Here is a 54893-nt window from a genome sequence, read left to right as displayed (position 1 = left end):
GGAGGCGGCCTACGGCTTCGACCTGCCCGACAGCGCCATCGCCGAGGTCGAGCTCTCGCTGATCCCGCCGCTGGTCAAGGCCGGCGCGGACTGCACGTTCGGCGAGGTCACCGCCACCGACGGCGCCGTCTCGGCCAACAACCTGCGGGTGCTCGACGACGACCAGGCCGCGTTCGTCCAGTACAACGTCGCGATGACGGTGCGCTCGGACGTCGCCGCGGCCAACCCGCAGCTGGCCGAGGTGTTCAACCCGATCGCCGCCCTCCTCACCGACGAGGTGATGCGCGGGCTCAACGAGCGCGCCGACGTCGGCGGCGAGCTGCCCGACGAGATCGCCGAGTCCTGGCTGCAGGAGAATGGCTTCGCCGGGTGAGGCGAGCCGGGGAGTTCGATGCCTCGGTCTTGTCCGGCTGCGACGACGCCACCGCCGCGTCAAGTGCCGACAGCGAACACGTGGGTAGGTGGGGCGATCGGGCTGCCCGCTTCCGGGCTATCAGAGCAGCCAGTGATGCTCTGCCAACCTGAGGTGGCTGAGGCAGGCTTCCGATCGTCGCGCCTGGCCGGGTCGGTACCCTTCGCGACGTGACGGCGACCGGCACCACCCCCATCGGCCTGCGCGGGCAGCTCGCCCGCTTCGTGGCCGTGGGGGTGGTGTCGGCTCTCGTCGACTTCGGGGTCTACCACCTGCTGCTGCAGCTCGGGGTGGTCCCGCCGGTGGCCAAGGGCGTCTCGTTCATCCTCGGCACCACCACCGCGTACCTGCTCAACCGCCGTTTCACGTTCACCGCGTCCGGCGGCGGGAAGAGCCGCTTCGCCGGGTTCGTGCTGCTCTACGGCACGACGTTCGCGCTCAACGTCGGCGTCAACACCCTGGCCCTGGCCGTCCTGCCGGCGATGCCGCTGCGCACGAGCGCGGCGTGGGTGCTGGCCCAGGGCGTCGCCACGGTCGTCAACTTCGTCATGCTGCGGACCGTGGTCTTCCGCTAGTCGCCCCCTCTCAGTCGCACTTCTTGTCCACCGCCACCAGCTCGCCGGTCGGCTCGAAGCCCTCGACCCGGTTGCCCTCGATGACGTTGCCGCAGCCCGACGTCTCCGGCTCGGTGATCACATGGGTCTCGATGATGTTGCCCAGCTGGTCGCTCCGGCCGGTGGTGATGTTGTCGAGGACCTGCGCGTCGAAGCCCTTCACGTCCACGACCGAGTCGGCGTAGTTCTCGCCGCTGATCGCCGAGCCGTCGAAGTTGTTGCGGGCCACGATGGTGCCGCCGGTCTCCTCCTTGATGTCGATGTTCTCCGCGGTGATCCGCTCGAACGTGTTCTCCAGGATGCGGTTGTCCATCGACAGGTCCGGACCGCCGTCGAGCCCGTACCGGCCCCAGTTGCTCTTCGCGCTGCCGACGTAGACACCCTCGCCGTACTGCGGCTGCTCCAGCCCGGTGTCGTGGATGCGGGAGCGCTGGATGACGTTGTCCGACGACGACGAGCGGAAGTGCACGGCCTCGTCACCGGTCTCCCCGACCGACAGCGAGTCGAGCACGTTGGAACCGCCACCGTCGACGACGACCCCTTTGCCCCCGCCGACCACGGCGAACCCGACGAGCTGCCAGTGGCTCGCCTCCTGCAGGTGCACGGCGTAGCCGGAGTCGTCGCCCGCGTCGATCACGGCCTCGGACGGGCCGGTGAGCGTGATCGGGGCGTCGGGCGTGCCGGACGCGGAGATCTCGATCGGCTCGTAGGAGCCCGCCGCGAGCCGGATGACGTCGCCCGGCGCGGCGTCCTCCAGGGCCGACTCCAGCTCCCCGGCGTCGGTGACCTCGACGGTGCGGGTGCCGTCGACCAGGTCGGCGAGCTCGGTGCCCGCGGGGACCGGCTCGGCCGGTTCCGGTTCCGGTTCCGGATCGGGAGCGGGCCGGGTCGTGGGCTGGGACGTGGGAGTGGGCTGGGACGTGGGAGTGGGCTGGGACGTGGGAGTGGGCTGGGACGTGGGAGTGGGCTGGGACGTGGGGGTCGGCTGGGACCGTGCCCGGTGCGCCGACCCGGGACCGGCGTCCTCCTGCTGGTGGGCGACCGGCACCGGGCCGGGCGCCGCCGACGCGAGCTGCGCGGCGGCGACCGTCAGCACGACGGCCGCCCCCACCGCCGCCAGGCAGGTCGTGGCCGTCCGGGACATCGATCCGGTTCGCATGTGACGGATGGTGCCCCAGGTGCCCCCGGGGGTGGGTCGGAACGGGACATCCCGCCCCCGATCGGGGGTGGGATGTGCACCGTCCGTGAAGATCAGCCCCGACCGAGGCCGATCCAGGTGAAGCCGGCCCGGCGCAGGATGTCGGCGTCGAGCAGGTTGCGGGCGTCGACGACCATCGACACCGCCGCGACCCCGCCCAGCGCGGCCCAGTCCAGCGTCCGGAACTGCGGCCAGTCGGTGAGCACGACGAGTGCGGCGGCGTCCTTGGCGGCGGCCAGCGGGTCGTCGACGACCTCGACGGCATCGGTCATCCCGGGCACGCCGACGGCGTGGGCCGGGTCGTAGCCGGTGAGGATCGCGCCCTCGGCGGCGAGCAGGTCCGCCACGGCGAGCGCGGGGGAGTCGCGCAGGTCGTCGGTGCCGGCCTTGAACGTCAGCCCGAGCAGCCCGATCCGCGCGCCCGCCAGTGACCCGCCGACCGCGACCCGCACCTTGTCGACGACGAGCGCACGCGTCGCGGCGTTGACGTTGAGGCTCGCGCGCACCAGCTCGAAGTCCATGCCGGCCGCGTCGGCGATCTGCAGCAGCGCGTTGGTGTCCTTGGGGAAGCACGAGCCGCCCCAGCCCGGCCCGGGTGAGAGGAACGTCTGCCCGATCCGCTTGTCGTAGCCCATGCCCTCGGTGACCTCGAGGACGTCGGCCCCGAGGCGCTCGCACAGGTCGGCGAGGGAGTTGACGTAGGACAGCTTCATCGCGAGGAAGCAGTTGGCCGCGTACTTGACCATCTCCGCGCTCGCCGCGTCGGTGAGCTGCGTCGGCGCGCCCAGCCGGGAGTACAGCGCGGCGACGCGCTCGGCCGCCTCCTGCGAGTCGCTGCCGACGACGATCCGGTCGGGGTTGAGGAAGTCGTGCACCGCGCTGCCCTCGCGCAGGAACTCCGGGTTGGACACGACGGCGACGTCGGAGCGCCCGAGCATCCGCAGCGTCGTGGTCGCGGTGCCCACGGGCACAGTCGACTTGTTCACCACGACGCAGCCGGGGGCCAGCAGGTCGCGCACCTCGTCGGTGACGGCCTGCACGGCCGCGAGGTCCGCCGCCCCGCCCTCGCCCATCGGCGTCGGGACGCAGAGGAACACGATCTCCGCGCCCGCCTCCTGCGTGACGGCGGTGGTCGCGCCGAGCACGAAGCTGAGCCGGCCCGCCGCCATGCCCTCCGCCACGAGCTCGGGGAGCCCCGGCTCGAGGATGCCGACCTCGCCGGCGCGCAGCCGGGCGACCTTGGCCTCGTCGATGTCGGCGCAGACGACGTGGTGCCCGAGCGACGCGAGGCACGCTCCCGTCGTCAGGCCGACGTAGCCGGTGCCGATCACTGCGATCCGTCGTGCGAACACGGTGTCTCCCCAGGGTTGTCAGGTACAGGCGGCGCGCGTCAGGCCCTTGCCGGCACCCGTGGCGGTGTTGTCGCACGAGACGCGGTTGCGTTCGTCGTTGCGTGTGATGTTGAAGGCGTACCCGTCGGCGTTGACGGTGGCGGTGTTCCCCGTGAACGTGTTGTCCAGACCCCATCCGTCGAGGATCTCGAACACCTGGAAGCCGTCCTCGGGACTGTCGATACCCGTGTTGCCGGCGATGGTCCAGCCGTTGCCCTTGACGTTCACCCAGGCGTCAGCTGCCGTCATCCCGGCACCGTCGAAACGGTTGCCGCGCAGGAGACCACCGGTGGTGCCCTCCTTGATGTCCACCGACTCCGACGTCGTGCCGGAGATGGTGTTGTCCTCGATGGTGTTGCGGTCGCTGCGGTCGGGCTCGCAGCCGGTCAGCTCGCACCAGTTGCTCTCGGCGCTGCCCACGTAGATGCCCTCGCCGAACTTGTCGCGGCGCAGGCCGGTGTCGCGGATCGTCAGGCCGCGCACCACGTTGTCGCTGCTGTGCCTGCGCAGGTGCACCGCCTCGTCGCCCGTGCCCTCGACGAGCAGCCCGTCGAGGAGAACGCGCTGACCCCCGTCGACCATCACACCCTTCTGACCGCCGCGCACGGTGAACCCGCGCAGCTGCCAGTGGGCGACGCCGTCGAGGTGCAGCGTGTAGTCGCCGTCGACCGGGCCGCCGTCGAGCACCGCCTCGCGCGGGCCGCACAGCGTGATCGGGGCGTCGGGGGTGCCGGTGGTGCGGGCGACGAAGTTGCCGCGGTAGGTCCCCGGCGCGAGCGCGATCACCGTTCCCGGGTGGGCACCGGCGAGCGCCTCGATGAGCTCGTCGCCGTCGGCCACGGGCACGCCGCCCGCGCAGTCCCCGGTGGCGGTGATCGGCGCGGGGGCCACCGGGAGCGGGGCCGGGGCACTGCAGGCCGCGAGGACGAGCAGGGCCCCGGCCAGGAGGATCCGTCTCACGGCGTCGACCCGTCGCCGGAGACGATCGTGACGCGCGTGACCGGCATCAGGGTGGTCGTCTCGGTCAGGTCGGCGGGCGGGGCGACGCGGTGCGGCGGCACCGGCGGGTGCCCGGGGCGCGAGGTCGTGCGCCCGGCCGCGGCGACGGCCCGGGCCAGGGCGATCCGGTCGACGGGGGTGAGCGAGGCCGTGGCCGGGCCCGGCGGCACGTGCGCGTACGGGTGGATCCGCTCCCCGGCCCGGTTCCGGCGCCGCGCCCGCAGCTGCGCGATGACCGGCAGCAGCAGGATGAGCAGCCAGAGCAGGATCAGCGGGTGGTCGACGACGTAGGCGGTCCAGTAGGCGACGTCGTCGCGGTCGAGGGTCCAGGCCGACTCGTCGTTGCCGTTGATGGCCACGTTCGAGCCGAGCCCGACCCGGTTGACGTCGATCGCCGCCGGTCCGCGCCCGGCGAGCCGGTTGGTCTCCACGACGGACCCGTCGACGGCGCCGACCAGCGACACCGCGTACCGCGCGGCCCCGTCGACGGTGTTGCCGCGGAGCGTCGCGGCGGCGTCGGCGACCTGGACGGCGACCGTCGAGGCGCCCACGGTGTTGCCGGTGAGCTGTGCGTCCCCGACGCCGTCGCGCAGCGCGATGCCGAACCCGTCGGCGGAGACGGTGTTGCCGGTCAGCTCCGGGGCGGCCGCGGTGCCGCGTACGACGATGCCGTCGGGGCTGCCGGAGACGGTGTTGTCGCGCAGGACCAGCCCCGCGTTCCCGGCGGCCAGGATGCCGACGTCGCCGTTGCCGGTGACGGTCGAGCGCTCCACGGTGAACCCGCGGCCCGGGGCCGTGCTCGCGCCGCCCGCCGACGCGCTCGCGGCCAGTGCCGCGCCGTCCAGGCGGATACCGGTGCCGCGGTTGCCGTTCGCGGTGACGCCGGAGAGCAGGATCCGCTCCGTGCCGGCCGAGACCGCGACGCCGTGCCGGGCGTTCCCGGTGGCCTCCAGCTCGCGGACGGTGACCCCGGCCGACTCGCGGTGCACCAGCAGGCCGTCCGCCGCGTTGTCGCGCACGGCGCCGCCGTTGATCGTCAGGTCGTCGACCCGGCTGGTGAACATGCCGTAGTGGCTGCGGTCGACCGTGGTGGCGGTGGCCGAGCCGCGCCCGGGCTCGCCCGCGCCGCCGGTCCACGCGACGCCGCCGGTGCGGCCGCTCCAGAACCCGAGTTCGGAGGCCTGGACGTGGGCCAGGTCCAGGCGGCCGCCGACGCTGCGCAGGTAGGACCGCCCGTCGTCGAGAGCGGTGTCGACGGCGCCGGCGGCCGGGTCCCAGCTCGTGACCGTCAGGGGTGCGCCGGGCGCCCCGCCGATCGTCAGCGTGCCCTTGAACGCGATCAGCGACGCGAACCCGGCGGTGCCGCTGGCCATCCGCAGCGTGCCGCCCGGGGCCTCGATCCGCAGCACGGCGTCGCGGCCGACGAGGACCGACCGGGTGATCATCCAGTCGCCGTCGTCGAGGCGCTGCGCGGCGCCGAGGCGCTCCAGCGCGGGCAGGTCGTACGGACGGTCGCGGGGGGTGAGGACGACCGTCGGCACGATGGAGGGCGCCACGGCGGGGAACTCGTACGGCGTCGCGGTGCCGGGGGACTCGCTGACGATCGCGTAGACGCGGTCGTCCTCCGCGGTGACGACGCGGGCCTGGGCGTCACCCGCGGCGTCGACCGCGAGCGAGGTGGCGTCCGGGGAGGCGTCGACGTCGGGGACGACGTCGGGGGCCGCGACGACCGAGGCCGTCGGGGCGGCCGGCGGGCGGTCGAGCACCACGGTGCCCACGATTCCCGCGAGCGTCACGCCCACCGTCAGCACGGTGAGCAACCTGCGTCTGCCGCGCGTCGGGTCGGCCCCGGGTCTGTCGGCGTCGGATGGATCAGGCGCGGCCATGGGCGTCCCCCGTCGTCAGGCTGGCCTCGTCCTGGCCCTCGCCACCGATCTGGTCGGCGTGCCGGGTCAGCCAGCCCTGCTTGTTCATGGTCACGAACGCCCACGTCTTGATCGGCAGCGCCACCATCATGATCACGAGCGTGACCAGCGGGAGGATCAGCAGATCGGCCGGCTTGCGGCGCAGGTGGGAGTACGAGCGGATGGCGCGGCCGACGAACAGCCACAGGATCCCGAGCGCGACGGCCAGGTTGCGCTGCGGGCTCGTGAACGCGGCGGCCACGTAGTAGACGGCGGCGAACATCGTCACCGGCGTGAACAGGATCTGGAACACGGTGAGCTGGCTGATCAGCGGCTGGCGCCACAGCCAGCCCTGGTACACGGCGGTCAGGTAGCAGCGGTAGGAGTTGCGGCTCCAACGCACGCGCTGCTTGCAGAACGCCTTGAACGTCGCGGGGAACATCGACAGCGCCCGCGCGGAGTCCTGGTGCTCGGTGCGGTAGCCCTGGGCGAGTACCAGCCAGGTGAGGCGGCCGTCGTCACCGGCGACGCAGCGCCGGCCGAGGAAGTACTCGTGCTCGACGTTGGCCAGCACCGGCATGACCGCCGAGCGCCGGTAGGCCGCGGTGCGCCCGGACAGGCACACGACCCCGCCCCGGCGCGCCGTCGCGGGCACGTAGTCCAGGTAGCGCAGGTCGATGATCCAGTCGGCGACGCGGCGCCAGATCGAGCTGTGCGGCTCGAACACGTTCTGCCGGGTGCCGACGGCGCCGACGGCCGGGTCCACGAACGGCATCTGCACCGCGTCGAGCAGGCCGGGCTCCCATGCCGTGTCGGAGTCGGTGAGCACCAGCACGTCGTGCTTCGCGGCCCGGATGCCCACACCGAGGGCCGAGCGCTTGCCCTCGTGCCGGAACATCATCACGTGGATCCGCCGGTCGCGGCGGGCCATCAGCCGGTCCCGAGCCTCGACGTCGGCCACGTCGAGCACGACGATGACCTCGTTCGGACCCTGGTCGAGCCAGGTGTCCAGGCAGCGCTCCAGTACGTCGGGATCCTCGTGGAACGACGGGACCACCACAGATGTGGTCGTCCGGAAGTCGTTGACCAGCGGGCTGTACCGGGCCGACATGACCTTGCGGACCAGCCAGACGGTCCACGAGATCGCACCGATGATGCCGATCGGGAGGAAGAGCTGCCAGTGCTCGGATGCGCCGGCCAGGAAGGTCATGGGGAATGCCCTGCGTTCGGTCCTGGATCCGCCGCGACGTCAGTGTCCGGCGAGTACGAGTGTCACGAAATGGTCAACTCGATCGGGGTACGACAGGATTCGAACTGCCACTCCACCGTGTGCCTGCCCGGCATTCGACTACCTGGAGTAGCTAGGTTGTGTTACGACCACCTTGCAGGGAGGTGACGCTCAGATGCGCTCGAAGTGCTCCGCGCGGCCCTGACGGATCAGCCGCAGCCACGTCGCGAACTCGCGCGGGCTGCGTCGGGTGACCAGGAAGTACCAGGCGAAGCGGGGCAGCTCCAGCAGTCCCACGCGGCGCATGCCGGGCTGGGAGATCAGGTAGCCGCGGTTGCGGTAGGTGTAGTACCGCTTGACCTCGTCCTCGGGGTCGCGGGCGTGCAGGCGGCCCCCGAGCATCGGCTTGTCCTCGTGCCGGCCCGCCGGGTGCAGGTACGCGGCGTGCAGCGCGGTGCCGAACGGCAGCCCCGAGCGCACCAGCCGCCGGTGCATCTCCACCTCGTCGCCGCGCACGAACAGCCGCAGGTCGGGCACCCCGACGACGTCGAGCGTCGACGCCCGGAACAGCGCTCCGTTGAACAGCGCCGCGATGCCGGTGAGCAGCTCGGGATCGGCCCCCTCTGCGGTGGCGAGGGCCGCGCGGGAGCTGTGCCACGTGAGGCCGCGGCGGACGGGGAAGGCGAGCCGGTCCGGGTCGTCGAGGTCGGCGACGGTGGGGGAGACGGCGGCCAGCCCGCGGCGCTGCGCCAGGTCGAGCAGGGTGGCGAGGACGGTGTCGTCGGCCGCGCGCCCGTCGTCGTCGGCGAGCCAGATCCAGCCGGCCCCGAGCGCGAGCGCGCGCAGCATGCCGAGCGCGAACCCGCCCGCGCCGCCGAGGTTGTTCCAGGACGGCAGGTAGGTGGCCGGGATGCCGCAGGCCTCGACGACGGCCTGCGCCGGCCGGTCGGGGCCGTTGTCGACGACGATCAGGTGGTCGACGGGACGGGTCTGCTTCGCGAGCACCGCCAGCGCCTCGGTGAGGAGTTCCGCCCGGTGCCGCGTGACGACGACGGCGACGACGGAGTCGGGGCCGAAGGGGCCGGTGGCGGGCGTGGTGCCGGTGGCGGGCTGCGCAGGGGCGGGAGTGGGGCCGGCAGCGGGTCCGGGCCGGGAGGGCATCGGCATGATCACCGTTCGGGAACCGGGAGCGGGGCCGGGCCTGCTGCGCGTTCCGAACCGCCGATCATCGCCCTGGGCCGGCACCGGTCACCGCCCATGATCACCGTTGGGGAACCGTCTGCGGGCCGGGGCCTGCTGTGCATTCCGACGCGTCGATCTTCGCCCGGAGTCGCGACGGGGATGGTCGTCCCGGGCTCCGCCCCCCGCGTGATCGGCGGCTCGGAACCGGCAGGGGGGTGGGAACTCACCGGGCTTCGATCTCCGCGAGGACGTCACGACCCTTGTAGTGGTGCAGGACGTCGCGCAGCGGGCCGTGCTCCTTGATGGTGCCGTGCTCCATCCAGATCGCCGTACTGCACAGGTCGGCGAGGAACTCGTCGGAGTGGCTCGCGAACACGAGCATCCCGGAGCGCTCCACCAGCTCCTTGAGCCGGTCGCGGGCCTTGGCCAGGAACTCGGAGTCGACCGCGCCGATGCCCTCGTCGAGCAGCAGGATCTCCGGGTCGACGCTGGTGACCACGCCCAGCGCGAGCCGCACCCGCATGCCGGTGGAGTAGGTGCGCAGCGGCATGTCGAGGTAGTCGCCGAGCTCGGTGAACGCCGCGATGTCGTCGACGCGGGCGTCCATCTCCTTGCGCGTCATCCCGAGGAACAGGCCGCGGATGAGGATGTTCTCCAGGCCGGAGATCTCCGGGTCCATGCCGACGGCGAGGTCGAACACCGGCGCCACCTTGCCGATGATCCGCGCGCGGCCGCGGGTGGGCTCATAGATGCCGGACATGAGGCGCAGCAGCGTCGACTTGCCCGCTCCGTTGTGCCCGACCAGCGCGACGCGGTCGCCCTTGCGCAGGGACAGCGTGATGTCGCGCAGGGCCTCGATGATCGGGACCTTGCTGTCGGTGCCGATCCGCCCGCCCGCGCGGCCGAGGACGGCCTTCTTCAGCGAGCGGGTCTTGGCGTCGAAGATGGGGAAGTCGACGGAGGCCTTCTGGATGTCGATGCTGACCACGGCGTGCTCCTCAGACCCAGTACGCGACGCGGGACCGGTAGTTCCGCAGGCAGAGCAGCGCGGCGACGATCCCGACCACGGTGATCGCGCCGGCGATGTACCAGTGCCGCCACACGATCTCCTGGCCGAGCATGGGCTGACGCAGGATCTCCACGAAGTGCATGACCGGGTTGAGCTCCGCGATCCGCGCGCGCTCGGCGACGGCCGGGTTCTTCAGCAGCGTGTCGTACTGCCACACGATCGGCGTCATGAAGAACAGCAGCTGCGCGAGGCTCCCGATGATGGGCGGGATGTCGCGGAAGCGGGTGGCGATGATGCCGGTGAGCATCGAGATCCACGCGCCGTTGAGCACGAGCAGCAGGAAGGCCGGTATCGCGAGCAGCAGCGACCAGCTCAGCGGCTGCGGGAAGATCAGGATCAGCGCGACCCACACCACGAGGTTGTGCGCGAAGAACAGCGACTGTCGCCATACGAGCCGGTAGATGTGCAGGCTCAGCGGCGCCGGCAGGAACCGGATCAGCCCCTCGTTGGCGATGAAGACCTCGCTGCCCTCGAGGATGCAGCCGTTGATGAAGTACCAGATCAGCAGGCCGGTGGCGACGTAGGGCAGGAACGTCGCGATGTTCTCGCCGAACAGCGCGCCGTAGAGGATGCCCATCGCGGTGGCGACCACGGCCATCGTGACGCTGATCCACAGCGGGCCGAGCACCGAGCGGCGGTAGCGCTGCTTGATGTCCTGCCAGCCGAGGTAGCCCCACAGCGGCCGCTGCTTCCAGCCCTGGCCCAGATCCCCGAACGCGCGCGACCAGCTGCGCGGGCCGGGCTCGTCCGGGAGCGGAGGCGTCATGGAGCCCTCCGTCCGGTCGTCGCCGGCAGTCACCGTCTGTGCCACGGATCGAGCCTACCGGCGTCGCCGGGTGACGCCCCGGGGCGGTGGCCCCGGCTGGCTCCGGACGGGCCCCCCCGGATTTCACGCATGGCCACCTTCACGCAACGCCGCTGCGTGAAGGCGGCCATGCTGCAACGGGAACGGGTCTACAGGTACTGCCCCGTGCCGCGACCCAGGCCGCTCTCGCCCGGCTGGCCCGGCGCCGCACCCGGCGGCAGGCCGCGACGCATCTGCTCGAGCTGCGCGCGGGCCGCCATCTGCTGGGCGAACAGCGCGGTCTGGATTCCGTGGAACAGGCCCTCCAACCAGCCGACGAGCTGGGCCTGCGCGATCCGCAGCTCCGACTCCGACGGGACGGTGTCGTCGGTGAACGGCAGCGACAGGCGGCTGAGCTCGTCGCGCAGCTCCGGGGCCAGCCCGTCCTCCAGCTCCTTGATCGAGTTCTCGTGGATCTCGCGGAGCCGGGCGCGGGACGCCTCGTCCAGCGGCGCCGCGCGAACCTCCTCGAGCAGCTGCTTGATCATCGTGCCGATGCGCATGACCTTCGCGGGCTGCTCGACCATCGCTCCGATGCCGCCGCCCTCGCCGTCGGAGTGCGGCATCTGGGTCATCCCGACGGGCTGCCCGTCGGGGCCGATGACCATGACCTGCTGTTCGGCGCCGTTCTCGGGCTGAGTCATGAAACCACGCTCCGTGCTCGCTGTGTGACTGATCGATTAGGTGCCCTCGCTACCGTATCCGGATGCCGTACGACGTCGCTCGGGTGCGCGGGCTGATCCCCGCTCTCGGTGACGGCTGGATCCGGCTCGACGCGACGGCGGGGATGCAGCCTCCCGAGGGTGTCGTGTCCGCGGTGTCGGGGGCGTTCCGGCGGTCGCGGTCGGCGGTCGGTGCGCCGTTCCCCGCGTCGCGGCAGTCGGCCGACGTCGACGTCGACGCCGAGGCCCGGCTCGCGATCGCCGACCTCGTCGGAGCCGACCCCCGCGGCGTGGTTCTCGGCCCGGGCGGCCCGGCGGAGCTCCTGCGCCGGCTCGCCGACGCCGTCGGCGACACGTGGGCCGCGGGCGACGAGATCGTGGTCTCCCGCCTCGACGACGCCGCGAACGTCGCGCCCTGGCTGTGGGCGGCCGGGCGGCGCGACGTCGGGGTGCGCTGGGCCGAGATCGACATCGAGACGTGCGAGTTGCCCACCTGGCAGTTCGACGACCTGCTGACCGACGCCACGCGGGTCGTCGCGATCACCGCGGCGTCGGGACAGGTGGGCACCCGTGTCGACGTCGCGGCGGTCGCCGAGCGCACCCGCGGGACCGGCGCCCTCCTCGTCGTCGACGCCTGCGCGGCGGCCGCGTACGGCCCGGTGCGGATGGACCCGCTCGGCGCCGACGTCATCGCCCTGGACGCCGCGGCCTGGGGCGGCCCGCACGTCGGGGCGCTCGCGTTCCGGACCCCGGCGCTGCTCGACCGCCTCACCGCCTGCTCGCTCGACCCCGGCGCCCGCGGCCCGCAGCGCCTCGAGATCGGCCCGCAGTCCTTCCCCCAGCTGGCAGGTCTCGTCGCGTCCGTCGACCACCTCGCCGCACTCGACGACACGGCCACCGGCACCCGGCGGGAGCGCCTGCTCACCTCGTTGGACGAGCTGCAGTTCCACCAGGAGCGCCTGGTCGACGACCTGCTGCTCGACCTGATCGGCTCGGGCGTCACGGTCCTCGGCCCGCCGCGCCACCGCATCCCGGCCGTCGCCTTCACCCACGCGCTGCCGGCGGTCGACGTGGCCGACCACCTGGCCCGCCACGGCATCTGCGTCCTGCCCGACACGGGGGAGCGGGGAGTGCTCGCGCACCTGGGCACCGCCGAGATCGGCGGGGTCGTGCGGGTCGGCCTGGGTCATTACACGACGCGCACGGAGACCCGGGCCCTGGTAGAAGCCCTGACCACCCTGCCCGCCCTCCTCTGACACCCCGCCCGCGAGTCGCTGTTCCCCCGCCCCCGAGTCGCCGTTCTTGCGCCCCCGAGTCGCTGTTCTTGCGCCCGCGGGTCGTCGGCTCAGGTCGTCAGCAGGAGCTTGCCGACGACCCCGCCGCCCTCCAGCGTCCGGTGCGCCTCCGCAGCCCGGGCCATCGGCACGGTGCCGTGCACGATCGGTTTGACCGTGCCGTCGCCGATCATCGGCCAGACGTTCGCCGTGACCTCGGCGACGACCGCGCCCTTCCCGTTCGGGCCGTCGACCGGGCGCCCACGCAGCCCCATCGCCGTGACGGAGCCGCGCTTGCGCAGCAGCGCGCCGATGTCCAGCTCGCCCTTCACACCGCCCTGCATCCCGATGATCACCAGACGGCCGTCGGGGGCGAGGGCGGCGATGTTGCCGGCGAGGCCCTTCGCGCCCATGTTGTCGAGGATGACGTCGGCGCCGTGGCCGTCGGTGGCCTTCTTCAGCTCCTCGGCGATGTCGTCGTGGTAGTCGATGACGATGTCGGCACCCAGCTCGCGGCAGCGCTCCAGCCGGTCGGGGGCGCCCGCGGTGGCCGCGACGCGCGCCCCGAGCGCCTTGGCCACCTGGATCGCATGCGTGCCGATGCCGCTGCTGCCGCCCTGCACGAGGAACGTCTCGCCGGAACTGAGCCGCCCGGCCATCACGATGTTCGACCACACCGTGCACGCCACCTCCGGCAGTCCCGCCGCCGTCACGAGGTCGACGCCCACCGGGATCGGGAGGAGCTGCGCCGCGGGAACCGCGACCTTCTCGGCGTACCCGCCGCCGGCGAGCAGCGCGCAGACCTCGTCCCCGACCGCCCACCCGTCGACACCCTCGCCGAGTGCCGCGATCCGCCCCGAGCACTCCAGACCGATGATCTCCGAGGCCCCGGGCGGCGGTGGGTACTTCCCCTCGCGCTGCATGAGGTCGGCCCGGTTCACCGCGCTCGCGACGACGTCGAGGACGACCTCCCCCGGCTTCGCGACGGGGTCGGGGACCTCCGCCCACTGCATCGCCTCGGGTCCACCCGGTTCGCTGACGGTGATCGCATACATGGGTCGGACCGTATTCCCTCGCGCCCGCCCCGGCGATCGGGGACCGTGGCCCGTCATGGAGCAATGGCCGCTGCGACACCTCGTCCTGCGCACACCGCGCCTGGAGCTGCGCCCCGACGACGACGCCGGTCTCGACGGCCTGGTCGAGACCGCCTACGGGGGAGTGCACCCGCCCGAGGAGATGCCGTTCCTGATGCCGTGGACCGATGCCGACCCGCGCTACCTGGGCCGGGGCATCCTGCAGCACTTCTGGACGCAGCGCGCGGCGCTGGCCCCGGAGCGCTGGTCGGTCAACTTCGTCGTTCGGCACGAGGGCCGCGTGATCGGGATGCAGAGTCTCGACGGCACCGATTTCGCGATCACCCGCGAGGTGTCCAGCGGGTCGTGGACGGGGATGGCGCACCAGGGCCGCGGGCTGGGCACGGAGATGCGGGCGGCGGTGCTGCTGTTCGCGTTCGACCACCTCCGCGCGGTCCGCGCGCGTTCGCAGGCGTTCGCCGACAACCACGCCTCGCACCGGGTGTCGGAGAAGCTCGGCTACCGCAGCGACGGCACCGTCACCGCGGTGCGGCGCGGCGGACCCACCGAGGACGTGCGGCTGGTCCTCGACGCGACGGAGTTCCGGCGTCCGGACTGGGAGCTCGGGACCGATGGCGTCGACGGCTGCCTGGGGTTGCTCGGCGCCGGATGATCACCGGTCCCGCGCCGCGAGGATCGGGTCGGCGACGCAGCGACTCGCGGGCGGAGTTCCGGCGACTCGCGGGCGGGCATCCGGCGACTCGCGGGGGTTCGGGCGGGGGCTCAGCCGAGGTCGACGCCGCGGGCGAACGTGTCGCACTGCGAGGGGTCACCGGTCTCGTAGCCGGTGGTGTACCAGCCCTCGCGCTGCCTCGAGTTACCGTGGCTGAACTGGCTCTCGTCGACCTGGCCACCGCCGAGCTGCGTCTGGATGTAGTCGTCGCCGATCCGGGCGGCGGTGTCGAGCGCGGCGGCCACGTCGTCCTGCGTGACGTCGACGATCAGCGGCTCGCCCGAGGACGTCGGCACCGTCGTGGCGTGGTTGGCCCACACCCCGGCGTAGCAGTCGGCCTGCAGCTCCAGGCGCACCGAGCCGGACGTCGGCCCGACGTCGCCGGCCTGCACCCGGGAGTTGGTGCCGAGCAGCGCCTGGATGTGGTGGCCGTACTCGTGGGCGATGACGTAGGCGCGGGCGAACGTGCCGCCCTGCGCGCCGAACGTCGTCTCCAGCTCCTGGAAGAAGGAGAGGTCGATGTAGACCTCGTTGTCGCCGGGGCAGTAGAACGGACCGGTCGCGGAGCTGGCGCTGCCGCACGCGGTGTTGACCCCACCGGAGAAGAAGTTGGTGCGCGGGGCCTGGTAGGTCTGGCCGGAGCGGGCGAACGCATCGGACCAGTAGCCGTCGAGGGAGTTGACGACGGCGACGACCTCGCAGTCGAGCTGGTTGTTGGCGTCGGCACCGGTGCGGCAGGCCTGCGCGACCTGGGAGGTGTCAGCGGTCTGGCCCGAGGAGAGGCCGGACAGCCCGCTGGGCAGGTCGAACCCACCGCCGCCCCCGCCGAGGCTTCCCCCGCCGAGCTGGGAGATCAGGAAGTACAGGATCAGGCCGATGATGCCGAGGCCACCACCGCCCGCCGCGACCCGGCCGCCGAGCGCACCCCCGCCGCCGCCACCGCGGCCGCCCCCGCGCAGGTCGTCGATGCTCGAGGTGTCGAGATCGGCGTTCTCGTTGAACCGCATCGCTGTCTCCTCCGGTGATCGGCCGAATCCCACCACACCCGCCCGGGTGCGCGACACCGGACGCACCGGGTCGGGAACCGCGGGCCGCTACGCTGCGGGCAGGGAAGCGTGGCAGAGCGGCCGAATGCACTCGCCTTGAAAGCGAGCAGTGGGCAACCACTCGGGGGTTCAAATCCCTCCGCTTCCGCCAGGCCGGTCGTTGCCTACAGTGGGTGCCGTGTTCTTCCTCTTCGGCCTCGGCACCAAGCAGAAGCGCCTCGGCCCGGGGGAGACACGGACCTGTCCCCGGTGCCACAACACCAGCCAGTGGGTGCGGATGCGGGAGTTCCGGCAGTTCACGGTGTTCTTCGTCCCGCTCGCCCGATGGGGCCGGCGGCAGTTCGAGTCGTGCGGCATCTGCGGTGCCGCCGTCGCGGCCTGAGGGTTCCACCCACCCGGTCGGCCGCGGTCAGGCCCCGATCCGCGGTGCGTGCCGAGGGTCAGCAGGTTGCTTTCGGGGTCGCGGACGCTGAACGGTCGACGTCGTCGGTGACGAGGTGCAGCGCCCGCGCGCAGTCCGGCGTGCATCCCGCGACGTGCACGGTTCCCCGAACAGCAGCCCGCCGCCACCGGGCCGGCGCAGCTCAGCGTGTACGACGTCGTCCACGCGCACGTCCTCGCCACACCCCACGATGTCGACCAGGAACGTGCGGTCCGCCTCCGGGTCGTCGTCGTGCACGATCGGTCGGATCGACGACATTCCTCCACCGTGGGCCGGCTCTCCTTGCCGGAACGGCAACAACGGTTGCCCGGATCGTCGGGGAAGAGGAGCGTCGGCGGCATGACGAAGACGCACGGGGACATGACGGACCCGAACATGTTCACCCAGGCGGCCTGGGAGGAGCGCTACGGCGCCCGCGACGAGCACCGGCACGGCATCTGGAGCGGGCAGCCGAACGCCCAGCTCGTGGCGCAGGTCGTCGACCTGCCCACCGGTCGGGCCCTCGACGCAGGGTGCGGCGAGGGGGCCGACGCGATGTGGCTCGCGCAGCAGGGTTGGCGCGTCACGGGCGTGGACTTCTCCCGTACCGCGCTCGACCGGGCGCAGGCCCGCAGCGCCGACGTCGAGTGGCGCCATGAGGACCTGACCGTCTGGACGCCGGACGAGGGGGCCCACGACCTGGTCTCCGCGCAGTTCGTCCACCTGCCCGGGCTGCTGGACCTCTACGCGCGGCTGGCCACCGGTGTCGCGCCGGGCGGGTCGCTGCTGATCGTCGGCCACGACCCCACCGACGACGCCGGGCACCACCGCCCGCACGTCCCCGGCATGTTCTTCACCGCCGACGAAGTGACGGCGATACTCGACCCGCAGCGGTGGGAGGTGCTCGTCGCCGAGGCCCGCCCGCGGGCCGCCCGGACCCACGAGGGCACGGAGTTGACCGTCCGCGACATCGTGGTGCACGCCCGGCGCCGGTCAGAGGTCGGGACGGCGTAGCCCCACCTGCGTGGCCTGCTCGAACGCGTGCCCCACCTGCAGGGCCAACAGGTCACCGCGGGGCGGTCCGACGACCTGCAGCCCGACCGGCAGCCCGTCCGGGGTGAAGCCGGCGGGCACCGACAGCGCGGGCAGCCCGGCCGCCGAGATCAGGTACGCCGAGGCCATCCAGTCCAGGTAGTGCGGGTGCGGCACGCCGTCGACCTCGACGGGGTGTTCGAGCGCGGCGTCGAACGGGGGCACCTGCGACACCGGCGCCAGCAGCACGTCGTAGCGGCCGAAGAACGCGCGGACGCGGTGGAAGAGAGCGGCGCGGGCGAGCTCGGCGCGGGCCAGGTCGTCGCCGGTGAGGCGGCGGCCGTCGTCGATGTTGGCGGCGAGCGCGGCCTTCACCCGGTCGCGTCGCGGGCCCATTGTCGCCGCGAACTGCCAGGCCCGCAGGGTGCGGAAGACCTCGTCGGCGCCGGTGAGGTCGGGGCAGGCCGGTTCGATGTGCGCCCCCAGGTCGGCGAACACGGCGGCGGCCGGGGCGAGCGCGGCCGTCACCACCGGGTCGACGGTGACCGCGCCGCCGAGCGTGGGGGCCCAGGCGACGCGCAGGCCGGTGAGGTCGCGGTCGAGCGGGGCGGCGAACGTCGAGCCGGGCACGTCGAGGGAGACCGGGGAGCGCGGGTCCGGCCCGGCCAGGACCGAGAGCAGCAGTGCCGCGTCGGCGACGGTCCGGGCCATCGGCCCCTGCACGCCCATCGTCGCCCAGGGCAGTGCCGACGGGTACGACGGCACGCGGCCGGGGGAGGGGCGCAGGCCGACGACGTTGCAGAACGACGCGGGGTTGCGCAGCGAGCCGCCCATGTCGGAGCCGTCGGCCAGCGGGTGCATGCCGGCCGCCAGTGCGGCCGCCGCGCCGCCGCTGCTCCCACCGGCGCTCCGGGAGTGGTCGTAGGGGTTGGCGGTCGTGCCGAACACCGGGTTGAACGTGTGCGAGCCGGCCGCGAACTCCGGCACGTTGGTCTTGCCGATCGTGATCGCCCCGGCGCCGCGGATCCGCTCGATCACCAGCTCGTCGGCGTCGGGGATGAAGTCGACGAGCAGCGGCGAGCCGAACGTCGTGCGGATCCCGGCCGTCAGATGGGTGTCCTTGTGCGCGATCGGCAGCCCGTGCAGCGGGCCGACCGGGTCCCCGGCGGCCAGCCGCGCGTCGGCGGCGTCGGCCTCGGCCAGCGCCCGCTCCGGGACGCGCGTGACGACGGCGTTGACGCGGCCGTCGACCTCCTCGATCTGCTCGAGGTGCGCCGTGACGAGTTCGCGCGCGGAGACCTCCCGGGCCCGCAGTGCCCGCGCCATCTCCCGCGCGGTGCGGTGGACGAGCACTCAGTCGAAGTGCGGGTGCGGGTCGCGCCCTGCGGTGCGCAGGAAGCGGTCGCGCCACGACACGTGCGGGGGCATGGGTAGCAGCGGCTCGCCGAACACGCGGCGCTCCCGCCACTCCGCGGCCTGCGGGTCGGTGATCTCCCACAGCGGGCGCGCCAGCTCCTCGGGCAGGGGGCAGGCCGTGGAGCCCAGGTAGAACGCGATGTCGTGGGCGAGGAAGCAGCGGGTGATCGTGGCGAGCAGCAGCTCGTCGGCGTCGATCCGCCCGGCGCGGGCGGCCTCGACCGCCTCGTCGGCGAGCCGGGAGAGGACGGGGTGCGGCTCCGAGCCCAGCTCGACCTCCGGGAGGCCGGCGAGGCGGGCCTCGTCGCGGGCGTGTCGGGCGACCGACTCTCGAATCGTCCGCGGCTCGTCGCCGACCCGCATCGGGGGCAGGACGATCTTGCCCTCACCGGGCTTGATGCGTCCCAGCACCTCGACGAGCATGCGCTCGGCCATCACGAACAGGTCTGTCACCAGGGACAGATCGGGACTGCGGGTCGTCGTCGGCGCCACGCCGGACATCATCGCCTCCGGATCACTCGCGTGGCAACGTCCGCGTGCCCGTTGCGGCGGCACCAGCTCAGGATGTAGCGGGCGTGCTCGCCGCACCAGCGGTAGACCACCGACGCGGGGACCGTCGGCTCGACGTGCTCGCCGCGCTTCCAGATCAGCTCGCCGAGGTACTCGCGGCCGATCTTCGCCGCCGTGTCGTAGCGGACGTTCGCGGCCTCCGCCAGCGTCGCGTGGCTGACGGCCCGGCCGGACGCGATCGCCCCCGCCATCCGCGCGGCGGTTCTCCCGCGGCCGCGGGAGAACCAGTCGTGGATGTGCGGTCCCGGTGGCGCCTCCAGCGGTGGGCGCGCGATCGGGGGGCCGCCGGTGCCCGCTCCGCCCGCCACCTCGCGGATGATCTCGAACAGCGGCTGCGGCCCGGCCGACTTCCGGTAGATCCCGCGGACCTCCTCATGCGCGAGCACCTCCTCCAGGTGGTCCTGCTCGGCGCCGTGGCCCTGCGTCGCCATGACGACGGGCGCGGGCCGGTCGGCGTCGCGGAGGATCGCCAGCACGTCGAGGCCGTCGAAGGAGAACTCGTCGGCCGAGTTCCACAGAAGATCGGAGACGACGATGTCGTGGCGGAGCCGTCCGCGGACGGCTGCGGAGACCTGCTCGCGGTCCTGCGCGACGGTCACCGTGCCCGCCGGGAACCGCGCCGCGAGCGCCGGTTGGATGATCAACGCGAGCGGCGACGCCACCAGGATCCGCAGGGCCTCGTCCACGATGCAAGATCTTGCACACGTACCGGCGGTACGGGCAAGAAGGACGCGGAACCGGCGATGGTCCGCCCAGTTCCCCTCTCCACCGGGCGGCCTGGTTGAGCGCAGGATCAACGGGTCCGACGACGGCATCGCCCGCGGGCGGCCCGTGCCCGGGCCGGCGGCGGGTGGTCTTCGAATCCGGAGGGGTTGGGACACGGGGGCCGTCGCGAGCCGGCCCCCGTCGAACCCCCGTCGCCCTTCAGCCCCGCAGCTCCTCGGTCACCTTCGTCACGCGGCGGGCACCTCGACGGTGCGCGGTTCGGTATCGAGCTCGAGCTCGACGTCCACCTCGTCCCCGGCCGCGACGCCCGCCGCCGTGCGGTGCTCGGCGGACAGCGGGACGAACGACCGCCCGCCCATCGGACCGATCGTGCTGCGGTAGCGGTACCCGGCGACGCTCACGTGCACGGCCGGACGCTTCCCGCCCATCTCGATGGTGGCGCGGAACCTCATCCGGGCAGTGTGCCGCGCCCGGTCAGCGCGAGGTGGCGGTCGTGCACGACGCGCCGTCGGGCACCGGTCGTGCCGCGCGGTAGATGCCGAGCTCGCGCCACCCCGCCATGTCCGCCGTGCCCTCGTGGAGCCTGCGGGCCGGTTCCTCGCCGAGCGGGTCGGGCAGGTCGAGACGGGGGCGCGGGCGATGACGAGCTGCCACAGGTGGTGCCACGTGGGGGTCGTCACCGGTGTCGTCGAAGCGGTCGCGGCGACCTCGTCCATGAACGAGGAGGAAGAACTCGGCTGCTCGGATCACGCCGCTGACCGTGCTCCGTTCAGCGGCCGGTTCCTGACCGAGATGAAACAGGTTGCGGCCGGTCCTAACCTTCTGCGCATGCCCGGTTGACGTTCCCTACCGCCCCGCGCCCGAACGCTCGCCCGCCGCATGCTCGGCTGGGCGCTGCTGTCCGACGCCGTCGCGCTGTACCCGCTGTACGCGCTGCTCTTCTCCGACACCGGCCTGTCCGACGCCGAGATCTCTCTGCTGTTCGCGACCTGGTCGGTCGTCGGGATCGTCGCCGAGGTGCCCACCGGGGCACTCGCCGACCGCTTCTCGCGGCGGACCAGCCTCGTCGCGTCCGGCGTGCTGCAGGCGGCGGGGTTCGCGCTGTGGACCGCCGCGCCCGGCTTCGGCGCGTTCGCCGCGGGGTTCGTCCTGTGGGGGCTCGGGGGTGTGCTCGCGTCCGGGGCGCAGGAGGCCCTGCTCTACGACGGGCTCGCCGCGGCGGGCGCCGAGCAGCACTACGCCGGCGTCAACGGCCGCATCTCCGCGGCGGAGCTCGCCGGGCAGGTCCCCGCCGCCGGGCTCGCGACCCTGCTGTTCCCGCCGGGCGGGTACGCGCTGGTCGGGTGGGTGAGCGTGGCGACCTGCCTGGCTGCGGCGCTCGTGGCGTCGACGATCCCGGAGGCGCCACGGACCGGCGGGACCGACGGGGACGAACCCGGCTACCTCGCCACCCTGCGTGGCGGGCTGCGGATCGCCGCGTCCCGGCCCGGCGTGCCGGGCGTCGTCGCCGCGGCCGCGCTGGCCACCAGCATCGACGGCGTCGAGGAGTACTTCCCGCTGATCGTCGCGGCGTGGGGGGTGCCGGTGGCGCTCGTGCCGGTGGCCGACCTGCCGATCGTGCTGGGCGGGATCGTCGGGGCCGCGCTCGCCGGGCGGGCCACCGGGCTGCGGGCGGGGTGGCTCGCGGCGCTGCTTGCCGTGTCGATGCTGGTGTTCGCCGGGGCGGGGCTCGTCGCGAAGCCGGTCGGGATCGTCGGCGTCGTGCTGTTCTACGGGGGCTACCGCGCGGTGCTCGCCGTCACCGACGCCCGGATGCAGGACCGCATCGACTCGTCGTCGCGCGCGACCGTCACGTCGGTGGCGGGGATGGGGGCCGACGTCGCGACGATCGGGCTCTACGCCCTGTGGGCGGGCGGTGGGATCGCGGGGGTGGCGGCGTTCGGTCTGGTGCTCGCGGTGCTGCTGCCGCTCCTGCTGCGAGCCCGCCCCTGACCCTCGAAACCCCGCGAGTCGCCGTTCTCCAGCCCGCGAGTCGCCGTTCTCCAGCCCGCGAGTCGCTGTCTTCAGGCCCGCGAGTCGCTGTTCTCCGGCCATCGAGTTGCGGTTCCTGACCTGGAGCCCGCGTCAGGATCGGCATGAGCGCAGCGACTCGGGGGCGGAAATCAGGCGACCCGCGGGCGCGGAAACAGCGACTCGCGGGGCGGTGGGTCAGGAGGGAAGGCCGCGGACCAGGCGACGAGCACGTTCGATGTCCGGCGGCGCCGGGACGTCGGGCAGGACACCGGTGGCCGTGCGCAGGGCGCGCAGCGCGATCGTCGCACCGATGTCGGTGGTGGGCAGCCCCGGCAGGCCGTAGCAGCGCCGCGCCCAGCGGGGGAGGGTGGCGACCGCGAGCGTCGCGATCGTCGGCATCGCGATCTTCACGGCCCGGGGCGCCCGGCCCTTGGGGGCGAACAGGTTCATGGTGGCGCGGCGGGCCTCGTCGGTCATCCGCATGTCGGGGCGGCGGATCTCGTAGTAGGCGTGCATCTCCTCCAGCGACGACGGGGCGTCGATGAGGCCGACGACCCGGGCCGCCCGCACGCTCTCGGCGAGGTACCGGTCGGCGTCGATCGTGTCGACGAGCCCTGCCCGCAGCGCGATGTGCGCGTAGGACTCGACCTCCGTGGCGTGTACCCACAGCAGGTTCGCGGGCTCGTCGAGGCGGAAGATCTCACCGGTGTCGGGATCGAACCCGCGCAGGCCGGCGTGCAGCTTCCGCACGCGCGCGGCCACCCGCTCCACGTCGGCGGTCGAGCCGAACGTGCGCGTCCCGACGAACTCGACGGTGCGCTGGAACCGCGCCCACGCCTTCGCCGGGTCGAACAGTGCCGAGTTCTGGTACGTCCCGCGCATCACCCGTGGTTCCAGTGACTGCAGCAGCAGTGCCCGGAACCCGGCCACCCACATCACCGGCTCGATGTGCACCCGCCACGTGACGGATCCCGGTCCGAAGAGTCCGAGGTCCTCCTCGACGAGTGCTGTGGTCATGCACTCCATGATGCGTCGGTGCGCCGGAATCAGCGCGCCGAATCCCGCCGCCACCCCATGACGGGGCAGAAGGAGCGACTCGCGGGCGGAGATGTAGCGACTCGCGGGGTTCAGTCGGGGACTCCGCGGCCTCCTTGATCGACTGCAGTCTGTGGTCCCAGGTGGTGGCCAGCGCGGTGAGCCAGCGGGCCGATGCGTCGAGCGGTGCCCGCTCGACGCGGTAGCGGACCTCGCGGCCGGCGCGCGCCCCCGTCACCAGCCCCGCCGCCTCCAGCACCTGCAGGTGCTTGACGACGGCCTGGCGCGACACCGGCAGTCGACCCGCCAGCGTCGTCGCGGTGGCGTGCCCGGCGTCGGCGAGGGCGTCGAGCAGATCGCGCCGGGTGGGGTCGGCCAGTGCCGCCAGGACGGCGCCGACGACGTCGGTGCTCACTGCTCCTGGGCGCGCTGCTTCGCCGCGGCGAGCTCCGGCTCCCAGCCCTTCCCGTTGCCCTCGACGTCGATGCCGGCGACCGATTCGCCCTCGACGACCCGCAGCAGCGTGCCGCCGTCGCGCTCGCTGAGGAAGAACTCGACGAGCGGGCCGTCGACCGGTTCCTGTCCGGGGCCGCCGCCCCGGAACGTGACGTGCCGAGCGGCGTCGGACGACACCGGCAGCACGGAGAAGCGCCCGTACGCCGGCAGGTCGACGTACGGCCTCCTCCCGGGACTGATCTGCCACCCGAGAGTTGCACGTGCCCGCTCCTGGAGCAGCCTCAGGGTTGCAGATCTGTGAGGAACGCGGTGGCCGCGGCCGCGAGGAACGCCGGGTCGCGCACCCCGCACAGCTCACGCGCGGAGTGCATCGACAGCACCGGGATCCCGACGTCGACGGTCCGGATCCCCAGCCGCGTCGCCAGCAGCGGGCCGACGGTCGTGCCGCACGGCACCGTGTTCTTCCCGACGAACACCTGCGTCGGCACTCCCACGTCGCGGCATGCGCGCCGCCACGCCGCCGCACCCGGGGCGTCGGTCGCGTAGCGCTGGTTGGCGTTGACCTTCAGCGCCGGGCCCTGGTTCGGCACGCTGCGGTGGCCGGGGTCGTGGTGGCCGAGGTAGTTGGGGTGCGCCGCATGCGTGACGTCGACGGAGAGGCAGCGCGACGCCGCGAACGCCGCGCCGCGGGCGTCGAAGCCGCCGGCGAGGCGGGTCAGCACGGTCTCCAGCAACGGGCCCGACGCGCCGGTGGCCGAGCCGCTGCCGATCTCCTCGTGGTCGAAGCCGACGAACACCGGGATGACGCCCGGCGTGCCGGCTGCGGCGAGCAGCGCGCCGATCCCGGCGTGCACGGAGGCGAGGTTGTCCAGCCGCGGGGCGGCGAGCAGTTCCTCCTCCTCACCCAGGCGTGCGGGCGGCACGACGTCGTGGACGACGAGGTCGTGCGCCGCGATCTCGTCCGCGTCGACGCCCGCCTCCCCGGCCAGGAACTCCAGCAGGTCGCCCTCGGCGGGCGCGCCGAGGCCCCAGACCGGCAGCAGATGGTGCTGGGCGTCGAGATGCAGGCCCTCGGAGTTGACACCGCGGTCGAGGTGGATCGCCAGCTGCGGGACGCGCAGCAGGGGGCGGTGGACGTCGACGAGGACCGTCGACCCGTCGTAGAGGGCGAGGCGCCCGGCGAGGCCGAGGTCGCGGTCGAGCCACGAGTTCCACAGCGCCCCGCCGTAGACCTCGACGGCGACCTGGCGCCACCCGCCCGCGCCGACGTCCGGGTTCGGCTTGACCTTCAACGTCGGCGAGTCGGTGTGGGCGGCGAAGATCCGCATCGGGGTGCCGGGCGTCGCGCCCTCCGGCACCGACCAGGCCAGCACCGTGCCGTCGCGGACGAGGTAGCGCCCGCCCGGTCCGTCGGTCCACGGTCCCGCCTCGGGCTGCTCGACGAAACCGGCCGCCGCCAGACGCCGGACCGCCTCCGCGACCGCGTGGTACGGCGTCGGCGACGCGACGATGAAGTCGGCGAGATCCTGCGCGAGGTCGTCCACCCGGTGCATCCTGCCGGGGTGCGGGACGTCGTGGTGGTGGGGGGCGGGTCGGCCGGCTGCGCGCTGGCCGGGCGGCTCGGTGCGCGGGCGACGCTGCTGGAGGCCGGTCCGGTCTCCTTGCTCCCGGAACTGCTCGACGCGACCTCGCTCGCCGCCACCGCCCCCGACCACCCGCGGAACTGGGCGCACGACGTGCTGCTGCGCCCCGGGCAGTCGGCCGTCGTGCCGCGGGGGCTGGGTCTCGGCGGGTCGAGCGCGATCAACGGGGCCAACTGGGTGCGCGCCACCCGTGCCGAGGCCTGGGGCCCCGGTTGGACGTGGGATGACCTGCTCCCGTTCTACGAGCGCTCCGAGCGCGACGACCGGCACGGCACGACCGGCCCGGTGCCGGTGCAGCGCCCGGCGGGGGATCTCCTGCACCCCGCCGCCTCCCGATTCTGCGGCGCGGCGCTGCGGCTGGGCTTCCCGGCCGAGCCGGACAAGAACGCGGGTGCGGCGCCGGGGGTCGGGCTCGTGCCGAGCAACAGCGTCGACGGCGTGCGGATCAGCGCGGCCATGGCATACCTGCGGGACGCGGTGCTGCTGCGGGCCGACGGTTCGGTCCTCCGGCCGTCGAACGCGGGCTCGGCCGTCGGCGGACCGTCGGTGCGCGGCGAGGCCCCCGTCGACCGGATCCTGTTCGACGGCGACCGGGCGCGCGGGGTGCTCCTGACCAGCGGCGAGGTCGTCGAGGCGGGGGAGGTCGTGCTGGCGGCCGGGGCCGTCGGGACGCCGCGGCTGCTGCTGCGCTCCGGGATCGGGCCGGGGCTGCGCGTCGACCTCCCCGTCGGCGTCGACTTCACCGACCACCCCGCCGTCTTCCTCCCCTTCGTCGACGCCGACCCGCCCGCGCACCCGCACGCACCGGGCAGCCAGGTGGCGCTGAACTGGGATGCGGGCGCCGACCCCGCGGGCGACGTCGAGGTGCTCGCGTTCGTCCGCCCGTTCTCCCCGGGCGGTCCGCTGCACCTGATGTGCGCGCTGCAGCACCCGGACAGCCGCGGTCTCCTGACGCTGGACCGGATCGAGTACCGCTACCTGCGCACCGAGCACGACCGCCGCCGCCTGCGCCACGCGATCCGCACCGCGGCCGAGCTGCTGCGTGCCGGGGTCGGCACCCGGGTGGAGCCCGAAGGTGGGGTGCTGGGCAACGACCGCACCCTCGACGCATGGATCGCCGACCACCTGACGACATCGGTGCACCTGTGCGGCACCGCCGCGATCGGGCGGGTCGTGGATCCCGAGCTGCGGGTGCTCGGCGTCGAGGGGTTGCGGGTGGCCGACACGTCGGTGCTTCCGACGGTGCCGCGGCGGGGGCCGTCGGCCACGGCCGTCGCGATCGGGGAGCGGGCGGCGGAGCTGATCGGCCGGTAGGGGCGAGGACATCGTGCGGCCGGACGCCTGCGGGACGATCAGCGACTCGGGGGCGGGAAAGCAGCGAGTCACGGGCGGGAAACGCACGACTCGCGGGCGGAGATGTCGCGACTCGCGGGCGGAGATGTCGCGACTCGCGTAGGGGTCGCCGCCCCCACCCCGCGAGTCGCTGCTTCTCCGCCCCCGAGTCGCTGTTCTCCTCCCCCCCCGAGTCGTTCCTCAGCGATCCAGGAACCGGCGCAGCGGGGCGAACAGGTCGTCGCGGGCGCGGAGCTCGTCGGGGGTCCACCACGCCAGCTCCGAGGCCTTGTCCGGCTCCGCCACCCGCGCCCGCCCGCCGGTCACCGTGCAGCCGACGAACAACGTCACGTAGTGCCGGCCGATCTCGGGCATCGGGTCGTCGGTGAACCCCAGCCGGGCGTCGGCGACGACCGTCAGCCCGGTCTCCTCGGCCACCTCCCGCACCGCGGTGGCCTCGGGCGACTCCCCGAACTCCTGGTGCCCGCCCGGCAGCCCCCACGTCCCGGCTCCGTGCGCGCCGCGACGGCACAGCACCAGCCACCGCTCCCCGTCGGCCACGACCGCTGCCACTCCGACCCGCACCTGCGTCATGGCCGAAGTATAGGTAGGTTGCCCTTAGTTCATCAGAGGAGTGGGAATGCGTCAGCGAACGGCGGCAGTGGCCGCACTGGTGGTTGCTCTCGCGGTGAGTGCCTGCAGCGGCCCGACGACGGAGTCCGAACCGGCGGGGGAGACCCGCAGCGTCGTCCACGCCCGGGGCACGGCCGAGATCGTCGGCACGCCCGAGCGCGTGGTCGTGCTCGACACCGGTGAGCTCGACTCCGTCCTCGCGCTGGGCGTCACGCCGGTGGGGGCGGTCGAGCCCCTGGCCGGAGCCGGACTGATGCCCTACCTGGGCGAACGCACCGCGGGCATCGAGATCGTCGGCACCATCGGGGAGCCCAACCTCGAGGCGATCGCGGCTCTCGCACCCGACCTGATCCTGTCCAGCGAGGTCCGCCACGCCGACCTCTACGACCAGCTCTCGGCCATCGCGCCGACGGTCTTCGCGGAGACCGTCGGCGTCGTCTGGAAAGAGAACCTGCGCCTGGCCGCCGACGCGCTCGGGGTGCCGGATGAGGCCGACCGGCTGCTCGCCGGGTATTCCGCCAAGGCCGCCGCGACCGGCAGCGCGTTCGGCGATCCGTCCGCCGTCGCGGTGAGCATGATCCGTTTCACCGACGGCACCGTGCGGCTCTACGGCACGGGCTCGTTCATCGGCACCCTCCTCGCCGACTCCGGGTTCGCGCGGCCGGTGGAGCAGCAGGCGGACGAGGTGTTCGTGGAGGTCTCCGCCGAGCAGCTCTCCCTAGCCGACGGCGACCTGCTCTTCTACGGCGCATACGGCGCGGAGGGCGCCGAGGACCTCACCGCAGCCACCGCGGGCCCGCTGTGGTCGACGCTCCCCGCCGTCGCGCAGGGCCGGGCGCACGAGATCGACGACGACCTCTGGTACCTCGGGATCGGCCCGATCGCGGCCGGTCAGGTGCTCGACGAGCTCGCTGCCCACGCGCCCGCCTAACGTGGAGGACATGTCGGCCGATCCGTTCCTCGCCCCCAGCCCGCTCCCGCTCGGCTACCCCGATCTCGACGCGGTCCGCGAGGAGCATTTCGGGCCCGGGTTCGCCGCGGGGATGGCCGAGCACCGGGCCGAGGTCGACGCGATCACGGCGAACCCCGAACCGGCGACGTTCGCGAACACCATCGAGGCGCTGGAGCGCGCGGGGGCCACGCTGCGCCGGGTCTCCGCGGTGTTCTTCACGTTGGTCAGCTCGAACAGCACACCGGGGATCCGGGCGATCGAGGCCGAGGTGGCGCCGCAGCTCGCCGCGCACGCCGACGCGATCACGCTCGACCCGGCGCTGTTCGCGCGGATCGAGGCGATCTCCCCGGACGGCCTCGACGGCGAGTCGTTGCGCCTGCTCGAACGCCGCCACCGCGACGCCGTGCGCGCCGGCGCCCGCCTCGGCCCCGACGAGCAGCGACGGCTGCGCGAGCTGAACGCGGAGCTCTCCGCCCTGTCGACGGAGTTCGGGGCACGCCTGCTCGCGGGCGCCAACGCGGCGGCCGTCGCGATCGACGACCCGGCCCGCCTCGACGGCCTCTCCGCCGACACGGTGGCCGCCGTCGCGGCACGGGGCGACCGGATCGCGCTCGTCCTCCCGACCGCGCAGCCCGCGCTGGCCTCGCTCGCCGACCGGGAGCTGCGCGAGCAGCTGTACACGGCGTCGATCACCCGGGGGGCGCACGGCGACGAGCACGACACCCGCGAGATCGTGCTGCGCACGGTCGCGCTGAGGGCCGAGCGGGCCGCGCTGCTCGGGCACCCGCACCACGCGAGCTGGGTCGTGGAGGTGGGCACCGCGGGGTCCGTCGAGGCCATCGACGAGATGCTGGCGAAGCTGGTGCCGGTGGCCGCCGCCAACGCCCGGGCCGAGGCCGCGGAACTGGCCGCCGCCGCGGGTCACGCGATCGAGCCGTGGGACCGCGCGTTCCACGCCGAGCGCCTGCGCAAGGAGCGCTTCGACCTCGACTCCGCGGCGCTGCGCCCGTACCTCGAGCTGGAGCGCGTCCTGCACGCCGGCGTGTTCTTCGCCGCGGGGAAGCTCTACGGCCTGACGTTCACCGAGCGGTGGGACCTCCCGCTGCACCACCCCGACGTGCGGGTCTTCGACGTCGCCGACGAGGACGGACCGCTCGGGCTGTTCGTCGCCGACCTCTACGCCCGCGATTCCAAGCGCGGTGGCGCGTGGATGAACAGCTTCGTGACGCAGTCGCAGCTGCTCGGCACGCGACCGGTGGTCCTCAACACGCTCAACATCGTCCGGGGTGAGCCGACGCTGCTGACGATCGACGAGGTCCGCACCCTGTTCCACGAGTTCGGGCACGCGCTGCACGGCCTGCTCTCCGACGTGCGGTACCCGACGTTCTCCGGGACCGGCGTGCCGCGCGACTTCGTCGAGTACCCGTCGCAGGTCAACGAGATGTGGCTGGAGGACCCGGAGGTCCTCGCGAACTACGCCCGCCACCACGTCACGGGCGAGCCGCTGCCCGTCGGGCTGGTGGAGCGACTGCGGGAGGCGCGGCGGTTCGGCGAGGGAACGGCGACCACCGAGTACCTGGCCGCCACCCTGCTCGACCTGGCCTGGCACCGCCTCGGCCCGGACGCCCACGTCGACGACGTGCTCGCCTTCGAGGCCGACGCCCTGCGCGACGCCGGGGTCGACGTCCCGAGCGCGCCCCCGCGGTACCGGTCGACCTACTTCAACCACGTGTTCGGCGGCGGCTACAGCGCCGGGTACTACTCCTACATCTGGAGCGAGGTGCTCGACGCCGACACCGTCGAGTGGTTCGCCGAGAACGGGGGCCTGACCAGGAAGAACGGCGACACGTTCCGCCGTGAGCTGCTTTCCCGCGGCGGGGCCGTCGATCCGATGGAGGCCTACCGTGCCTTCCGGGGCCGCGACCCCGTGCTCGCCCCGCTGCTGGAGCGGCGGGGCCTGGCCGCCGGATGACCGATGAGTCGGGGTCGCGGCCGTCGTCCCACCGCTGACGTCCCCGAACCGAGGAGTGCAGATGAGCGACCAGGCCGACCGCTACCGCCGGATCGCGGCAGGGTTCACCAGGAGGGTGGAGGCCGTGCCCGCGCAGGCGTGGGACGCCCCGGCGCCGTGCGAGGGCTGGGTCGCCCGCGACGTGGTGCGCCACCTCGTCGAGTGGCTCCCGGGGTTCTTCGTGGAGAGGTGGGGGCTCGACGCGGCCCCCATCCCGTCCGTCGACGACGACCCCGCGGCCGCCTGGGCGGCGCTCGACGCCCTGCTCCGCACGGCGCTGGCCGACCCCGCCGTCGCCGACGCCGAGCGAGACACCCCGATGGGCCGGAACTCCTTCGCCGCGACGCTGGACATGATCGGCACCACCGACGTCTTCCTGCACACCTGGGACCTCGCCCGCGCGACCGGCGGCGACGAGCGCCTCGATCCCGACGAGGTGCACCGGCTCTACGAGGGCATGCTCCCGCTCGACGAGATGCTGCGCACGAGCGGCCACTACGGCCCGCGGGTGCCCGTCCCGGACGACGTCGACGAGCAGACGAAGCTGCTCGCGTTCATCGGGCGGACGCCGTAGCTCGGGCCCCGGCCCCGGCCCCGGCCCCGGCCCCGGCCCCGGCCCCGGCCCCGAATGGCAGTAAAGCCACCTTGCCGCCACGAGACGGCAGCAAGGTGGCTTTACTGCACTGCCCGGCGCCGGCGCAGCAGCGTCATCGCCGCCCCGGCCAGCAGGCCCCAGAACGCCGATCCCAGCCCGAGGAACGCGACTCCGGCGGCCGTCACCACGAACGTGACGGCCGCGGCCTCGCGGCCCTCGACGTCGGCCACGGTCGCGGCCAGCGACGACGCCAGCGCCCCGAGCAGCGCGAGCCCGGCGACGGCCTCGATCAGCACCGGCGGCGACGCCACGACCACCGCCGTCGCGAGCCCGGCCCCCAGCCCGAGCACCGCCAGCCCCACCCCGTTGACGACGGACGCGATCCACCGCCGCTCCGGCACCCCGGCCTCCGGGCCCGCTGCCAGCGCAGCGCTGATCGCGGCCAGGTTGACGGCGTGCCCGCCGAACGGGGCTCCCGCGACCGTCGCGATCCCCGTGGCGGCCAGGATCGGCCGCAGCGGCGGCCGGTAGCCGAACTGCGCGAGCACCGCCATCCCCGGCACGTTCTGCGAGGCCATCGTGACGAGGAACAGCGGCAGCCCGATCCCGACGAGCGTCGGCACGTCGAAGGTCGGGGGCGTCCACACGATCGACGGCGCCCCTCCGACGACCGCGGGCCCGGTCGCGACGATCAGCCCGACGGCCACGACGAGAGCCGCCGGCACCGCCCACGCCCGGGCGAACCGGCCGACCAGCACCCACACCACGACCACCGGCGCCGCCAGCAGCGGTACCTCCGCGATCGCCCGCACCGGGGCCAGGCACAGCGGCAGCAGCACCCCGGCGAGCATCGCGCCGGCCACGTGCGGCGGGATCGCGGCCACCAGGCGGGCCAGCGGGGGCACCAACCCGGCGACGACGATCAGCCCGCCGCACAGCAGGAACGCACCGACGGCTGCCGGGAAGCCCCCCGCCGGTGTGTCCGCCGAGATCAGCAGCGCCGCACCGGGCGTCGACCAGGCGATGCTGATCGGCATCCGGTACCGCAACCCGAGCACGACGGCGACGATCCCGGACGCGATGCACACCGCCAGGAGTCCGGACGCCGCCTGCGCCTCGTCGGCCCCCGCCGCGCGCAGCCCCGACAGCACGACGGTGAACGCACCCGCGAACCCGACCAGTGCCGCGACGATTCCGGCCAGGAACGGTTGCACATGCCACCTCCAGAGTCGTTCCGTTTACGGAACGATGCGACGATAACCCGATGCCGGGCGCCGAGGACGATCGACCCGCTCTGACGGAGAGCACCGGCATCGGCGCGCGCGTGACCGCCCTGCGCACCGACCGGGGACTGTCGCTCTCGGAGCTGGCCCGGCGCGCGGGGATCGGGAAGGCGACGCTGTCGGGCCTGGAGTCCGGCACCCGCAACCCCACGCTGGAGACCCTCTACGCGGTGACGAGCGCCCTCGGCCTCCCGCTCACGGCGCTGGTCGCGGCCCCGGGACCGGTCCGCGGATCGGCGGCGGAGATGGCTCTGCTCCGCGTGTTCGACGACGGCCCGGTCACCTACGAGCTCTACCGCATGCACCTGCCCGCCGGCGCCGCCCAGACCTCCCCGGCCCACCACGCGGGAGTCACCGAGCACGTCACCGTGTTCGCGGGTGTCCTGGAGGCGGGCCCGGAGAGCGCCCCCCGGAGAGCCGGCCCGGGAGACCACCTGGAATGGGCGTCGGACGTCCCCCACGGCTACCGGGCCGGCCCCGACGCCGACGTCCACGCCAGTCTCCTGATCCGCTACCCCCGCCCGACCCCCTGACCCACCCCGCGAGTCCCCCGGTCCCCGCCCGAGAGTCCCCCGATCCCACCCCGCGAGTCGCTGGTTCCCCGCCTGCGAGTCGCTGGTTCCGCGCCTGCGAGTCGCGCGTTCGCAGCTGTCGCGCCCACCCGCGCCGAGACGCCGCCTCGGCAGCCGTGTGGCACGTCCGTTCGCACCACAGGCCGGCCCGGCGTACGCGGACCGCCGACTCCCGAGACGGAACGGCGGACCCGGTGGCCAGGGGGCGCGGGTCAGGGGCGTCGGGCCCAGAGCCGGGCGAGGCGGGTGTCGGACTCGCGCAGGGCATCGCGGTCGAACGTCGAGGTGGAGGCGAGCAGTTCGTCGGCTCCGGTGTGGGCGAGCAGTTCGTCGAGCCGGGCCGACACCGTCGTCTCGTCACCGGCGATGGTGCGTCCCACCGCCGCGTCGACGACCTCGCGCTGCCGCGCCGTCACCGGCCGCTCGACATCGACGGGCTCCAGCGCCGGGAACGCGCCCGTCGTGCGGGCCGCGGCCAGCGCCCACGCCTCGGGGATCGCGAGCTCGTGAGCGGCGCCGACGGAGTCGGCCACCAGCACGTCGAGCGAGACGACGACGTACGGCTCCGCGCCGGCCGCACGTGCCCGGGACCGGTAGTCGGTGATGCGCTCACCGGCGGCGGAGTCGTCGAGGACGGGCCCGCCCAGCACGACCGGCAGTCCGGCGTCCCCGGCCACGGCGAGGCCGCGTCCGGTGGCCAGCACGAACACCGGTGGCGGGTGGTCGAGCCGGGGCCGGGCGGTGACGGGGGCGCGGCCGTCGAGGTAGGAGCGCAGCTCGGCGAGGTCGTCGGCGAAGGTGTCGGCACCGTCGCTGCGCAGCGCTTCCCGCACCGGCGCGGTGAACCCGAGCGATCGCCCGACGCCCAGGTCGATGCGGCCGGGGAACAGCGCTTCCAGCATCGCGAACTGCTCGGCGACGACGAGGGGCTGGTGGTTGGGCAGCATCACCCCGCCCGAGCCGACGCGGATCCGCCCGGTGCGCGCGGCGACCGCGGCCATCAGGACGGGCGGGCTGCCGCTCGCGACGCCCGGCACGGCGTGGTGCTCGGCGACCCAGAACCGGTGGTATCCCAGCGCCTCCGCCTGCTCCGCCCGCTCGACGGTGTGCCGCAGCGCGGCCCCGTCCGGCTCACCGGCGCGAGTACGGGAGCGGTCGAGGAGCGAGAGCCGGACGGACGTGGGCGACACGCTGCGTGAACGCGGCCGCGGCGGGGGACATTCCGCAGGACTCACGGGCGCGACTCGGGGGACTCACGGGCTCGGGAACAGCGACTCGCGGGCTGGGAAACAGCGACTCGCGGGGGAGGTGGGGCCGGGGAGCCCGATCCGTCGGTTCCGGCGGATCGGGCTCCCTGTGGGGCGTCCTAGCTGCAGTGCTTCCCCCCGCTGCTCGGGACGTCGAGGGTGGGGTTGCGGTCGAAGAAGCCCACCGGCTTGAGCGTGAAGCCGGTGTGGTCGACGGGCATCACCGGCCAGTCCTCCGGGCGGGGGAAGTGGGTGGTGCCGAACGTGTGCCACACGACGATGTCCTCGCCGTCGACCGGGCGGTCGGCCGCCACCCACGCCGGCAGGCCCGCACCGCCGGGGTTCTGGTTCACGAAGTCGCCGGCCGGGTAGCGCTGCGCCGGGTCGTACTGCGTGACCCACAGGTGCTTCGTCGCGAACGTCGCGCGCGAGTGGATCGACGACGCCTCGTCGGCCAGCATCGCCGGGCGGCCCTCCGGGATCAGCGCGTACCCGACGTCCTGGCCGAGCGCGTTCTGGACGTCCGGGTTGACGATGTGCCAGGTCCGCCCGACGGAGGTGTCGGCGAGGCGCTGGGCGTCCGACTCCGAGGTCAGCCGCGTCCGGGCCTTGCGGAACGCGTTGCCGTACGGGTTGTCCGGGCCCATCGGGACGCGCTGCGCCTGCACCTCGTCGACGGCGTTCGCCACCCCGTCGACGGTCATGTCCAGACGTGCGGAGAACAGGTGCTGGTGGAACGGCGCCATCAGACCGGGCGCGACCTCCGTGGCGTACTCCGACGGCGCGGCCGCGGTGAACACGATGCCGGTGGCCTTGACCTCGAGCTGGATGGTGCCGTCGAGGTAGAGGTACCAGTAGAAGCCGTAGTCGTAGTTGCCGATCGGGGTGAAGAACGAGAACACCATGCGGCGCTGGCGGCGGGTCTCCGCGCTGCCGGTGAACAGGTCGGAGTGCTTCCAGAGGACGCCGGTGTCCTCCTCGTGCATGCAGATCGCGTTGGTGATCGTCTTCGGGCGGCCGAGGTCGTCGGCGATCACGGCGTCGAGGTAGTGGATCTCGCCGAGGCAGTCGCAGCCGAGCTGCAGCGAGTCGGCGTAGCGGGCGAACATGTACTCGCCGCAGTCGAAGTAGTTCTGCCAGAAGCGCACCGGAGCCGGGTCGGCGTAGGGCACCACCATCTCCGCGACCGACGCCCGGTAGACGACCGGTCGCCCGTCGAAGCTGATCTGGTGCAGGGTCAGGCCCTCGCGCTCGTTGAACCCGATGCGCAGGTCCCACTTCTCCCAGCGCACCCGGTTGCCCTCGACGGAGAACGACGGGCCCTCGGGCTGGGTGATCTCGATCGGCTTGAGCGTGGTGCGGGGCTCGCCGACGAACGCGGGGTCGTCGAAGTTGCCCGACGTCGCGGGCACCGGCACGGGCCCGGTGTCGATCACGCGGTCGACGGAGCGGCCGGTGAGGTCGACGTAGGCGACGAGCCCGTCGATCGGGTGCGCCCAGGGATGGTCCTTCTCGTGGTCCTGCTGGAACCCGAACGCGCGCACGATCCGGCGCCCGACCTCCCCGGGGATGTCGTAGGCCCCGGCCGAGAGCGGCACGGCGCGCACCGACTCCGGCGCGATGCCCCGGGCCTCCAGCGCGGCGAGCCAGGCGGGCCCGGCGTTGAGGATCTCCTCGATCATCTCGAACTCGGTGTCGATGATCGGCGGCTGGCCGTCGACGGGCGGGTCGAGCTCGCGCGAGAAGACGACGTCGCCGCTGGTGGCGGACACGACGGTGTCGAACGAGCGACCCGTGGCGATGTCGAGCAGGACCGCGCGGAAGCGGCGTTCGGACGCGGTGCCGTCGAGCACGGCCGACTTGGCGGGCTCCTCGGGGGCGAAGAACGCGAACCGGACGGTCTCGCCCAGCAGTCCGGCGTCGACGAGCGCGGTGCGGACGGCGTCGACCTCGGCGGCGGTCGTCAGCTCCAGCGGATGGGTGGTACGGGTCTCGGCGAGGGTCATGGGTCAGTGCCTCCCAGGTGAAACGGGTGCGACGGTCGGGACGGGACGGGCCGACCAGACGGCTCCGGCGACGAAGAACACGACCAGCACGGAGCCGATCGCGGTGGCGAGTCCGGCGGACCCACCGATCAGAGTGGAGAAGTTGGAGATCGTCAGCCAGAGGCAGACGAGAAGTCCGGCCAGCCCGAGCCCGGGCGCGACGACGGTCTGCCACGGCCTGTGGTCGATCCGGGTGCGCCGGAAGAACACGAGGACGGCCAGGCAGGTCAGCGCCATCAGCGCCAGTACGCCGAGCGTGGCCGTGCCGGCCATCCAGGCGAACACCTGGGTCACCGGGTCCATCCCGGCGAGCGCGAACACGGCGACGAACACGAGCGCGGTGCCGGACTGGGTGAACGACGCGATGTGCGGCGAGCCGTGGACGGCGTGGCTGCGCCCGCAGGCCGTGGGCAGCGCACCGGTGCCGCCGAGCGCGAAGATGTACCGCGCCAGGACGTTGTGGAACGACAGGATCGCGGCGAACAGGCTGGTCACGAGCAACACCTGCGCGATGTCGCCGCCGACGGTGCCGAGCGTGTCGGTGATCGTCGTCAGCAGCATGTTGCCCGGGTCGGCCCCGGCCTGCGCGACGGCCTCGGTGTCGCCCCACGCGGACACGACGGCCCACGCCGAGAGCGTGTAGAACGCGCCGATCAGGACGAGCGCGAGGTAGGTGGCGCGGGGGATGGTGCGCTCCGGGTCGACGGCCTCGTCGCGGAACACCGCGGTGGCCTCGAACCCGATGAAGCTGGCGATCGCGAACATGATCGCGACGCCGACCGAGCCGGAACCGATCTGCGCGGGCACGAACAGCGCGGCCGACGGCGTCGACCCGGTGGTCGCGACGACGGCGTCGAACACCAGCACGATCGCCACCTCGGACACGAGAAGCACCCCGAGCACCCGGCTGGACAGCTCGATCCGCCGGTAGCCGAGCACCGCGGTGACGACCAGCGCGGCCACCGAGTACAGCCACCACGGCAGCGCGGGGCCGCCGTAGTTCTGGACGAGTCCGTCGAGGATCGCGCCGATGTAGCCGTACACCGCGAGCTGCACGGCGGTGTAGGTCGCCAGGGCCAGGAACGCGGCGCCCCAGCCGGGTGCACGCCCGAGCCCGCGCTCGACGTAGGAGTAGAACGCGCCGGCGTCGGGGACGTGCTTGGTCATCGCGCAGAAGCCGACTGCGAACAGCAGCAGCACCACCGAGCACAGCGCGAACGTGGCGGGGAACGCGGCGCCGTTGCCGATCGCGATGCCCAGGGGCACCGTTCCGGCGATGACGGTCAGCGGCGCGGCGGCCGCCACGACCATGAAGACGATGGAGCCGACTCCGAGTGAGCCGGTCAGGGTGTGCGTGCGGTCGGTCATGCGGGACCTCCGGGGACGGGTTGCGCAGCACCGTCCGCCTGCGTCCCGCCGCCCGGCAACGTCCGGGGGCCGCTCGCGCGAATCGCGCGCCGCCCGTTCCCACCGCCCGGGAACGCGATCGGCGGTTTTCTCATTCGGACGGTCGCCCTCCGCAGCACGCGGGGTCTAGCGTCCTACGCTGCGCCGACCTGCGGCGGAAGGCTCTACTCGTGAAGGACCGTCGCGTGCTCCACCTGCGTCACCGCTCCCCGGTGCACGGCCTGGACCGCCGCAACCTCGGCCCCGCCGAGGTGCTGGCGCAGTCCGTGGCCGGGGCCGCACCCGCGGCCGCGATGGCTACCGTGCCCGCGATCGTCGCGGCGACCGCCGGGCCCGGGACGCTGTGGTCGTTCGCCGTCGCGACGATCGTGGCGCTGCTCATCGGCAGCTGCATCGGCCAGTTCACTCGCCGGATGGCCGCGGCGGGGTCGCTCTACAGCCTGACCGCGCAGGGCCTCGGCCCCGCCGCGGCGTTCAGCTCGGGCGTGGCGCTGCTCGTCGGCTACGGCGTGCTCGCGATGGCGGCGATGACCGGCTCGGCGATCTACCTCGACGCGCTGGTCGCCCGGGTCGGCGGCACCGGGGGGTCACGGCCGGTGCTGGTGCTCGCCGTCTGCGTGCTCGCGGTGCTCGCGACGGGCGGGGTGCTCGTGCAGGTTCGGCTCTCCGCGCGGGTGGTGCTGCTCGTCGAGGCGGTGTCGATCACCGTGATGACGATCGTGTTCCTCGCGCTGCTCGGCGCCGACGCCCCCGCCGGCCCGCCGCCGCCCGATCCCGGCATCGGCGGGATCGCGGCCGGTGTCCTGCCCGCGCTCGGCGCGTTCATCGGGTTCGAGGCCGCCACGGCGATGGGCGTCGAGGCGCGCCGCCCGTTCCGGACGGTGCCGCGGGTCGTCACGTGGACGGCGGGTGCGGCCGGGGTCCTCTACCTGTTCGCCGCGTACACGCAGGTCACCGGCTTCGCCGCCGGTGGGCTGACGACCGCGCCCGAGCCCGTCCTGACGCTCGTCATGGCGCGGGGTGAGGCCTGGATCGCCGTGCTCCTCGACGTCGGCATCGCGATGTCGTTCGCCGCGTGCACGCTCGCGACGCTGGGCGCGCTGGTCCGGGTCGTGTTCTCGATGGCCCGCGACGAGATCGTGCCCGCCCGCCTCGGTGCCACCCATCCCCGGTTCCGCACGCCGCACGTCGCGATCGCGGTGGCGCTGCCGGTGGTCGCGGCCGTACCGGCCGGGCTGCTCGCGTCGGGGATGCCGGGGTCGCAGGTGCTGGCCGGGCTGCTCACCGTCGCCACCGCCGGGTACCTCGTCGCGTACCTGCTCGTCTGCCTGGCCGCGCCGCTGTTCCTGCGCCGGATCGGCGAGCTGACGCTCCCCCCCGTCGTCGTCACGGCGGTGGCGGTGCCGGTGCTGCTCGCGGTGCTCGTCGCGTTCGTGGTGTCGGCGTGGGGCGGGGCGATCCCGCTGGTCATCGGGCTGCTCGTGCTCGCGGGACTGTTCTGGCTGGGCTGGCTGCGGTGGCGCAGGCCCGCGCAGCTGGCCGCCATCGGGGCGTACGACGAGACCGTCGCCGACGACGTGCTGGCGCAACGGTGACCGATCCCCTCCCGCTCTCCGGACGCCAGCCGCGCGCGGTGCGCAGCGCGCTGGCGGTGCTGGAGGAGGTCGTGGCCGCGGGGCCGGGGGTCACGGCGAAGGAGATCTCCGCGGCGCTCAAACTGCCCCAGGCGACGACCTACCGGCTGCTCAACCTGCTGGTGGGGGAGGAGTACCTGGTGCGGCTGCCCGACCTGCGCGGGTTCGCGCTCGGCCGCCGCGCCGCCCGCCTCGCGCTGCCGGTGGTGGCGCAGCCGCCCGCGGCCGCGCGCGCGGTCGTCGAGCACCTGCGCGGGATGGTCCGCTGGGGGGTGCACCTCGCGTCGTTCCGTGGCGCCACGCTGACGCTCGTCGATCCCGACCCGGACCACCCCCCGACGGAGTCGGCGGTGCTCGCGCGATACCCGCACGCGTCGGCGCTGGGGCGGTTGCTGCTCGCCGACCAGGCCGACTGGCGCGCACTGGCCCGGGACCTGCGCCCGCTCACCGCGCACACCGTCACCGGCGGGTCCGACCTCGACGCCCGGCTGGGCGAGGTGCGGGCGTCGGACCTGGCCCGGCAGTGCGGCGAGCTCAACGCCGACAGGGGCTGCCTGGCCGTGCCGATCCGGGACCCGGCGACCGGTGAGCTCGTCGCTGGGCTGGCCCTGTGCGGGCCCGCGGCGCGTGTGGCGGAGCCCAACGACGAGCTCGTGCGGCTGCTGCGCGAGCACGCGGAACGGCTCGTGCCGTTGCTGGCCTGAAACCGGCTGAGGTGCTCCGCCTCCCGCCACTAGGCTGACCCGATGATCTCCTGATCCGCCACCGCTGCCGTCGCCCACTCCACCGGAGGTCGTCATGTCCGAGAAGCCCAGTACGTCCGAGCCCGAGAACACCGACGGCGTCGAGACGCCGGAGGAGCCGGAGGCCCCGCTCAACCGCGCCGACCGCCGCAAGAGGGCCCGCACGCCCGCACAGCCCGGCCACGTCGGCCCGCAGGGCGACCCGGTCCGCGGCACCCGCGGGCCGCGCCCGCACAGCAAGCGCGCGATCTGACCGCACCCGTCCCGCCCGTTGGGGAGCGCCGGGCGGGACGGGTGCGTCAGTAGCCGTATCCGCTGTCGGCGGGCGGCACGGCGCCGCCGGTCAGCTGCACGTCGGCGGCGGGTTCCGGCGCGCGAGGCGGTTCCCCGTTGACGGGCGCGGGCACCGTCGGTCCGGTCGGACCGGGCTCCGGGACCACGCCGTCGCTCACCGTGGTGAGCCGGGCCGGGGCGTTCGGGGTCGTCCCCCCGAACCAGCCGGCGGCAGCGGCGCCCACGACGACCATCGCGACGGCCACCAGCGCACCCGTCACCAGCATCCGTACCGGGCGCCGCGTCGGGGGCGGGTCCGGGGCGAGGAGATGCAGCACGGTCGTCGGGGTCTCGTCGGCCGTGGGGTCGGCGAGGACGTCGTCGTCGACGGCCCGCCGCGGCACGTGGTCGGCTGCGGTGTGCTGGGCCGGGAGCCCGGGCAGGTCGATCGGCCCGGTGCGCTCTGCCGGCGACTCGTCGTCGACGGGGGACTGCCGCATCCGGGTGTCGGTGGGCGGGGTGGGCACGCGGTCGGCCGCAGGCCGGCGCGGACGCCGGAGGTCCGGCTCGGCCCGGGTCGCCGTCGTCCGCGGGGGCGCGGTGAGGACGGCGTGCCGGCCCGTGGACTCCACCGGGGCGGCACGCTCGGCGCTGATGCGGGCGATCAGCTCGGCGGTGGTCTCCGAGCGACCGACCTCAGCGGAGGGTTTCCGTCGCATGGGTCGGAACAGTAGGAAGATGACGCCCTGTGATCGGTGAACCTGAGAGGGAGGGTTGCGCGTACGCGCCAACAGGTCGTCGAGGAGCGCCGGAACGCGCTCGATCGCTACTCGGGTGGGTGTTCGGTACTCCGTTCGGCGTAGCCGGGTTCTCAGCTCTGCGTCACGATGACCGTGCCGACGGGTGATATCGCTCCGTTAGCGGATTGTTACTCCGGTCGGGGATGAGGCAGAGTGACCGCCGATGCTCCCTGCTGCTCCCCCAGGGGGTGCGTCCACGTACGTGCCGGTCATTCCCCAGCAACGCGTGCCCGTGCCCCAGGTCGATCACGTCCTGCTGGCGCTGCTCCCGACGGCAGCGTCAGCCTCCGTGCTGCGCGCGTTGCGGGCCGACGGCGTCAGCGTCAGCCCCGTCGGCCACGGGATCGGCGTGCTCGACGCCATCCGCGCCCGTGACCCAGCGCTGATCGTCCTCGACGTGGAACTGCCCGGGCCCGACCAGGCCTCGGTGCTCGCCGCCGTGCAGAACGAGGCGCCGGGCGTCCCGGTCATCGCGGTCACCCCGCGTGAACGCCGGGCGGGCCTGCTGCACCAGCTCCGCGGCGACCGCGACGACTACGTGCTGCGGCCCTTCGCCGTCGACGAGCTCGCCGCGCGCATCCGCCTGCGGCTGCGGCTGGGCCCGGCGCTCGACCACGCGGTGCTCCGGCACGGGGAGCTCGTCGTCGACACCGAGTTCGGGGACGTCACCGTCGACGGTCAGATGGTCTCTCTCTCGCCCACCGAGTTCGCCCTGCTGATGGCGATGCTCGCCGACCCGGGGCAGGTCGTGTCGCCCGACCGGTTGGCGCGCGAGGTGTGGTCGGAGCCGGCGTCGGCCAACCTCGTGCAGGTCTACATCTCCTACCTGCGCCGCAAGATCGGACCGGAGCGGATCCGCACGGTCCGCGGTGCGGGGTACGTGCTGGAGCCCTGAGGTGTCGAGCAACGTTCGGCTGAACGGGTGACGTCGTTCCGATAACGCTTCGGTCGTGTCTGCCTTTCGGCGGGCCGCAGCGGGGCCGGTGGTGCTATCCAATGCGGACACGAGCAGAGATTGCCGGCTCGCTCACATCCGTCGGGAGAACACGTGATCATCAACATCATCCAGGCCATCATCATCGGCGCGATCCTCGGCTTCGTCGGCCGGCTGGTGGCGCCGGGCAAGCAGAACATCCCGATCTGGCTGACCATCCTGGTCGGCATCGTGGCCGCCTTCATCGGCACGTACATCGCCCGTCTGTTCGGCATCGCCGACACCAACGGCATCGACTGGCTCGAGCTGATCATCCAGATCATCGTGGCCGCGGTCGGTGTCACGGCCGTCGCCGGGATCTACGGCAAGCGCGGCGTCCGCAGCTGACATCCGCACGGCGAACGGCCCGGTCCCCCGAGGGACCGGGCCGTTCGTGTGTCCGGGATCAGCTGATCAGGCGAACGGTGAGGGGGTAGCGGAAGTCCTCGCCCTGCGACGCCTTGATCGTCGCCAGCACGACGCAGATGACGTAGAAGACGCCGTAGACGGCCAGGATCGCGAACCCGATCAGCACGATCGCCAGCAGCCACCCGACCGCGATGATGACCAGTGCGTTGAGCTGGAAGTTGAGCGACTCCACGGCCTGCCGCCGCACGAACGGCGACTGCCCGCCGCGCACCAGCAGCACGATCAGCGGGGCGATCAGGCCGAGCGCGACGTAGGCGGCGACGAAGCTGCCGATGTGGGCACCGACCGCCCAGTTCCGGTCCTCGGACGGGACGAGCTCGCCCGAGCCGGAACCCTGCGGCCAGGACGATCCGGGCGGTGGGTAGGAGCTCATGACCCCATTGAACCGCAGATCAGCTCACCGCGGGAACGTGATCGCCGCATCGAGGAACGCATCGTTCTCGGCCGGTGTCGAGACCGTGACCCGCACGCCGTCGGGATGGAACGGGCGCACCACGACCTTGTGGTCCAGGCAGTGGGCGGCGAAGTCGGCCGTGCGGTCACCGAGGGCGAGCCACACGAAGTTGGCCTGGGTCGGCGGCACCGTGAAACCGGCGGCGAGCAGGGCGTCGCGCACGCGCACCCGTTCGGTGACGACCTCGGCGCACGCCGCCAGCAGTTCGTCGGCATGGTCGAGGGCGGCGATCGCGCCGGCCTGCGCCACCGAGCTGACGCTGAACGGCGCGCACACCTTCCGCAGTGCGGTGGCGACCTCGGGGGAGGCGACCGCGTAGCCGACCCGCAGCGCCGCGAGCCGGTAGGCCTTGGAGAAGGTGCGCAGGACGACGAGGTTGGGGTGGGCGTCGATCAGGGACAGGCCGTCGGCGGCGTCCGGGTCGGTGACGTACTCGCGGTAGGCCTCGTCGAACGCGACGACCACGTCCGGGCCGACCGCGGTGAGGAAGGCCGCCAGCTCCGCCCGGGTGACGACGGTGCCCGTCGGGTTGTTGGGGCTGCACACCATCACCAGCCGCGTGCGCGGCCCGACGGCGGCGGCCATGGCGTCGAGGTCGTGGCGGAAGTCGTCGGTGAGCGGGACGGTGCGGGCCGTCGCCCCCCCGATCTGCGTGACGATCGGGTACGCCTCGAACGAGCGCCAGGCGAACACCACCTCGTCCTCCGGGTGCAGGCAGGTGGCCTGCACCAGCTGCTGGCAGATGCTCACGGAGCCGCACCCGGTGGCGATCCGCTCCGGCCCGACGCCGAGGGCCTGCGCGATGCGCGCCGTGAGACCGACCGTCGCGAGGTCGGGGTACCGGTTGCCGGCCGCGGCGGCCTCGGCGATCGCCGCGAGAACGGGGGCCGTCGGCGGGTGCGGGACCTCGTTGCTCGCGAGCTTGATCGCACCCGGGATCGTGCGGCCGGGGACGTAGGCGGGAAGGCCGGCGAGGTCGGCACGGATCGTGGTCACAAGGATCACCATAAGCCGCCCGGTCCGCCCGGACCGGGGGTGTCGTGCCAGGGTAGAGGCATGACCGACATCCGCACGGAGACCGTACCCCTGGTCGACGGAAGCGCGTTGCGGCTCACCGTCGCCGAGCCGGTCAGCTCGGTCCGCGGGGGGATCGTCGTGCTCCACGAGGCGCGCGGTGTCACGGACACCGTGAGAGGCCTGGTCAGCGGCCTGGCCGCCGACGGATGGCTCACCGTGGCCCCCCATCTGTACCACCGCGACGGCGCCGACGAGGTGGACGGCGACGACGGCCAGGTGCAGGAACAGGTCGACCGCCTCGAGGGCGAACAGGTCATGGCCGACACCGACACCGCGTTCGGCTGGCTCGCCGACCACGACATCTCCTCCGACCGGATGGGCGTCATCGGGTTCGACCTGGGCGGCTCCGTCGCCCTGCTGGTGGCGGCGAAGCGCACGCTCGGTGCGGCCGTCACCGTCGCGGGGGAGGGGATCGTGGAGACGCCGTCCAGCGGCCTCCCCGCACTCGTCGACGCGGCCCCGGGCCTCACCTGCCCGTGGCTCGGCATCTACGGCGAGGACACCGCGGGCGAACGGGACCCGGAGATCGAGCAGCTGCGCAACGCCGCCGCGAAGTCGGAGCAGGCCACCGACCTGGTGGTCTACCCGCGCACGGGCTACCGCTTCGACGCCGATCCCGACTCCGCCGCGGACGCCTGGCAGCGCACGCTGAACTGGTTCGACAGCCACCTGCGCTGACCGTCCTCGCGGGCCACGGGTCCGCGCCACATGCCGCCCCGCGGTGATGTGTGCGCTCCTCCCTGGCGCGCGGGCGCCGCGGATTGCATGCTGGCGCCATGTCCGAGACCCCCGCCGTCCTGTGGGCTCCCGACGCCGACCACTCCGGACCGCTCGCCGCCTTCACCGCGTGGCTGGGCGAGCATCGGGGCGTCGAGGCGTCCGACTACGCCGCGCTGCAGCGCTGGTCCACCGAGGACCTGGACGGGTTCTGGTCCGCGGTCGCGGAGTTCCTCGGGGTGCGGTTCCGGACGCAGCCCACGGCGGTGCTCGGCTCGCGCGAGATGCCCGGCGCGGAGTGGTTCCCCGGCTCCACGCTGAACTACGCCGAGCACGCGCTGACGCCCGGCCCCGGCCGCGAGGACGACGACGTCGCCGTCCTGTTCGCCCGGGAGGACGGCCTGGAACGTACGGTCACCCACGCCGAGCTGCGTGACGCCGTCGGGCGCGCCCGCGCCGGCCTGGTGCGCGCGGGCGTCGGAGTGGGGGACCGGGTCGTCGCGCTGGCCCCGAACTCCACCGAGACGCTGGTCGCGTTCCTGGCGGCCGCGAGCCTCGGGGCGATCTGGTCGTCGTGCTCTCCCGACTTCGGTGCCCGCGCCGTCCACGACCGCTTCGCGCAGATCGAGCCGGTCGTGCTCGTCGCCGTCGACGGCTACGTCTACGGGGGCAAGCGCTACGACGTCCGCAAGACCGTCACAGCGCTGCAGGCGCAGCTCACGACCGTCCGCGAGACCGTGCTGATCCCGTACCTCGGCGAGACCCTCGACGGCACCACGCCGTGGGCGGAGTTCACCGGCGAGCAGGCGCCGCTGGAGTTCGAGCCGGTGCCGTTCGACCACCCGCTGTGGGTGCTCTACTCCTCGGGCACGACCGGCCTGCCCAAGGGCATCGTGCACGGGCACGGCGGCATCGTGCTGGAGCACATGAAGGCGCTCGGGCTGCAGATGGAGCTCGGGCCGGGCGAGCGGTTCTTCTGGTTCACCACCACCGGCTGGATGATGTGGAACCTGCTCATCGGCGGGCTCCTCGTCGGCTCCACCGTGGTGCTCTACGACGGCAACCCCGGCCATCCCGACCTCGGCGCGCTGTGGAAGCTCGCGGAGCGGCACGGCGTCACGTACTTCGGGGTGTCCGCCCCCTACATCCAGGCCTCGCTCAAGGCCGGCCTGCGCCCGCGCGACCAGTTCGACCTCTCCGCCCTGCGCGCCATCGGGTCGACAGGGGCGCCGCTGTCCGAGGACGGGTTCCGCTGGGTCGGTGACGCGGTCGGCGAGCACATCCAGATCTGCTCGGTCTCCGGCGGCACCGACGTGTGCGCGGCCTTCGTCGGCTCCGCCCCGAACGTGCCCGTCTGGATGGGCGAGATCTCCTGCGCCGCACTGGGTGCAGCCGTCGTCGCCTACGACGAGAAGGGTCAGGAGCTCGTCGACGAGGTGGGCGAGCTGGTCATCACGCAGCCCACGCCGTCGATGCCGGTGATGTTCTGGAACGACCCCGACGGCTCACGGCTGCGGGAGGCCTACTTCGACGAGTTCCCCGGCGTGTGGCGTCACGGCGACTGGGTCCGCCGCACCCCCCGCGGCTCCTACGTCATCTACGGTCGCAGCGACTCCACCCTCAACCGCGGTGGCGTCCGCATGGGCACCGCCGACTTCTACGCCGTCGTCGAGGCGTTCGAGTCCGTCGCGGACGCCCTCGTCATCGACACCACTGAGCTCGGGGCCAAGGACGAGGGCGCCCTGCTGTGCTTCCTGGTGCTGGCGCCCGGGGCGTCGCTGGAGGACGTCGAGCCCGACCTGCGCAAGGCCCTGCGCACGGAGCTCTCGCCGCGGCACGTGCCCGACCGGTTCGTCCTCGTCGACGCGATCCCGCGCACGCTCAACGGCAAGAAGTGCGAGGTGCCCGTCAAGAAGATCCTCGCCGGCGTCGCCCCGGACAAGGCCGTGAGCAGGGGCGCGCTGCAGAACCCCGACGCCCTGACCCCCTTCCTCGCGCTCGCGCCCGGGGGGTCGTGAAGGGCTGCGAGGGGATCTAGTAAGGTTGCCCAGGTACGGCTTCGGGAGGCTTCGCCTAGTCTGGTCTATGGCGCCGCACTGCTAATGCGGTTTGGGGTAACCCCCCATCCCGGGTTCAAATCCCGGAGCCTCCGCTCCGACGTGGCCTGTTAGGCTGCCGAGGTTCACAACTGAAGACAAGCACACGCAACACAGGGCGCCCGTAGCTCAACGGATAGAGCATCTGACTACGGATCAGAAGGTTAGGGGTTCGAATCCCTTCGGGCGCACCACCACGACACAGGCCCTGACCAGCATCAACGGTCAGGGCCTGATCGTTTTCCGAGCTCCATGCGGCGATCAACGACCCGCGAACACTCCTCCACGGCATGAGGCGGAGGAACCACCCACGCTGGAAACCGGAGCTGCGCAGCCACAGTCACTGAGTATGGCGACCGTCACCGACAAGCTGAAGTTCCTAGAGCGTTGTAGAGATTCCGCCGTCCACAGGAATGACCGCCCCCGTCACGTACGCGCCAGCGCGTGAGGCTAGGTAGGTGACGACGCCGGCCATGTCGTCCGGGCGTCCGATACGCCCGAGAGGAGACATCGCGGCGATCCGGTCGCCGTCCGTGTCGAGGGTCGCAGCCATCATCTCGGAGGCGAACGGACCGGGCGCCACCGCGTTGACCGTGATCCCCCGCGGTCCGAGCTCGGCAGCGAGGACGCGCGTGAGGTGGTGCAGCGCGGCCTTGCTCGACGAGTACGCGTAGGTGCTCATGTGCGGGACGTGCAGCCCGTCGATCGAGCCGACGTTGATGACGCGGGCTGGGTCGTCACCGGTGGCGGTCTCTTCCAGCGCAGGCAGGAAGGCCCGCGTGAGGAAGAACGGCGACTTCAAGTTCAGGTCGAGCACCTTGTCCCACGCGGCGGCAGGGAACTCCGCGAGCGGCGCGGCCCAGTTCGCTCCCGCGTTGTTGACGAGGATGTGGGTGCCGCCGCTCTGCCGGGCGACCTCGTCGGCCAGGCGGACGCACTCGGCCTCGCTGCTGAGGTCGGCGGGGATCGCGTGGACGTCGCCGACATCGGCGAGCTCTCGCACGGCGGCCGCGCAACCGTCCGGCTTGCGTGAGCTGATGACGACCTTCGCGCCGGCGTCGAGCAGACCGCGGGCCACCATGATGCCGATGCCGCTGGTGCCGCCAGTGACGACGGCGGTGTTGCCGGAGAGGTCGAACAAGGTGCTGGGCACGAAGTGTCCTCGGGGTCGGGGATCGATGATGGGGCGATCGCCGGAGCTCAGGTGGCGCGTTCGATCTTCTGCTGCAGCCTGTTCATGCCACCGATCCAGCGGTCGGTGTCGGAGGCACGGCTGCGATAGAACTCGGCCACCTCGGGGTGCGGCAGGATCAGGAAGCGGTCGTCGCCGAGCGCGTCGACGACGAGCTCGGCGACAGTCTCCGGCTCGATCGCGCCCTCGTTCATGATCAGCTGCTCATCGGGTTCGGCGTTTGCGAGCATGTCGGTTCGCACGCCCTGCGGGCACAGCGCCTGGACGGTGATCCCGCGGTGCCGGTAGGTCGCCGAGAGCCATTCGGCGAACGCGAGAGCAGCGTGCTTGCTGACGGAGTACGGGGCCGAGCCGAGCATCGTCAGCAGGCCGGCGGCAGAGACGGTCGCGAGGAACCGGCCTTGGCCGCGATCGAGCCAGCTAGGGAGCAGCCGCTGCGCCGCGCGGACATGCGCCATCACGTTGACCTCCCACGCCGCGCTCCAGAGCTGCTCGGGCGCGTCCGGTCCGCCGTGGGGTGCGATGCCGGCATTGGCGCAGTAGAGGTCGATCGTGCCGAGACGGGCGTGCGCGGCGTCCAGCAGCCGGTCGATACCGTCCGCAGTGGCGGCATCGCCACCGACCGCGAGCCCGCCGACCTGCTCCGCGACGGCGGTGGCTGCCCGCTCGTCGAGATCGCCGACGACAACGCGGGCCCCGCGAGCGGCGAAGGCCCGCGCGAGAGCAGCGCCGATCCCCGCGCCACCGCCGGTGATGACCACGCCCGCGCCATCGAGGTCGAGACTCATCGTCATTTCTCCGGCAGCCGGTCGAGCCGCTCGGCGGTGATCTGCTCACGCAGGACGAACTTCTGCAGCTTGCCCATCGCGTTGACGGGCATCTGTCCGCTCAGGTACCAGTCCCGGGGGGTCTTGGCCGGGGCGAGCCGACTGCGGACGATGTCGTGCAGCTCCTTCGCCGTCGGCGGGTTCGCGGCGTCGCTCGGTTCGATGATCGCGGCGACGATCTCGCCCCACTGCGCGTCGGGGACGCCGACGACGATGGCGCCGGCCACCGCCGGGTGATCGGTGAGCACTGCCTCGATCTCGCGAGGGTAGATGTTCTCCCCGCCTCGGATGATCATGTCCTTGATCCGGCCGGTGACGCGCAGGTAGCCGCGCTCGTCGAGCACGCCCAGATCGCCGGTGTGGAGCCAGCCCGTGGCGTCGATCGTCTGGGCGGTCTGCTCGGGCATGTCGAAGTACCCGAGCATGGCCTGGTAGCCGCGCGCGCAGATCTCGCCCTGCTCGCCGATGGCGACGGGGTCGGTGGTTCCGGGCGCCACGACGCTGATCTCGACGTTGGGCAGTGGCCTGCCGACGGTGCCGCACTTGTCGTCGATCGTGTCGTCCGGGCTGGTCTGGGTGATGATCGGGCTGAGCTCGGTCTGCCCGTAGACGGTGGAGAAGCGCGCGCCGAAGCGCTGTTCCACCTCGCGGACGAGCTCGGGCGGGACGGCGTCGCCGCCGGAGATGGCGACGGAGAGCGAGGAGAGGTCGAAGCTCTCGAAGTCCGGGTGCGCGAGCAAGGCGATCATCATCGCCGGCACGCCGGCGTACAGGTCGGCGCGGTACTCCTGCAGCGCCGTCAGGACGAGGGTCGGGTCGAACAGCTGGCACACCACGATGGTTCCGCGGCTGACCGCGGTGCCGAGGACCGACATCGCGCAGGCCGCGGTGTGGAACAGCGGTAGTGCGGTCACCCAGACCCCGTGACGAGGGAACTGGGCCCGCTCGTGGACGTATGCGGCCGAGGTGATGAGGCCGCGGTGGTGCAGCAGCGCGCCCTTGGGGAACCCGGTCGTGCCGGAGGTGTACTGCAGCTGCGCCGCCGCGGTGGGCGCCACGATCGGCAGCTCCTGGTCGGCCCCGAAGCAGTTCGGCAGGTCCGAGTACCAGGTGTCGAAACGGATTGCTTCACGGACCTCGGGCACATGGCCCCGGACCTCGTCCGCGATCGCCGCCATGTCCGTGCCGCGGAATGAGTCGCTGTAGGCGATCCCGACCGACTTTGACTGTCGCAGGACGTACTCGAGCTCGCCCGCGCGGAGCGCGGGGTTGGCCGTGACAAGGACGAGCCCGGCGAGTGCGGCTCCGTACTGGAGCAGGATCCAGTCCGGGACGTTGGGCGCCCACACGGTGATGTGCTCGCCGGGCCGGAACTTCGTCAGGAGCCACTGGGCCGCGCGCTCGGCGTCGTCGAGCAGGGCCCGGTAGGTCCAGATGCGTGGCGTCCGGCCGGGCGCGCAGGCGATGAGTGCGTGGCGGTCCGGCTCGGCGGCGGCGACCTCGCGGAGGAGGTCACCTACGGTGATGTCGAGGATCTTCGCGTCGGTCTGAGCGGGCAGGTACGAACTTCCGGTCATGTCATGCCTCCTTGCCTGACGATGTCGGTCCGCTAGTGGCTCGTGCCCGCGCTGTTCCTGCCTGCCGCGATCTCCTCGGCGGTCGGCACGGGGCCGCCGCCGTTGGGGATCCAGCGGCCGGAGTCGCGCCAGTCGACGGCCTCGGCGAAACCGTGCTCGGCGGAGAAGTCCTGGAACCAGCGGCCCTCGGGGGAGTGGCGGGTGATCCCGTCGAACAGGGTGGCGATGACCTGTGTGCTGTGCAGGCCCATGTTGTCGTAGGCCTGGTTGACCATCATCTTCTGCATCACGAGCTGGTTGATCGGGGAGCCGGCGATGCGGTCGGCGAGTGCTTCGACGGCGGAGTCGAGGTCGGCGGCGGGGACGGCGTCTATGACAAGTCCCCAGTCGACGGCGGTGCGGCCGTCGATCTTGTCGCCGGTCAGGAGCATCCGCTTGGCCTTCTCCGCGCCGAGCCGGTAGACCCACATCGCGGTGGTCGGGCAGCCCCATACGCGGGCAGGCATGTAGCCGATCTTCGCGTCCTCGGCCATCACGACCAGGTCGCACGACAACGCGATGTCGCTTCCGCCGGCGACGGCGTAGCCATGGACCTTCGCGATCGTCGGCTTGAGCGAACGCCACAGGCTGAAGAAGTTGTCGGTGTTGGCCTTCATCATCTGGAAGTCCTGGATCGGATCCCACACCGGCGGCTGCGTATCGACCCCGTCCTCGGCATAGCGGTACAGGTCGTAGCCGGAGCAGAACGCCCGGCCTGCCCCTTGCAGGATGATCACGTGGACCGCCGGGTCCTCGTTCGCGCGCGCTACCGCGGCCGCGATCTCGCGTCCCATCTCGTGCGTGATCGCGTTGAGCCGCTCCGGCCGGTTGAGCGTCAGATAGGCCTTGCGGTCGCGGACCTCGTAGAGCACGGCGTGCTCGGGCTCGACGTACTCGCGGCTCGACTCCTGCGTCGACATGCTGCTCCTCGAAGGATCCAGGCTCCGGTCAGCCGGGCGGCTCGGAGATGGTGAACGTCAGGCACGACGGGGCCGGGAGGCGACGGACCGCAGGGTCGCTGCGTCAGCTCGTGTCGGCAGGTTCGTAGGCAATCGCACCTGATTCGTTGACAGACTAGTCGGTCGGTGAAACGGGTGACAAGGGCGAGGGAGCGTCGTAACCTGCTGGCTGTGGCAGCGACTCTGACCCGTAAGCAGCAACGCGAGCAGACACGTCAGCTTCTGCTCGAAGCGGCGATCGCCTGCCTGGTCGAGTACGGCTACGCCGGCACCACGACGCAGCGCATCCAGGACCGCGTGCAGCTGTCACGCGGCGCGTTCACCCATCACTTCGCGTCGAAGGCCGACCTGCTGGTAGCCGCGATCCACCACATCGCGGACGAGCGCCTTGTCCTGCTCCGCTCGGCTGCCGCGGAGATCGAGCCCGGACCGGACGCGCTCCCGCATGTCGTCGCGGCGATCCGCACAGCGATGTCGGGCCCGCCGTTCCTGGCTGCGCTGGAGCTGTGGGTCAGTGCCAGGACCGACCCCGAGCTGCGTGCGGCGCTGCTGCCGCCCGAGCGCCAGCTGGGCCGGGCGCTGCGCGAGATCTTCGAGAAAGCCGTGGATGGCGTCGATCCGACGCAGGCGAGGACGGCCTTCGAGACCTTGCTGATCTTCCTTCGCGGCCTCGCGATCACCGGGGTCCTCCGCCCTGACGACGGCGACTCGAGCACGAAGGTCCTCGAGTACTGGATGCAGCACATGTTCGCGGCGGCCGAGCCGTAGCCGGTGGCGACCCGCCAGTTCCGACCGCACACCGATGGAGGCCACCGCGTGACCCAGCCGAGCGACATGTCCGGCGTGAAGGCGCTGATGTTCGACTTCTCTGGGCGTCGATGCCGTTCGTGATCTGCGAACCGGGCTGCGCGGTCGCCGCGCCATCAGGCCTCGTCGGGAGGGCGGGCGGATGCTGCCGGGGGCAGGATGTGGCACTCGTGGTCGGAGTGTCGGCGCACAAGACTCAGTGGTGGTCGGACCGGAGGCGGGTGCGGTGCCGCCGCCGCGCACGACGCGGTCCGGGCGGCGCTGTCGAGAGGGAGTGCCGCGATCGGTCCGGTCTCGTACTCGTGCAGTGTGCAGAGCGCGTCGCCGGGGACGGGGAGGACCGTCCACGGCACCTCACCCGGACCGATGTCGGCGTGCGCCGCGCCCCTCCGGCGAGATCGGGATGCAGGCCGGCCGGTGAGCCGGGGTGCGGCCATGTGCGGGAAGCACGGGCCGGGAAGAGGTCCGCGCCGATCTGCAGCCGGACCGGGCCGGTCGTGATTCGCCCTGCGGCGAGGGCTGCGGGCCCGGCCCTCCGAGCGGTCCGGATCGGGCGAGCCGGTGAGGTCGCGGGCGTCCCCTGTGAGGTTCTCCAGTCGTGCCGGTGTCGCGGTGCAGTGCGGGGGATGTCGCAGCAGTCTGCCGCCCGGGCTTGACAGGATCTGCATCGACGGGTTTAGGATTTCTCAGGAGGTCAGAGGCGCCACAGGGACGGCGATGGTTCGAGACGCGCGGAGGATGCTCATCAGGACAGCCCCCGAACTTCTTGATCAGTGAAGATCCCATCGACGCGGGGTTCGGCTCTCAGTCGGACCCCGCGTCCTGCTGTGTCGCCGTCCTGATCGGAGTCGAGGTGAGGAAAGGGGTGGCCGGTGGCGGGTACCAGTCGGCTTGACGACGAGGACTACCCGGCCTACGCGATGGGCCAGGCCGCTGAGCTGCTGGAGGTGCAGCCGGCATTCCTGCGCAGCCTCGACGCCGCAGGCGTGCTCACGCCGCAGCGCTCCGACGGGGGCCACCGTCGGTACTCACGACGCCAGCTCGATCTCGCCGCGCGGGTGCGGACGCTGTTCGACGAGGGCATGACGCTGGACGCCGCGGCCCGGATCGTGGGGCTGCAGGATGAGCTCGACACGGCCCGGGCTCGCATCACCACGCTGGAGGCCGACGAGCGGCGGGGCCGCGTCGACCCGGGGGGATGAGGTCGACACGGCCCCGCATCGTGGGTTGCGCTCGTGATGATGTGCTGGTGGCGGAACACCTCCTGACCTCGGGTGACGGGTCTCAGGCGTCGATCTTCCGGTGCCCGTCGTCGCTGTTCCTGATGCTGATCCTGCGCGGCTTCGCCCGCTCGGCGATGGGGATGCGCAAGGTGAGAACCCCGGCCTCGTAGCCGGCGTCGATGTGCTCGACATCGAGGGTGTCGCCCAGGAACAGCTGCCGGGAGAAGACGCCCAGTGGCCGCTCGGCCACCTGCATCTCCACGTGCTCGCCGGTGATCCGTGGGCGGCGCTCGGCCTTCACCGTCAGCACGTTGCGCTCCACGTCGAGTTCGATCGCCTCGGGTTCGACCCCGGGGAGGTCGAAGCAGACGACGAACTGTTCACCGTCGCGGTAGGCGTCCATCGGCATCGCGGTGGGCCGGGTCCAGGTTCCGGGGTTCGTGGTGAACGCCTGCTGGGTGAGTCTGTCCAGCTCTCGGAACGGGTCGGTGCGCATGAGCATCGCGGGTCACTCCTCTCCTGTCGGCAACGGGCGGCGATGCTCCGGAGGGGATCGGCTGGTCCGACGACCTCCGGATAGCTGTAACGGTAACTGTAGATTTTCTTCAGTGCAAGAGGGTGTTGTGCTGGACGGTCCGGAGGCCTCGAGAATGGCGGCCATGACGGTCTGGCTCGAAGCAGCGCTCAACGGTCCGTGGGGTCGGGACCGGCAGCCCGGCATCCCCGTGACCGCCGACGAGATCGTCGCGGACGCACTGGACGCGGCGGCGGCGGGCGCGGCGGTCGTCCACTTCCACGCCTACGACGAGCGCACCGGCCGCCAGCGCGACGACTACGAGATCTACGCGCCGATCATCGAACGGATCCGGGCCCGCGTGGACGTCGTCTGCTGCCCGACGATCCCGTTCGCCGGCAGCGGTGACGCCGCGGAGCCGCTCTCGCCCGCCGCCCGGTTCGCCGCCGTCGAGAAGCTGCTGGAGGCCGGGCTGATCGAGTGGTCGGTGGTGGACCCGGGGTCGGTCAACATCTCCCTCGCCGACGACGTCGCGCAGGGGCGGGAGGGCTTCGTCTACGCCAACCCGGAGTCGCACGTCCGCTACGGCCTCGCCCTGGCCGCCGGGCACCGCATGACGCCGTCGTACGCGATCTACGAGCCCGGCTTCCTGCGGCTCGGCGCGGCACTGCACCGCGCGTCGCCGGGGGTGCCGCAGCCGGTCTACCGGTTCATGTTCACCGAGCAGTTCACCTTCGGGCTCCCACCGCGGGAGTGGGCGCTGCAGACCTACCTGCGGCTGCTGCGCGACGAAGCGCCCGGTGCGCCGTGGATGGTCGCGGGGCTCGGCGTGGAGATCGAGCCGCTGATCGGTGCGGCGGTGCGGGCGGGCGGGCACGTCCGGGTCGGGCTGGAGGACGCGCCGCTGGGCTGCCCGACCGGCAACCGCGAACTCGTCGAGCGGGCCGCGCGGCTGATCGCCGACGCGGGCGGTGGCCTCGCGACCGCGGCCGAGGTCCGCGCCGGCTGATCCGGACGGTTCACGCGGATGACGGTGTCGGCGGTGCGTCGCCGGGCCTACCGTCGGCCTGACCGATCGACGGCGTCATCGGGCGGAGGTGGCCATGGCGCGCGAGCACGGGACGGCGCGCGGGCACGAGGCCTGGGCGACGGGTCCGGGGGACCGGGCGTCGCAGTGGCGGGAGATGCTGTCGGCGACCCACCTGCCGTGGACGGTGTCGGTGCCCGACGCGCCCGCTTTCGACGCCCGGATCCGCCGCTGGTGGATCGACGACCTCGCGCTCGTCGACTGCGCGTGCGGGCCCTGCTCGGGCACGCGGCAGCGCAGGCAGGTCGCCGACACCGACGGCGAGTTCGTGACCGTCCTCATCACCCGGGCGGGCCGCGAGACCGTCAGCCAGTGCGGCGTCGAGGCGGAGCTGAAGCCCGGTGACGTCGTGGCGTGGGACAGCACGAAGCCGGCGCGGTTCGCGGTGTGGGAGCCGCTGTCGAAACGGAGCCTGCTGATCCCGCGGGCGGCGCTCGACGAGGTCAGCGGGCGG

General features: G+C 72.8%; 56 protein-coding genes, 3 tRNA genes and 1 pseudogene (2 of these 60 running past the window's edge). 27 read left to right on the top strand and 33 right to left on the bottom strand.

Annotation, left to right across the window (positions count from 1 at the left end; genetic code table 11):
- On the top strand, positions 1 to 373 hold the 3' portion of the coding sequence (locus I4I81_RS23215) for a glycine betaine ABC transporter substrate-binding protein (protein WP_218604758.1). Its footprint begins 587 nt before the window's first position; 373 of the gene's 960 nt are visible here — the last part of the coding sequence; the start codon falls outside the window, past its left edge; it ends in the stop codon at positions 371 to 373.
- 209 nt (positions 374 to 582) lie between these two features.
- Positions 583 to 987, top strand: a complete 405-nt coding sequence (locus I4I81_RS23210; RefSeq protein ID WP_226363524.1) for a GtrA family protein — start codon at positions 583 to 585, stop codon at positions 985 to 987.
- Between the two features lie 10 nt (positions 988 to 997).
- On the opposite strand, the gene I4I81_RS23205 is transcribed toward I4I81_RS23210, so the two are convergent.
- From I4I81_RS23205 to I4I81_RS23165, 9 genes are all read right to left on the bottom strand, one after another.
- A complete protein-coding gene (locus I4I81_RS23205) occupies positions 998 to 2185 on the bottom strand; it encodes a right-handed parallel beta-helix repeat-containing protein (protein WP_218616337.1) in 1188 nt (395 codons plus the stop codon).
- Between the two features lie 92 nt (positions 2186 to 2277).
- Positions 2278 to 3576, bottom strand: coding sequence for a UDP-glucose dehydrogenase family protein (locus I4I81_RS23200; RefSeq protein WP_218605241.1), 1299 nt, complete (start codon positions 3574 to 3576; stop codon positions 2278 to 2280).
- Positions 3577 to 3594: 18 nt separating this feature from the next.
- Positions 3595 to 4575: a right-handed parallel beta-helix repeat-containing protein gene (locus I4I81_RS23195; protein ID WP_218605240.1), complete on the bottom strand. Its 981-nt coding sequence runs from the start codon at positions 4573 to 4575 to the stop codon at positions 3595 to 3597.
- The gene (locus I4I81_RS23190) at positions 4572 to 6425 is read right to left on the bottom strand and encodes a right-handed parallel beta-helix repeat-containing protein (RefSeq protein WP_218616336.1); all 1854 of its coding nucleotides are present in this window, start codon (positions 6423 to 6425) and stop codon (positions 4572 to 4574) included. The genes I4I81_RS23195 and I4I81_RS23190 overlap by 4 nt, the downstream gene beginning before the upstream one ends.
- 61 nt (positions 6426 to 6486) lie before the next feature.
- Entirely contained in the window at positions 6487 to 7728 is a 1242-nt protein-coding gene (locus I4I81_RS23185; RefSeq protein WP_218605238.1) for a glycosyltransferase, read from the bottom strand.
- 189 nt (positions 7729 to 7917) lie between these two features.
- Complete coding sequence (gene glfT1 / locus I4I81_RS23180) at positions 7918 to 8913, bottom strand: galactofuranosyltransferase GlfT1 (RefSeq protein WP_225924667.1); 996 nt, start codon at positions 8911 to 8913, stop codon at positions 7918 to 7920.
- 238 nt (positions 8914 to 9151) lie between these two features.
- Positions 9152 to 9916, bottom strand: coding sequence for a galactan export ABC transporter ATP-binding subunit Wzt/RfbE (gene wzt, locus I4I81_RS23175; protein ID WP_218605954.1), 765 nt, complete (start codon positions 9914 to 9916; stop codon positions 9152 to 9154).
- A 10-nt stretch (positions 9917 to 9926) separates the two neighbouring features.
- Positions 9927 to 10763 (bottom strand): galactan export ABC transporter permease subunit Wzm/RfbD, encoded by an 837-nt coding sequence (gene wzm / locus I4I81_RS23170; RefSeq protein ID WP_218605955.1) that lies wholly within the window; start codon positions 10761 to 10763, stop codon positions 9927 to 9929.
- 188 nt (positions 10764 to 10951) lie between these two features.
- A complete protein-coding gene (locus tag I4I81_RS23165; RefSeq protein WP_218605956.1) occupies positions 10952 to 11485 on the bottom strand; it encodes a bacterial proteasome activator family protein in 534 nt (177 codons plus the stop codon).
- 62 nt (positions 11486 to 11547) lie between these two features.
- On the opposite strand from I4I81_RS23165, the gene I4I81_RS23160 reads away from it, so the two are divergent.
- On the top strand, positions 11548 to 12759 hold the full coding sequence (locus I4I81_RS23160; protein WP_218616335.1) for an aminotransferase class V-fold PLP-dependent enzyme: 1212 nt from the start codon (positions 11548 to 11550) through the stop codon (positions 12757 to 12759).
- 89 nt (positions 12760 to 12848) lie between these two features.
- On the opposite strand, the gene I4I81_RS23155 is transcribed toward I4I81_RS23160, so the two are convergent.
- Positions 12849 to 13832, bottom strand: a complete 984-nt coding sequence (locus I4I81_RS23155; protein ID WP_218616334.1) for an NAD(P)H-quinone oxidoreductase — start codon at positions 13830 to 13832, stop codon at positions 12849 to 12851.
- A gap of 55 nt (positions 13833 to 13887) precedes the next feature.
- On the opposite strand from I4I81_RS23155, the gene I4I81_RS23150 reads away from it, so the two are divergent.
- Entirely contained in the window at positions 13888 to 14523 is a 636-nt protein-coding gene (locus tag I4I81_RS23150) for a GNAT family N-acetyltransferase (RefSeq protein ID WP_218606421.1), read from the top strand.
- A gap of 110 nt (positions 14524 to 14633) precedes the next feature.
- On the opposite strand, the gene ypfJ is transcribed toward I4I81_RS23150, so the two are convergent.
- Positions 14634 to 15590 carry a KPN_02809 family neutral zinc metallopeptidase gene (ypfJ, locus tag I4I81_RS23145; protein ID WP_218616333.1) on the bottom strand — a complete coding sequence of 319 codons (957 nt, stop codon included), beginning with the start codon at positions 15588 to 15590 and terminating at the stop codon, positions 14634 to 14636.
- 102 nt (positions 15591 to 15692) lie between these two features.
- On the opposite strand from ypfJ, the gene I4I81_RS23140 reads away from it, so the two are divergent.
- The 3 genes from I4I81_RS23140 (at position 15693) to I4I81_RS23130 (ending at position 17064) form a co-directional block, all read left to right on the top strand.
- Positions 15693 to 15780: transfer RNA gene (locus I4I81_RS23140), tRNA-Ser, on the top strand.
- A 27-nt stretch (positions 15781 to 15807) separates the two neighbouring features.
- Entirely contained in the window at positions 15808 to 16011 is a 204-nt protein-coding gene (locus tag I4I81_RS23135; RefSeq protein WP_218605497.1) for a zinc-ribbon domain-containing protein, read from the top strand.
- 399 nt (positions 16012 to 16410) lie between these two features.
- Entirely contained in the window at positions 16411 to 17064 is a 654-nt protein-coding gene (locus I4I81_RS23130) for a class I SAM-dependent methyltransferase (protein ID WP_225924665.1), read from the top strand.
- Here the strand turns inward: I4I81_RS23130 and I4I81_RS23125 are convergent.
- From I4I81_RS23125 to I4I81_RS23105, 5 genes are all read right to left on the bottom strand, one after another.
- Positions 17044 to 18408 (bottom strand): amidase, encoded by a 1365-nt coding sequence (locus tag I4I81_RS23125; protein WP_218605498.1) that lies wholly within the window; start codon positions 18406 to 18408, stop codon positions 17044 to 17046. The two genes, I4I81_RS23130 and I4I81_RS23125, sit on opposite strands and share 21 nt — an antisense overlap.
- A 27-nt stretch (positions 18409 to 18435) precedes the next feature.
- On the bottom strand, positions 18436 to 18990 hold the full coding sequence (locus I4I81_RS23120) for a hypothetical protein (protein ID WP_218605496.1): 555 nt from the start codon (positions 18988 to 18990) through the stop codon (positions 18436 to 18438).
- 8 nt (positions 18991 to 18998) lie between these two features.
- Positions 18999 to 19754, bottom strand: coding sequence for a hypothetical protein (locus tag I4I81_RS23115; protein WP_218605495.1), 756 nt, complete (start codon positions 19752 to 19754; stop codon positions 18999 to 19001).
- A 267-nt stretch (positions 19755 to 20021) separates the two neighbouring features.
- Positions 20022 to 20246 carry a DUF1905 domain-containing protein gene (locus I4I81_RS23110; protein ID WP_218605494.1) on the bottom strand — a complete coding sequence of 75 codons (225 nt, stop codon included), beginning with the start codon at positions 20244 to 20246 and terminating at the stop codon, positions 20022 to 20024.
- Positions 20247 to 20268: 22 nt separating this feature from the next.
- The gene (locus I4I81_RS23105; RefSeq protein ID WP_218616332.1) at positions 20269 to 20460 is read right to left on the bottom strand and encodes a hypothetical protein; all 192 of its coding nucleotides are present in this window, start codon (positions 20458 to 20460) and stop codon (positions 20269 to 20271) included.
- Here I4I81_RS23105 and I4I81_RS23100 point away from each other — a divergent pair, their 5' ends adjacent.
- Together I4I81_RS23100 and I4I81_RS23095 are read left to right on the top strand one after the other, a co-directional pair.
- Complete coding sequence (locus tag I4I81_RS23100) at positions 20461 to 20634, top strand: hypothetical protein (RefSeq protein WP_218616331.1); 174 nt, start codon at positions 20461 to 20463, stop codon at positions 20632 to 20634.
- Between the two features lie 39 nt (positions 20635 to 20673).
- Entirely contained in the window at positions 20674 to 21786 is a 1113-nt protein-coding gene (locus I4I81_RS23095) for an MFS transporter (RefSeq protein WP_218616330.1), read from the top strand.
- Positions 21787 to 22002: 216 nt separating this feature from the next.
- Here the strand turns inward: I4I81_RS23095 and I4I81_RS23090 are convergent, their stop codons facing one another.
- The 4 genes and pseudogenes from I4I81_RS23090 to I4I81_RS23075 form a co-directional block, all read right to left on the bottom strand.
- Positions 22003 to 22824 carry an oxygenase MpaB family protein gene (locus tag I4I81_RS23090; protein WP_218606161.1) on the bottom strand — a complete coding sequence of 274 codons (822 nt, stop codon included), beginning with the start codon at positions 22822 to 22824 and terminating at the stop codon, positions 22003 to 22005.
- A 211-nt stretch (positions 22825 to 23035) separates the two neighbouring features.
- Positions 23036 to 23257 (bottom strand): annotated as a pseudogene (locus tag I4I81_RS23085) (ArsR/SmtB family transcription factor); the annotation flags it as partial.
- On the bottom strand, positions 23254 to 23475 hold the full coding sequence (locus I4I81_RS23080) for an SRPBCC family protein (protein ID WP_218606160.1): 222 nt from the start codon (positions 23473 to 23475) through the stop codon (positions 23254 to 23256). The pseudogene I4I81_RS23085 and the gene I4I81_RS23080, both read right to left, overlap by 4 nt.
- Positions 23476 to 23579: 104 nt before the next feature.
- Positions 23580 to 24842, bottom strand: a complete 1263-nt coding sequence (locus I4I81_RS23075; RefSeq protein ID WP_218616329.1) for a M18 family aminopeptidase — start codon at positions 24840 to 24842, stop codon at positions 23580 to 23582.
- 18 nt (positions 24843 to 24860) lie between these two features.
- Between I4I81_RS23075 and I4I81_RS23070 the strand changes: the two genes are divergently transcribed.
- Entirely contained in the window at positions 24861 to 26255 is a 1395-nt protein-coding gene (locus I4I81_RS23070; RefSeq protein ID WP_226363522.1) for a GMC family oxidoreductase, read from the top strand.
- Between the two features lie 219 nt (positions 26256 to 26474).
- Here I4I81_RS23070 and I4I81_RS23065 read toward each other — a convergent pair whose 3' ends face one another.
- Positions 26475 to 26867 carry a nucleotide triphosphate diphosphatase NUDT15 gene (locus I4I81_RS23065; RefSeq protein ID WP_218616328.1) on the bottom strand — a complete coding sequence of 131 codons (393 nt, stop codon included), beginning with the start codon at positions 26865 to 26867 and terminating at the stop codon, positions 26475 to 26477.
- A 46-nt stretch (positions 26868 to 26913) separates the two neighbouring features.
- Between I4I81_RS23065 and I4I81_RS23060 the strand changes: the two genes are divergently transcribed.
- The 3 genes from I4I81_RS23060 to I4I81_RS23050 all read left to right on the top strand — a co-directional run bounded on the left by I4I81_RS23060 (position 26914) and on the right by I4I81_RS23050 (position 30443).
- The gene (locus I4I81_RS23060) at positions 26914 to 27837 is read left to right on the top strand and encodes an ABC transporter substrate-binding protein (protein WP_218605932.1); all 924 of its coding nucleotides are present in this window, start codon (positions 26914 to 26916) and stop codon (positions 27835 to 27837) included.
- 10 nt (positions 27838 to 27847) lie between these two features.
- The gene (locus I4I81_RS23055) at positions 27848 to 29830 is read left to right on the top strand and encodes a M3 family metallopeptidase (protein ID WP_218605931.1); all 1983 of its coding nucleotides are present in this window, start codon (positions 27848 to 27850) and stop codon (positions 29828 to 29830) included.
- 61 nt (positions 29831 to 29891) lie between these two features.
- The gene (locus I4I81_RS23050; protein WP_218616327.1) at positions 29892 to 30443 is read left to right on the top strand and encodes a TIGR03086 family metal-binding protein; all 552 of its coding nucleotides are present in this window, start codon (positions 29892 to 29894) and stop codon (positions 30441 to 30443) included.
- Positions 30444 to 30544: 101 nt separating this feature from the next.
- On the opposite strand, the gene I4I81_RS23045 is transcribed toward I4I81_RS23050, so the two are convergent.
- Complete coding sequence (locus tag I4I81_RS23045) at positions 30545 to 31678, bottom strand: benzoate/H(+) symporter BenE family transporter (protein ID WP_218616326.1); 1134 nt, start codon at positions 31676 to 31678, stop codon at positions 30545 to 30547.
- A gap of 50 nt (positions 31679 to 31728) precedes the next feature.
- Here I4I81_RS23045 and I4I81_RS23040 point away from each other — a divergent pair, with 50 nt between their 5' ends.
- Positions 31729 to 32280 carry a helix-turn-helix domain-containing protein gene (locus I4I81_RS23040; RefSeq protein WP_218616325.1) on the top strand — a complete coding sequence of 184 codons (552 nt, stop codon included), beginning with the start codon at positions 31729 to 31731 and terminating at the stop codon, positions 32278 to 32280.
- 251 nt (positions 32281 to 32531) lie between these two features.
- Here I4I81_RS23040 and I4I81_RS23035 read toward each other — a convergent pair whose 3' ends face one another.
- The 3 genes from I4I81_RS23035 to I4I81_RS23025 form a co-directional block, all read right to left on the bottom strand.
- Positions 32532 to 33509 carry an MsnO8 family LLM class oxidoreductase gene (locus I4I81_RS23035; protein WP_218616324.1) on the bottom strand — a complete coding sequence of 326 codons (978 nt, stop codon included), beginning with the start codon at positions 33507 to 33509 and terminating at the stop codon, positions 32532 to 32534.
- Positions 33510 to 33685: 176 nt separating this feature from the next.
- Positions 33686 to 35572, bottom strand: a complete 1887-nt coding sequence (locus I4I81_RS23030; RefSeq protein ID WP_218616323.1) for a primary-amine oxidase — start codon at positions 35570 to 35572, stop codon at positions 33686 to 33688.
- A 3-nt stretch (positions 35573 to 35575) separates the two neighbouring features.
- Positions 35576 to 36979, bottom strand: a complete 1404-nt coding sequence (locus I4I81_RS23025; RefSeq protein WP_218616322.1) for an APC family permease — start codon at positions 36977 to 36979, stop codon at positions 35576 to 35578.
- A gap of 224 nt (positions 36980 to 37203) precedes the next feature.
- Here I4I81_RS23025 and I4I81_RS23020 point away from each other — a divergent pair, with 224 nt between their 5' ends.
- The 3 genes from I4I81_RS23020 (at position 37204) to I4I81_RS23010 (ending at position 39648) form a co-directional block, all read left to right on the top strand.
- Positions 37204 to 38613: an APC family permease gene (locus tag I4I81_RS23020; RefSeq protein WP_226363521.1), complete on the top strand. Its 1410-nt coding sequence runs from the start codon at positions 37204 to 37206 to the stop codon at positions 38611 to 38613.
- A complete protein-coding gene (locus I4I81_RS23015) occupies positions 38610 to 39356 on the top strand; it encodes an IclR family transcriptional regulator (RefSeq protein ID WP_218616320.1) in 747 nt (248 codons plus the stop codon). The genes I4I81_RS23020 and I4I81_RS23015 overlap by 4 nt, the downstream gene beginning before the upstream one ends.
- A gap of 94 nt (positions 39357 to 39450) precedes the next feature.
- Entirely contained in the window at positions 39451 to 39648 is a 198-nt protein-coding gene (locus I4I81_RS23010; protein ID WP_218616319.1) for a hypothetical protein, read from the top strand.
- A 46-nt stretch (positions 39649 to 39694) separates the two neighbouring features.
- On the opposite strand, the gene I4I81_RS23005 is transcribed toward I4I81_RS23010, so the two are convergent.
- Entirely contained in the window at positions 39695 to 40387 is a 693-nt protein-coding gene (locus I4I81_RS23005) for a hypothetical protein (protein WP_218616318.1), read from the bottom strand.
- Between the two features lie 313 nt (positions 40388 to 40700).
- Here I4I81_RS23005 and I4I81_RS23000 point away from each other — a divergent pair, with 313 nt between their 5' ends.
- Both I4I81_RS23000 and I4I81_RS22995 read left to right on the top strand, forming a co-directional pair.
- Complete coding sequence (locus I4I81_RS23000) at positions 40701 to 41363, top strand: response regulator transcription factor (RefSeq protein ID WP_226363520.1); 663 nt, start codon at positions 40701 to 40703, stop codon at positions 41361 to 41363.
- Positions 41364 to 41516: 153 nt separating this feature from the next.
- Entirely contained in the window at positions 41517 to 41789 is a 273-nt protein-coding gene (locus I4I81_RS22995; RefSeq protein WP_218616316.1) for a GlsB/YeaQ/YmgE family stress response membrane protein, read from the top strand.
- 58 nt (positions 41790 to 41847) lie between these two features.
- Here the strand turns inward: I4I81_RS22995 and I4I81_RS22990 are convergent, their stop codons facing one another.
- Together I4I81_RS22990 and hisC are read right to left on the bottom strand one after the other, a co-directional pair.
- Positions 41848 to 42243 (bottom strand): DUF4870 domain-containing protein, encoded by a 396-nt coding sequence (locus tag I4I81_RS22990; RefSeq protein WP_218616315.1) that lies wholly within the window; start codon positions 42241 to 42243, stop codon positions 41848 to 41850.
- A 24-nt stretch (positions 42244 to 42267) separates the two neighbouring features.
- The gene (gene hisC, locus I4I81_RS22985) at positions 42268 to 43332 is read right to left on the bottom strand and encodes a histidinol-phosphate transaminase (RefSeq protein ID WP_218603595.1); all 1065 of its coding nucleotides are present in this window, start codon (positions 43330 to 43332) and stop codon (positions 42268 to 42270) included.
- 48 nt (positions 43333 to 43380) lie between these two features.
- Between hisC and I4I81_RS22980 the strand changes: the two genes are divergently transcribed.
- The 4 genes from I4I81_RS22980 (at position 43381) to I4I81_RS22965 (ending at position 46408) form a co-directional block, all read left to right on the top strand.
- The gene (locus tag I4I81_RS22980) at positions 43381 to 44079 is read left to right on the top strand and encodes a dienelactone hydrolase family protein (protein ID WP_218603594.1); all 699 of its coding nucleotides are present in this window, start codon (positions 43381 to 43383) and stop codon (positions 44077 to 44079) included.
- A 98-nt stretch (positions 44080 to 44177) separates the two neighbouring features.
- A complete protein-coding gene (locus I4I81_RS22975) occupies positions 44178 to 46136 on the top strand; it encodes an acetoacetate--CoA ligase (protein WP_218603593.1) in 1959 nt (652 codons plus the stop codon).
- Between the two features lie 44 nt (positions 46137 to 46180).
- Positions 46181 to 46270, top strand: a tRNA-Ser gene (locus I4I81_RS22970).
- A 62-nt stretch (positions 46271 to 46332) separates the two neighbouring features.
- Positions 46333 to 46408 (top strand) — tRNA-Arg (locus I4I81_RS22965).
- 185 nt (positions 46409 to 46593) lie between these two features.
- Here the strand turns inward: I4I81_RS22965 and I4I81_RS22960 are convergent.
- Genes I4I81_RS22960 through I4I81_RS22945 form a run of 4 tightly spaced genes read right to left on the bottom strand, consistent with a single transcriptional unit; the run spans position 46594 to position 50769 of the window.
- Entirely contained in the window at positions 46594 to 47367 is a 774-nt protein-coding gene (locus I4I81_RS22960; RefSeq protein ID WP_218603592.1) for an SDR family oxidoreductase, read from the bottom strand.
- Positions 47368 to 47414: 47 nt separating this feature from the next.
- Positions 47415 to 48194 (bottom strand): SDR family NAD(P)-dependent oxidoreductase, encoded by a 780-nt coding sequence (locus I4I81_RS22955; RefSeq protein WP_218603591.1) that lies wholly within the window; start codon positions 48192 to 48194, stop codon positions 47415 to 47417.
- Positions 48195 to 48196: 2 nt separating this feature from the next.
- Positions 48197 to 49810, bottom strand: coding sequence for an AMP-binding protein (locus I4I81_RS22950; protein ID WP_218603590.1), 1614 nt, complete (start codon positions 49808 to 49810; stop codon positions 48197 to 48199).
- A gap of 32 nt (positions 49811 to 49842) precedes the next feature.
- Positions 49843 to 50769, bottom strand: a complete 927-nt coding sequence (locus tag I4I81_RS22945; protein WP_218603589.1) for a crotonase/enoyl-CoA hydratase family protein — start codon at positions 50767 to 50769, stop codon at positions 49843 to 49845.
- 210 nt (positions 50770 to 50979) lie between these two features.
- On the opposite strand from I4I81_RS22945, the gene I4I81_RS22940 reads away from it, so the two are divergent.
- Together I4I81_RS22940 and I4I81_RS22935 are read left to right on the top strand one after the other, a co-directional pair.
- Positions 50980 to 51576, top strand: a complete 597-nt coding sequence (locus tag I4I81_RS22940) for a TetR/AcrR family transcriptional regulator (protein ID WP_218603588.1) — start codon at positions 50980 to 50982, stop codon at positions 51574 to 51576.
- A gap of 959 nt (positions 51577 to 52535) precedes the next feature.
- Positions 52536 to 52817 (top strand): MerR family transcriptional regulator, encoded by a 282-nt coding sequence (locus tag I4I81_RS22935; RefSeq protein WP_218603597.1) that lies wholly within the window; start codon positions 52536 to 52538, stop codon positions 52815 to 52817.
- A gap of 82 nt (positions 52818 to 52899) precedes the next feature.
- Here I4I81_RS22935 and I4I81_RS22930 read toward each other — a convergent pair whose 3' ends face one another.
- Positions 52900 to 53340 (bottom strand): Hsp20/alpha crystallin family protein, encoded by a 441-nt coding sequence (locus I4I81_RS22930; protein ID WP_218603587.1) that lies wholly within the window; start codon positions 53338 to 53340, stop codon positions 52900 to 52902.
- A gap of 157 nt (positions 53341 to 53497) precedes the next feature.
- On the opposite strand from I4I81_RS22930, the gene I4I81_RS22925 reads away from it, so the two are divergent.
- The gene (locus tag I4I81_RS22925) at positions 53498 to 54361 is read left to right on the top strand and encodes a beta-keto acid cleavage family enzyme (protein WP_218616314.1); all 864 of its coding nucleotides are present in this window, start codon (positions 53498 to 53500) and stop codon (positions 54359 to 54361) included.
- A gap of 94 nt (positions 54362 to 54455) precedes the next feature.
- Positions 54456 to 54893: the 5' end (the start) of a helix-turn-helix domain-containing protein gene (locus I4I81_RS22920; protein WP_218601835.1), read on the top strand. 588 nt of this gene lie beyond the right edge of the window; 438 of the gene's 1026 nt are visible here — the first part of the coding sequence; its start codon is at positions 54456 to 54458; its stop codon lies off the right edge, out of view.

The sequence above is a fragment of the Pseudonocardia abyssalis genome, assembly GCF_019263705.2.
Taxonomy (GTDB): Bacteria; Actinomycetota; Actinomycetes; order Mycobacteriales; family Pseudonocardiaceae; genus Pseudonocardia; species Pseudonocardia abyssalis.
The sequence above is the reverse complement of the archived record's forward strand: the minus strand, read 5'-3'. Positions and strand labels throughout refer to the sequence as shown.

Excerpts from the sequence above, each read along its gene's own strand:
- I4I81_RS23205 (WP_218616337.1), bottom strand. The coding sequence starts at position 2,185 with ATGCGAACCGGATCGATGTCCCGGACGGCCACGACCTGCCTGGCGGCG.
- I4I81_RS23185 (WP_218605238.1), bottom strand. The coding sequence starts at position 7,728 with ATGACCTTCCTGGCCGGCGCATCCGAGCACTGGCAGCTCTTCCTCCCG.
- glfT1 (WP_225924667.1), bottom strand. The coding sequence starts at position 8,913 with ATGCCGATGCCCTCCCGGCCCGGACCCGCTGCCGGCCCCACTCCCGCC.
- wzm (WP_218605955.1), bottom strand. The coding sequence starts at position 10,763 with ATGACGCCTCCGCTCCCGGACGAGCCCGGCCCGCGCAGCTGGTCGCGC.
- I4I81_RS23165 (WP_218605956.1), bottom strand. The coding sequence starts at position 11,485 with ATGACTCAGCCCGAGAACGGCGCCGAACAGCAGGTCATGGTCATCGGC.
- I4I81_RS23160 (WP_218616335.1), top strand. The coding sequence starts at position 11,548 with ATGCCGTACGACGTCGCTCGGGTGCGCGGGCTGATCCCCGCTCTCGGT.
- I4I81_RS23155 (WP_218616334.1), bottom strand. The coding sequence starts at position 13,832 with ATGTATGCGATCACCGTCAGCGAACCGGGTGGACCCGAGGCGATGCAG.
- I4I81_RS23150 (WP_218606421.1), top strand. The coding sequence starts at position 13,888 with ATGGAGCAATGGCCGCTGCGACACCTCGTCCTGCGCACACCGCGCCTG.
- ypfJ (WP_218616333.1), bottom strand. The coding sequence starts at position 15,590 with ATGCGGTTCAACGAGAACGCCGATCTCGACACCTCGAGCATCGACGAC.
- I4I81_RS23130 (WP_225924665.1), top strand. The coding sequence starts at position 16,411 with ATGACGAAGACGCACGGGGACATGACGGACCCGAACATGTTCACCCAG.
- I4I81_RS23125 (WP_218605498.1), bottom strand. The coding sequence starts at position 18,408 with ATGGCGCGGGCACTGCGGGCCCGGGAGGTCTCCGCGCGCGAACTCGTC.
- I4I81_RS23110 (WP_218605494.1), bottom strand. The coding sequence starts at position 20,246 with ATGAGGTTCCGCGCCACCATCGAGATGGGCGGGAAGCGTCCGGCCGTG.
- I4I81_RS23095 (WP_218616330.1), top strand. The coding sequence starts at position 20,674 with ATGCTCGGCTGGGCGCTGCTGTCCGACGCCGTCGCGCTGTACCCGCTG.
- I4I81_RS23090 (WP_218606161.1), bottom strand. The coding sequence starts at position 22,824 with ATGACCACAGCACTCGTCGAGGAGGACCTCGGACTCTTCGGACCGGGA.
- I4I81_RS23065 (WP_218616328.1), bottom strand. The coding sequence starts at position 26,867 with ATGACGCAGGTGCGGGTCGGAGTGGCAGCGGTCGTGGCCGACGGGGAG.
- I4I81_RS23060 (WP_218605932.1), top strand. The coding sequence starts at position 26,914 with ATGCGTCAGCGAACGGCGGCAGTGGCCGCACTGGTGGTTGCTCTCGCG.
- I4I81_RS23055 (WP_218605931.1), top strand. The coding sequence starts at position 27,848 with ATGTCGGCCGATCCGTTCCTCGCCCCCAGCCCGCTCCCGCTCGGCTAC.
- I4I81_RS23050 (WP_218616327.1), top strand. The coding sequence starts at position 29,892 with ATGAGCGACCAGGCCGACCGCTACCGCCGGATCGCGGCAGGGTTCACC.
- I4I81_RS23040 (WP_218616325.1), top strand. The coding sequence starts at position 31,729 with ATGCCGGGCGCCGAGGACGATCGACCCGCTCTGACGGAGAGCACCGGC.
- I4I81_RS23030 (WP_218616323.1), bottom strand. The coding sequence starts at position 35,572 with ATGACCCTCGCCGAGACCCGTACCACCCATCCGCTGGAGCTGACGACC.
- I4I81_RS23025 (WP_218616322.1), bottom strand. The coding sequence starts at position 36,979 with ATGACCGACCGCACGCACACCCTGACCGGCTCACTCGGAGTCGGCTCC.
- I4I81_RS23010 (WP_218616319.1), top strand. The coding sequence starts at position 39,451 with ATGTCCGAGAAGCCCAGTACGTCCGAGCCCGAGAACACCGACGGCGTC.
- I4I81_RS23005 (WP_218616318.1), bottom strand. The coding sequence starts at position 40,387 with ATGCGACGGAAACCCTCCGCTGAGGTCGGTCGCTCGGAGACCACCGCC.
- I4I81_RS22990 (WP_218616315.1), bottom strand. The coding sequence starts at position 42,243 with ATGAGCTCCTACCCACCGCCCGGATCGTCCTGGCCGCAGGGTTCCGGC.
- hisC (WP_218603595.1), bottom strand. The coding sequence starts at position 43,332 with ATGGTGATCCTTGTGACCACGATCCGTGCCGACCTCGCCGGCCTTCCC.
- I4I81_RS22980 (WP_218603594.1), top strand. The coding sequence starts at position 43,381 with ATGACCGACATCCGCACGGAGACCGTACCCCTGGTCGACGGAAGCGCG.
- I4I81_RS22975 (WP_218603593.1), top strand. The coding sequence starts at position 44,178 with ATGTCCGAGACCCCCGCCGTCCTGTGGGCTCCCGACGCCGACCACTCC.
- I4I81_RS22955 (WP_218603591.1), bottom strand. The coding sequence starts at position 48,194 with ATGAGTCTCGACCTCGATGGCGCGGGCGTGGTCATCACCGGCGGTGGC.
- I4I81_RS22950 (WP_218603590.1), bottom strand. The coding sequence starts at position 49,810 with ATGACCGGAAGTTCGTACCTGCCCGCTCAGACCGACGCGAAGATCCTC.
- I4I81_RS22945 (WP_218603589.1), bottom strand. The coding sequence starts at position 50,769 with ATGTCGACGCAGGAGTCGAGCCGCGAGTACGTCGAGCCCGAGCACGCC.
- I4I81_RS22935 (WP_218603597.1), top strand. The coding sequence starts at position 52,536 with ATGGGCCAGGCCGCTGAGCTGCTGGAGGTGCAGCCGGCATTCCTGCGC.
- I4I81_RS22930 (WP_218603587.1), bottom strand. The coding sequence starts at position 53,340 with ATGCTCATGCGCACCGACCCGTTCCGAGAGCTGGACAGACTCACCCAG.
- I4I81_RS22925 (WP_218616314.1), top strand. The coding sequence starts at position 53,498 with ATGACGGTCTGGCTCGAAGCAGCGCTCAACGGTCCGTGGGGTCGGGAC.